The 53,008-nt window shown below is 61.7% G+C and carries 60 protein-coding genes and 1 pseudogene (2 of these 61 cut by a window edge); 37 read left to right on the top strand and 24 right to left on the bottom strand.

Going from position 1 to position 53,008, the window contains the following annotated elements; translation table 11 throughout:
• From livM to AC1Q6J_RS06360, 3 genes are all read right to left on the bottom strand, one after another.
• Window positions 1–1,072: the 5' portion of a high-affinity branched-chain amino acid ABC transporter permease LivM gene (gene livM / locus AC1Q6J_RS06370; protein ID WP_492278476.1), read on the bottom strand. It extends 266 nt beyond the left edge of the window; the window shows 1,072 of its 1,338 coding nt (coding positions 1–1,072); it begins with the start codon at window positions 1,070–1,072; the stop codon falls past the left edge of the window.
• A gap of 8 nt (window positions 1,073–1,080) precedes the next feature.
• A complete protein-coding gene (locus tag AC1Q6J_RS06365) occupies window positions 1,081–1,995 on the bottom strand; it encodes an ABC transporter permease subunit (protein ID WP_492278475.1) in 915 nt (304 codons plus the stop codon).
• A 74-nt stretch (window positions 1,996–2,069) separates the two neighbouring features.
• Entirely contained in the window at window positions 2,070–2,417 is a 348-nt protein-coding gene (locus tag AC1Q6J_RS06360) for a hypothetical protein (protein ID WP_492278474.1), read from the bottom strand.
• 260 nt (window positions 2,418–2,677) lie between these two features.
• Between AC1Q6J_RS06360 and AC1Q6J_RS06355 the strand changes: the two genes are divergently transcribed.
• Window positions 2,678–3,208: a hypothetical protein gene (locus tag AC1Q6J_RS06355; RefSeq protein ID WP_492278473.1), complete on the top strand. Its 531-nt coding sequence runs from the start codon at window positions 2,678–2,680 to the stop codon at window positions 3,206–3,208.
• Here the strand turns inward: AC1Q6J_RS06355 and AC1Q6J_RS06350 are convergent.
• The 3 genes from AC1Q6J_RS06350 to AC1Q6J_RS06340 are packed head-to-tail and all read right to left on the bottom strand — an operon-like array spanning window position 3,181 to window position 5,745.
• Entirely contained in the window at window positions 3,181–3,573 is a 393-nt protein-coding gene (locus tag AC1Q6J_RS06350; protein ID WP_492278472.1) for a carboxymuconolactone decarboxylase family protein, read from the bottom strand. The two genes, AC1Q6J_RS06355 and AC1Q6J_RS06350, sit on opposite strands and share 28 nt — an antisense overlap.
• Before the next feature lie 8 nt (window positions 3,574–3,581).
• Window positions 3,582–4,364: a 3-oxoadipate enol-lactonase gene (gene pcaD / locus AC1Q6J_RS06345; RefSeq protein WP_492278471.1), complete on the bottom strand. Its 783-nt coding sequence runs from the start codon at window positions 4,362–4,364 to the stop codon at window positions 3,582–3,584.
• Window positions 4,365–4,389: 25 nt separating this feature from the next.
• Window positions 4,390–5,745 carry a 3-carboxy-cis,cis-muconate cycloisomerase gene (locus tag AC1Q6J_RS06340; RefSeq protein WP_492278470.1) on the bottom strand — a complete coding sequence of 452 codons (1,356 nt, stop codon included), beginning with the start codon at window positions 5,743–5,745 and terminating at the stop codon, window positions 4,390–4,392.
• A gap of 367 nt (window positions 5,746–6,112) precedes the next feature.
• Between AC1Q6J_RS06340 and AC1Q6J_RS06335 the strand changes: the two genes are divergently transcribed.
• The 14 genes from AC1Q6J_RS06335 (at window position 6,113) to AC1Q6J_RS06270 (ending at window position 18,575) form a co-directional block, all read left to right on the top strand.
• Window positions 6,113–6,562 carry an SRPBCC family protein gene (locus tag AC1Q6J_RS06335; protein WP_492278469.1) on the top strand — a complete coding sequence of 150 codons (450 nt, stop codon included), beginning with the start codon at window positions 6,113–6,115 and terminating at the stop codon, window positions 6,560–6,562.
• 196 nt (window positions 6,563–6,758) lie between these two features.
• Window positions 6,759–7,244, top strand: a complete 486-nt coding sequence (locus tag AC1Q6J_RS06330; RefSeq protein ID WP_492278468.1) for a (2Fe-2S)-binding protein — start codon at window positions 6,759–6,761, stop codon at window positions 7,242–7,244.
• A 26-nt stretch (window positions 7,245–7,270) separates the two neighbouring features.
• Window positions 7,271–8,077: an FAD binding domain-containing protein gene (locus AC1Q6J_RS06325; RefSeq protein ID WP_492278467.1), complete on the top strand. Its 807-nt coding sequence runs from the start codon at window positions 7,271–7,273 to the stop codon at window positions 8,075–8,077.
• Between the two features lie 177 nt (window positions 8,078–8,254).
• The gene (locus AC1Q6J_RS06320) at window positions 8,255–9,163 is read left to right on the top strand and encodes an AAA family ATPase (protein WP_492278466.1); all 909 of its coding nucleotides are present in this window, start codon (window positions 8,255–8,257) and stop codon (window positions 9,161–9,163) included.
• 20 nt (window positions 9,164–9,183) lie between these two features.
• Window positions 9,184–10,380 carry a vWA domain-containing protein gene (locus AC1Q6J_RS06315; RefSeq protein ID WP_492278465.1) on the top strand — a complete coding sequence of 399 codons (1,197 nt, stop codon included), beginning with the start codon at window positions 9,184–9,186 and terminating at the stop codon, window positions 10,378–10,380.
• Window positions 10,381–10,391: 11 nt separating this feature from the next.
• Window positions 10,392–10,721, top strand: a complete 330-nt coding sequence (locus tag AC1Q6J_RS06310; protein WP_492278464.1) for an XdhC family protein — start codon at window positions 10,392–10,394, stop codon at window positions 10,719–10,721.
• Window positions 10,718–11,428 carry an XdhC family protein gene (locus AC1Q6J_RS06305; protein ID WP_492278463.1) on the top strand — a complete coding sequence of 237 codons (711 nt, stop codon included), beginning with the start codon at window positions 10,718–10,720 and terminating at the stop codon, window positions 11,426–11,428. Before AC1Q6J_RS06310 ends, AC1Q6J_RS06305 begins: the two co-directional genes overlap by 4 nt.
• Window positions 11,425–13,029 carry an NTP transferase domain-containing protein gene (locus AC1Q6J_RS06300; RefSeq protein WP_492278462.1) on the top strand — a complete coding sequence of 535 codons (1,605 nt, stop codon included), beginning with the start codon at window positions 11,425–11,427 and terminating at the stop codon, window positions 13,027–13,029. The genes AC1Q6J_RS06305 and AC1Q6J_RS06300 overlap by 4 nt, the downstream gene beginning before the upstream one ends.
• A 68-nt stretch (window positions 13,030–13,097) precedes the next feature.
• The gene (locus AC1Q6J_RS06295; protein WP_492278461.1) at window positions 13,098–13,508 is read left to right on the top strand and encodes a DUF4189 domain-containing protein; all 411 of its coding nucleotides are present in this window, start codon (window positions 13,098–13,100) and stop codon (window positions 13,506–13,508) included.
• Between the two features lie 147 nt (window positions 13,509–13,655).
• Window positions 13,656–14,366, top strand: a complete 711-nt coding sequence (locus AC1Q6J_RS06290) for a TetR/AcrR family transcriptional regulator (protein WP_492278460.1) — start codon at window positions 13,656–13,658, stop codon at window positions 14,364–14,366.
• The gene (locus tag AC1Q6J_RS06285) at window positions 14,363–15,136 is read left to right on the top strand and encodes an HlyD family secretion protein (protein ID WP_492278459.1); all 774 of its coding nucleotides are present in this window, start codon (window positions 14,363–14,365) and stop codon (window positions 15,134–15,136) included. Before AC1Q6J_RS06290 ends, AC1Q6J_RS06285 begins: the two co-directional genes overlap by 4 nt.
• Complete coding sequence (locus tag AC1Q6J_RS06280; RefSeq protein WP_492278458.1) at window positions 15,133–16,074, top strand: ABC transporter ATP-binding protein; 942 nt, start codon at window positions 15,133–15,135, stop codon at window positions 16,072–16,074. Before AC1Q6J_RS06285 ends, AC1Q6J_RS06280 begins: the two co-directional genes overlap by 4 nt.
• On the top strand, window positions 16,071–17,219 hold the full coding sequence (locus AC1Q6J_RS06275; RefSeq protein ID WP_492278457.1) for an ABC transporter permease: 1,149 nt from the start codon (window positions 16,071–16,073) through the stop codon (window positions 17,217–17,219). The genes AC1Q6J_RS06280 and AC1Q6J_RS06275 overlap by 4 nt, the downstream gene beginning before the upstream one ends.
• A 54-nt stretch (window positions 17,220–17,273) precedes the next feature.
• On the top strand, window positions 17,274–18,575 hold the full coding sequence (locus AC1Q6J_RS06270) for an adenylate/guanylate cyclase domain-containing protein (protein WP_492278456.1): 1,302 nt from the start codon (window positions 17,274–17,276) through the stop codon (window positions 18,573–18,575).
• 12 nt (window positions 18,576–18,587) lie between these two features.
• Here the strand turns inward: AC1Q6J_RS06270 and bcsS are convergent, their stop codons facing one another.
• The 3 genes from bcsS to AC1Q6J_RS06255 all read right to left on the bottom strand — a co-directional run bounded on the left by bcsS (window position 18,588) and on the right by AC1Q6J_RS06255 (window position 20,774).
• Window positions 18,588–19,346, bottom strand: coding sequence for a cellulose biosynthesis protein BcsS (bcsS, locus tag AC1Q6J_RS06265; RefSeq protein WP_492278455.1), 759 nt, complete (start codon window positions 19,344–19,346; stop codon window positions 18,588–18,590).
• Window positions 19,347–19,486: 140 nt separating this feature from the next.
• Window positions 19,487–19,948 (bottom strand): DUF488 domain-containing protein, encoded by a 462-nt coding sequence (locus AC1Q6J_RS06260; RefSeq protein WP_492278454.1) that lies wholly within the window; start codon window positions 19,946–19,948, stop codon window positions 19,487–19,489.
• A gap of 22 nt (window positions 19,949–19,970) precedes the next feature.
• The gene (locus AC1Q6J_RS06255) at window positions 19,971–20,774 is read right to left on the bottom strand and encodes a DUF72 domain-containing protein (RefSeq protein WP_492278453.1); all 804 of its coding nucleotides are present in this window, start codon (window positions 20,772–20,774) and stop codon (window positions 19,971–19,973) included.
• 296 nt (window positions 20,775–21,070) lie between these two features.
• On the opposite strand from AC1Q6J_RS06255, the gene AC1Q6J_RS06250 reads away from it, so the two are divergent.
• From AC1Q6J_RS06250 to AC1Q6J_RS06240, 3 genes are all read left to right on the top strand, one after another.
• Window positions 21,071–22,183, top strand: a complete 1,113-nt coding sequence (locus AC1Q6J_RS06250; RefSeq protein ID WP_492278452.1) for a glycosyltransferase — start codon at window positions 21,071–21,073, stop codon at window positions 22,181–22,183.
• Complete coding sequence (locus AC1Q6J_RS06245; RefSeq protein WP_492278451.1) at window positions 22,180–23,682, top strand: glycosyltransferase family 39 protein; 1,503 nt, start codon at window positions 22,180–22,182, stop codon at window positions 23,680–23,682. Before AC1Q6J_RS06250 ends, AC1Q6J_RS06245 begins: the two co-directional genes overlap by 4 nt.
• 237 nt (window positions 23,683–23,919) lie before the next feature.
• On the top strand, window positions 23,920–25,035 hold the full coding sequence (locus tag AC1Q6J_RS06240; protein ID WP_492278450.1) for a DUF2778 domain-containing protein: 1,116 nt from the start codon (window positions 23,920–23,922) through the stop codon (window positions 25,033–25,035).
• Between the two features lie 18 nt (window positions 25,036–25,053).
• Here the strand turns inward: AC1Q6J_RS06240 and AC1Q6J_RS06235 are convergent, their stop codons facing one another.
• Both AC1Q6J_RS06235 and AC1Q6J_RS06230 read right to left on the bottom strand, forming a co-directional pair.
• The gene (locus AC1Q6J_RS06235; protein WP_492278449.1) at window positions 25,054–26,232 is read right to left on the bottom strand and encodes an acyltransferase family protein; all 1,179 of its coding nucleotides are present in this window, start codon (window positions 26,230–26,232) and stop codon (window positions 25,054–25,056) included.
• Window positions 26,233–27,526: 1,294 nt separating this feature from the next.
• Entirely contained in the window at window positions 27,527–27,655 is a 129-nt protein-coding gene (locus AC1Q6J_RS06230; RefSeq protein ID WP_492278448.1) for a hypothetical protein, read from the bottom strand.
• A 190-nt stretch (window positions 27,656–27,845) separates the two neighbouring features.
• Here AC1Q6J_RS06230 and AC1Q6J_RS06225 point away from each other — a divergent pair, with 190 nt between their 5' ends.
• The 5 genes from AC1Q6J_RS06225 (at window position 27,846) to AC1Q6J_RS06205 (ending at window position 30,326) form a co-directional block, all read left to right on the top strand.
• Window positions 27,846–28,115: a hypothetical protein gene (locus AC1Q6J_RS06225; RefSeq protein WP_492278447.1), complete on the top strand. Its 270-nt coding sequence runs from the start codon at window positions 27,846–27,848 to the stop codon at window positions 28,113–28,115.
• The gene (locus tag AC1Q6J_RS06220) at window positions 28,108–28,404 is read left to right on the top strand and encodes a hypothetical protein (protein ID WP_492278446.1); all 297 of its coding nucleotides are present in this window, start codon (window positions 28,108–28,110) and stop codon (window positions 28,402–28,404) included. The genes AC1Q6J_RS06225 and AC1Q6J_RS06220 overlap by 8 nt, the downstream gene beginning before the upstream one ends.
• An 88-nt stretch (window positions 28,405–28,492) precedes the next feature.
• Window positions 28,493–28,696 (top strand): hypothetical protein, encoded by a 204-nt coding sequence (locus AC1Q6J_RS06215; RefSeq protein WP_492278445.1) that lies wholly within the window; start codon window positions 28,493–28,495, stop codon window positions 28,694–28,696.
• 27 nt (window positions 28,697–28,723) lie between these two features.
• On the top strand, window positions 28,724–29,452 hold the full coding sequence (locus AC1Q6J_RS06210; protein ID WP_492278444.1) for a sensor histidine kinase: 729 nt from the start codon (window positions 28,724–28,726) through the stop codon (window positions 29,450–29,452).
• 70 nt (window positions 29,453–29,522) lie between these two features.
• Window positions 29,523–30,326 carry a transglutaminase-like domain-containing protein gene (locus tag AC1Q6J_RS06205; protein WP_492278607.1) on the top strand — a complete coding sequence of 268 codons (804 nt, stop codon included), beginning with the start codon at window positions 29,523–29,525 and terminating at the stop codon, window positions 30,324–30,326.
• Between the two features lie 507 nt (window positions 30,327–30,833).
• Here the strand turns inward: AC1Q6J_RS06205 and AC1Q6J_RS06200 are convergent.
• Together AC1Q6J_RS06200 and AC1Q6J_RS06195 are read right to left on the bottom strand one after the other, a co-directional pair.
• A complete protein-coding gene (locus AC1Q6J_RS06200; RefSeq protein ID WP_492278443.1) occupies window positions 30,834–31,094 on the bottom strand; it encodes a ParE family toxin-like protein in 261 nt (86 codons plus the stop codon).
• Window positions 31,091–31,291 carry a hypothetical protein gene (locus AC1Q6J_RS06195; RefSeq protein WP_492278442.1) on the bottom strand — a complete coding sequence of 67 codons (201 nt, stop codon included), beginning with the start codon at window positions 31,289–31,291 and terminating at the stop codon, window positions 31,091–31,093. The genes AC1Q6J_RS06200 and AC1Q6J_RS06195 overlap by 4 nt, the downstream gene beginning before the upstream one ends.
• Window positions 31,292–31,452: 161 nt before the next feature.
• Between AC1Q6J_RS06195 and AC1Q6J_RS06190 the strand changes: the two genes are divergently transcribed.
• Window positions 31,453–32,001 (top strand): hypothetical protein, encoded by a 549-nt coding sequence (locus AC1Q6J_RS06190; protein ID WP_492278441.1) that lies wholly within the window; start codon window positions 31,453–31,455, stop codon window positions 31,999–32,001.
• A 141-nt stretch (window positions 32,002–32,142) separates the two neighbouring features.
• On the opposite strand, the pseudogene AC1Q6J_RS06185 reads toward AC1Q6J_RS06190, so the two are convergent.
• A pseudogene (locus AC1Q6J_RS06185) lies at window positions 32,143–32,301 on the bottom strand (hypothetical protein); the annotation flags it as partial.
• A gap of 63 nt (window positions 32,302–32,364) precedes the next feature.
• Here AC1Q6J_RS06185 and AC1Q6J_RS06180 point away from each other — a divergent pair.
• Both AC1Q6J_RS06180 and AC1Q6J_RS06175 read left to right on the top strand, forming a co-directional pair.
• Window positions 32,365–32,988 (top strand): hypothetical protein, encoded by a 624-nt coding sequence (locus tag AC1Q6J_RS06180; protein ID WP_492278440.1) that lies wholly within the window; start codon window positions 32,365–32,367, stop codon window positions 32,986–32,988.
• Complete coding sequence (locus tag AC1Q6J_RS06175; protein ID WP_492278439.1) at window positions 32,985–33,458, top strand: hypothetical protein; 474 nt, start codon at window positions 32,985–32,987, stop codon at window positions 33,456–33,458. Before AC1Q6J_RS06180 ends, AC1Q6J_RS06175 begins: the two co-directional genes overlap by 4 nt.
• A 328-nt stretch (window positions 33,459–33,786) precedes the next feature.
• On the opposite strand, the gene groL is transcribed toward AC1Q6J_RS06175, so the two are convergent.
• The 3 genes from groL to AC1Q6J_RS06160 form a co-directional block, all read right to left on the bottom strand.
• A complete protein-coding gene (gene groL / locus AC1Q6J_RS06170) occupies window positions 33,787–35,427 on the bottom strand; it encodes a chaperonin GroEL (protein ID WP_492278438.1) in 1,641 nt (546 codons plus the stop codon).
• A 147-nt stretch (window positions 35,428–35,574) separates the two neighbouring features.
• On the bottom strand, window positions 35,575–35,889 hold the full coding sequence (locus tag AC1Q6J_RS06165; RefSeq protein ID WP_492278437.1) for a co-chaperone GroES: 315 nt from the start codon (window positions 35,887–35,889) through the stop codon (window positions 35,575–35,577).
• Between the two features lie 170 nt (window positions 35,890–36,059).
• Window positions 36,060–36,593 carry a DUF1353 domain-containing protein gene (locus AC1Q6J_RS06160; RefSeq protein ID WP_492278436.1) on the bottom strand — a complete coding sequence of 178 codons (534 nt, stop codon included), beginning with the start codon at window positions 36,591–36,593 and terminating at the stop codon, window positions 36,060–36,062.
• 343 nt (window positions 36,594–36,936) lie between these two features.
• On the opposite strand from AC1Q6J_RS06160, the gene AC1Q6J_RS06155 reads away from it, so the two are divergent.
• Window positions 36,937–37,236 carry an usg protein gene (locus AC1Q6J_RS06155; protein ID WP_492278435.1) on the top strand — a complete coding sequence of 100 codons (300 nt, stop codon included), beginning with the start codon at window positions 36,937–36,939 and terminating at the stop codon, window positions 37,234–37,236.
• 84 nt (window positions 37,237–37,320) lie between these two features.
• Here AC1Q6J_RS06155 and AC1Q6J_RS06150 read toward each other — a convergent pair whose 3' ends face one another.
• On the bottom strand, window positions 37,321–37,755 hold the full coding sequence (locus AC1Q6J_RS06150) for a winged helix-turn-helix transcriptional regulator (protein WP_492278434.1): 435 nt from the start codon (window positions 37,753–37,755) through the stop codon (window positions 37,321–37,323).
• 88 nt (window positions 37,756–37,843) lie between these two features.
• On the opposite strand from AC1Q6J_RS06150, the gene AC1Q6J_RS06145 reads away from it, so the two are divergent.
• The 3 genes from AC1Q6J_RS06145 to AC1Q6J_RS06135 all read left to right on the top strand — a co-directional run bounded on the left by AC1Q6J_RS06145 (window position 37,844) and on the right by AC1Q6J_RS06135 (window position 40,454).
• Window positions 37,844–38,659 carry an oxidoreductase gene (locus AC1Q6J_RS06145; protein ID WP_492278433.1) on the top strand — a complete coding sequence of 272 codons (816 nt, stop codon included), beginning with the start codon at window positions 37,844–37,846 and terminating at the stop codon, window positions 38,657–38,659.
• 66 nt (window positions 38,660–38,725) lie between these two features.
• On the top strand, window positions 38,726–39,727 hold the full coding sequence (locus tag AC1Q6J_RS06140; protein ID WP_492278432.1) for an NADP-dependent oxidoreductase: 1,002 nt from the start codon (window positions 38,726–38,728) through the stop codon (window positions 39,725–39,727).
• Window positions 39,728–39,854: 127 nt separating this feature from the next.
• Window positions 39,855–40,454: a cupin domain-containing protein gene (locus AC1Q6J_RS06135; RefSeq protein ID WP_492278431.1), complete on the top strand. Its 600-nt coding sequence runs from the start codon at window positions 39,855–39,857 to the stop codon at window positions 40,452–40,454.
• 4 nt (window positions 40,455–40,458) lie between these two features.
• Here the strand turns inward: AC1Q6J_RS06135 and AC1Q6J_RS06130 are convergent, their stop codons facing one another.
• The 5 genes from AC1Q6J_RS06130 to AC1Q6J_RS06110 form a co-directional block, all read right to left on the bottom strand.
• On the bottom strand, window positions 40,459–41,202 hold the full coding sequence (locus AC1Q6J_RS06130; protein ID WP_492278430.1) for an SDR family oxidoreductase: 744 nt from the start codon (window positions 41,200–41,202) through the stop codon (window positions 40,459–40,461).
• A gap of 196 nt (window positions 41,203–41,398) precedes the next feature.
• Window positions 41,399–42,145 (bottom strand): proteasome-type protease, encoded by a 747-nt coding sequence (locus AC1Q6J_RS06125; RefSeq protein WP_492278429.1) that lies wholly within the window; start codon window positions 42,143–42,145, stop codon window positions 41,399–41,401.
• A gap of 233 nt (window positions 42,146–42,378) precedes the next feature.
• Complete coding sequence (locus AC1Q6J_RS06120) at window positions 42,379–43,203, bottom strand: transglutaminase family protein (RefSeq protein ID WP_492278428.1); 825 nt, start codon at window positions 43,201–43,203, stop codon at window positions 42,379–42,381.
• Window positions 43,204–43,429: 226 nt separating this feature from the next.
• A complete protein-coding gene (locus tag AC1Q6J_RS06115) occupies window positions 43,430–44,374 on the bottom strand; it encodes an alpha-E domain-containing protein (RefSeq protein WP_492278427.1) in 945 nt (314 codons plus the stop codon).
• A 215-nt stretch (window positions 44,375–44,589) separates the two neighbouring features.
• On the bottom strand, window positions 44,590–46,005 hold the full coding sequence (locus AC1Q6J_RS06110; RefSeq protein ID WP_492278426.1) for a circularly permuted type 2 ATP-grasp protein: 1,416 nt from the start codon (window positions 46,003–46,005) through the stop codon (window positions 44,590–44,592).
• Window positions 46,006–46,256: 251 nt separating this feature from the next.
• On the opposite strand from AC1Q6J_RS06110, the gene AC1Q6J_RS06105 reads away from it, so the two are divergent.
• The 4 genes from AC1Q6J_RS06105 to AC1Q6J_RS06090 all read left to right on the top strand — a co-directional run bounded on the left by AC1Q6J_RS06105 (window position 46,257) and on the right by AC1Q6J_RS06090 (window position 49,145).
• Window positions 46,257–46,991 carry a competence/damage-inducible protein A gene (locus AC1Q6J_RS06105; RefSeq protein ID WP_492278425.1) on the top strand — a complete coding sequence of 245 codons (735 nt, stop codon included), beginning with the start codon at window positions 46,257–46,259 and terminating at the stop codon, window positions 46,989–46,991.
• Window positions 46,991–47,413 carry a PaaI family thioesterase gene (locus AC1Q6J_RS06100; protein WP_492278424.1) on the top strand — a complete coding sequence of 141 codons (423 nt, stop codon included), beginning with the start codon at window positions 46,991–46,993 and terminating at the stop codon, window positions 47,411–47,413. Before AC1Q6J_RS06105 ends, AC1Q6J_RS06100 begins: the two co-directional genes overlap by 1 nt.
• Before the next feature lie 200 nt (window positions 47,414–47,613).
• Window positions 47,614–48,117 (top strand): xanthine phosphoribosyltransferase, encoded by a 504-nt coding sequence (gene gpt, locus AC1Q6J_RS06095; RefSeq protein ID WP_492278423.1) that lies wholly within the window; start codon window positions 47,614–47,616, stop codon window positions 48,115–48,117.
• 323 nt (window positions 48,118–48,440) lie between these two features.
• Window positions 48,441–49,145 carry a DUF2270 domain-containing protein gene (locus AC1Q6J_RS06090; RefSeq protein ID WP_492278422.1) on the top strand — a complete coding sequence of 235 codons (705 nt, stop codon included), beginning with the start codon at window positions 48,441–48,443 and terminating at the stop codon, window positions 49,143–49,145.
• Window positions 49,146–49,359: 214 nt separating this feature from the next.
• On the opposite strand, the gene AC1Q6J_RS06085 is transcribed toward AC1Q6J_RS06090, so the two are convergent.
• Window positions 49,360–50,382, bottom strand: coding sequence for a methionine synthase (locus AC1Q6J_RS06085; RefSeq protein WP_492278421.1), 1,023 nt, complete (start codon window positions 50,380–50,382; stop codon window positions 49,360–49,362).
• Window positions 50,383–50,550: 168 nt separating this feature from the next.
• Here AC1Q6J_RS06085 and AC1Q6J_RS06080 point away from each other — a divergent pair, with 168 nt between their 5' ends.
• From AC1Q6J_RS06080 to AC1Q6J_RS06070, 3 genes are all read left to right on the top strand, one after another.
• A complete protein-coding gene (locus AC1Q6J_RS06080; RefSeq protein ID WP_492278420.1) occupies window positions 50,551–51,246 on the top strand; it encodes a glutathione binding-like protein in 696 nt (231 codons plus the stop codon).
• Between the two features lie 82 nt (window positions 51,247–51,328).
• Complete coding sequence (locus tag AC1Q6J_RS06075; RefSeq protein ID WP_492278419.1) at window positions 51,329–51,946, top strand: 2-hydroxychromene-2-carboxylate isomerase; 618 nt, start codon at window positions 51,329–51,331, stop codon at window positions 51,944–51,946.
• Between the two features lie 167 nt (window positions 51,947–52,113).
• Window positions 52,114–53,008 carry the 5' portion of an NADPH:quinone oxidoreductase family protein gene (locus AC1Q6J_RS06070; RefSeq protein ID WP_492278418.1) on the top strand. Its footprint extends 80 nt past the window's final position, so 895 of the gene's 975 nt are visible here — the first part of the coding sequence; the start codon lies at window positions 52,114–52,116; its stop codon lies off the right edge, out of view.

Below are 53,008 nucleotides of genomic sequence, written 5' to 3'. Positions count from 1 at the left end.
ATGTGAACGATTCGGGGCTGATGAAGCCCTGACGTGTGGCGAAGAATGCGCCGGCAAAGCCGCCGAACATCGCGCCGGTCGCGAAGGCCGTCAGCTTCGTCGTCGTGGTGTTGATGCCGAGCGAACGGCACGCGACTTCGTCTTCGCGCAGCGCTTCCCATGCGCGCCCGATCGGCAGGCGGCGCAGGCGGATGGTGACCCAGTTGGTCAGCAGCGCGAGTGCGAGGATCAGATAGAACAGGAACACCACGCGATGCGTGGTGGAGAATTCGATGCCGAGCCGGGCGGCGAGCCCGTCGTCGGTGTTGGTCAGCGGAATACCGAAGAACGAGGGGCGCGGAATGCCGGTGATGCCGTTCGGGCCGCCAGTGACATGCTGCCAGTTGAGCAAGATGAGGCGGATGATCTCGCCGAAAGCGAGCGTTACGATGGCCAGATAATCGCCGCGCAGCCGCAGTACCGGGAAACCGAGCAGCACGCCCCAGAATGCGGCAAGAATACCCGCCAGCGGCAGGCAGGCCCAGAATGACAGGCCGAAGGTCGTCGCCAGCAGCGCGTAGGAATAGGCGCCGACAGCATAGAACGCGACGTAGCCGAGATCGAGCAGGCCGGCGAGACCTACGACGATGTTCAGGCCCCATCCCAGCATGACGTAGGTCAGTACGAGAATGCCGAGGTCGAGGATGTAGCGCTGGTCGTAAAAGATCACCGGCACCAGCACGGCGAAAACGAGAAGCGCCGGAGCGAGGAAGCGGCCAAGGGTATTGATCGAACTTTTGGCGGACTCTGGAATCAGCGCGATGCTTTTGGATGGGCCGATCCACTGTCGCAGCAACTCGACGACGATGCTTCCGAAAAATACCGCGGCCACGAGCGCTGCGAGATCGCCGAACCGCGTCCAGTAGATCAACTGTCCTTCCGGTCCGGCCTCGGTGCGGATGCCGATCATCAGTGAAAACAGAACCAGCGCCACAAGGGCGCTGATGAGGGATTTTTTCAGAATGAAAGCGATGCCGTGCGGAGCCGCGGCGGCTTTGGGCGCGCGGGCGGCGTGATTGGTCGGGCGCGCCACGCTGCCTCTCAGACTTTTTCAATTTCCGGACGACCCAACAGGCCGGTCGGAAGAAAGATCAGGACGACGATCAGGATCGAGAACGCCGCGACATCCTTGTACTCGGACGAGAAGTAGGCGGACCAGAAAGTCTCAATGAGGCCGATGAGGAGACCGCCGAGCATCGCACCGGGCAGGGAGCCGATGCCCCCGAGCACCGCAGCGGTGAATGCCTTGATGCCGGCGACGAAGCCCATGAAGAAATCGACCACGCCGTAGTAGAGCAGGTACATCATGCCAGCGACCGCTGCGAGCGCCGCGCCGATCACGAAGGTCATCGAGATGGTGCGATCGACGTCCACGCCGAGCAGCGCCGCCATGGTCTGGTCCTGTTCGCACGCGCGCATGTCGCGCCCTAACCGTGTACGCGCCACCAGCCAGGAGAAGATCGCCAGCAGAATGACGGTGGTGATGACGACGATGATCTGAATGTTGGACAGCCGCACCACGAAGCCATCGTTCTCGAACAGCGTATAGCCGCCGGTGATGACAGGAGGCACCGGCTTGACGCGCGCGCCCTGTGACACCTGCGCATAGTTGGTCAGGACGAACGACATGCCGATGGCGGACAGCATCGGCGCGAGGCGAAACGATTGCCGCAGCGGGCGATAGGCGATCCGCTCCACGGTCCAGCCGTACAGCGCGGTGATGGCCATCGCCACCAGCAGCACCAGCAGCAGGATGACGGGAATGGCCGTGAGGCCGATCGAGACCAGGATCAGGAATGTGATGAGGGCGATGAATCCGCCGATCATGAAAATGTCGCCATGGGCGAAATTGATCATGCCGACGATGCCGTACACCATCGTGTAACCGATCGCGATCAGGCCGTAGATCGAGCCGAGCACCAGTCCGTTGATGAGTTGCTGGGCGAAATAATCCATGGGCTGCCGTGTTCGAGCGAAGCGAGCGACACGTCGAAGGCCCCGGCAGCCGGATCGTCGCGTCGTCTCATTTTCTAACAGCGGGAACTGGGTGCGGCAACCGTACCGGGTGCGCCGTAGGGGCGTCGTCCACGATGTTTGCGTTGCCGCGAAAAGGTCACGCCGGAACTTAAGGTTCCTTTGAAACCAATGGAGATACCGGCGGTTGGGTCCGTGTTCAACGAAGGAGAGCCAACATGGGCAACCAGAACAATCCGAACCAGAACCCAGGCCAGCAGAGCCAGAACCCCAGCCAGAAGCCGGGTCAGCAGCAGCAGGGCGGCGGCCAAAAGCCGGACCAGCAGCAGCAGGATCCAAGCCAGAAGCCCGGTCAGCAGGGTCAGCAGAAGGGCGGACACTGAATTTTCGGGCATGATCGTCATGCCTTGATTGTTCCGTTCGGACAGTCTGAGGAAAATCCCGCCGAAAGGCGGGATTTTCCGTTGGCGGCTTGTTCCCGGTAGTTGTCCACAGGGGCGGGCGCGCCGTTAAGGTTAAGAAAGGGTTTAAATTGCCGCTCGCCTTTGAGAGGCGTTAGCTCCGCCGATCATCATTGCGGTGTCCAAAAAGGGCGCTGCTTTGGCCGGGCATGATCGAAGCGCCAGTTTTAAAGCGCCATGCCCTCAGATCAGGGCGAGGCGGCATGCCGAAGGATTGGCGGATCAGCACGTTCAATGGCGTGCTTCTGGCGTGCTACTTCATCCCGTCATGGGTGATTTCGGCGATGAAAATCTGGGTCTCGCCGATCCGCGGCTTTTACGATCGCACCAATATCGCCGCCGCGATGTATATCAGCGACTTTATGAGCCTTTCGGCGATGGGAACCATCCGCGTCGCATGGTTGCTCGCGCTTTCCAAAGTGATCGTCGCCGCATTCTTCTTCGTGTTTTTGTTGCTGGTGATCCGCGCGGCGATCCGCAACAAGGGCGGGGCCGATGAGGCGCTGGCTTTCGCGCTCGGACTTGGCTCTTTCATCAGCATGGCGAGCCTGATCGCGGCGTCAAAAGTCGGCGAACTTGCCGCACTGCGGCTTCATGCCAGTGAATCGCTGCTGCTGATCGGCGCAGCGATTCTGCTGATCGTCGATACCGATCAGGCAACTGTGCCATCCGGCAAGGAGGCGGCCTCAGCGGAGCCGCATCACAGCTATTTATCGAGCAGCCCCAATTCCTGAATCACTCCGGCGGCTTCCTTGACCGCATGGTTGGCGGCGGGGACGCCGCAATAGATCGCCTGTTGCAGCAGGATTTCCTTGATGTCGTCCGGTGTGAATCCGCCTTCGCTCAAGGCCGCGCGGACGTGCAGGCGAAATTCATCCCATTGCCCGAGCGCCACCATCGTGCCGATCACGAGTACGCGGCGGGTGCGCTCGTCGAAATGCGGCCGCGTCCAGATATCGCCCCACGCATAGCGTGTGATGAGATCGAGGAAGTCCGCATTGAATGAGTTCTTGCCCGCCGCGGATTTATCGACCCAGGCGTTGCCAAGCACTTTGCGGCGTTTTGCCGTTCCCTGATCGCGGCGTTGATTGTCGTCCATGGCTTCTCTCAGCGTTGGGTCAGGAAGCCGACCACGGCCTCGGTGAAATTGTGCGATTGTTCGACGTTGGAGATGTGCGCCGCGTCGAGCAGGGTCATGCTCGCGCCGGGTATCCGGCTGCGGATGAATTCGCCAGCCTCCACCGGCGTTGAGACGTCGCGACGTCCTGCGATGACCAGTGTCGGCGCGGTGATGCGGGGCAGCAGATCACGCTGGTCGAGACGGCTCAGCGCCTCACAGCACGCGATATAGCCCTGTACGGGCGTAGCGACCAGCATCGCCTTCATGCGCGCGGCGATCTGCGGCTCGCGCTCGCGATAATCCGCCGTCAGCCATGCGGCGATGACGGCGTCGGCAATGGATGCGATCCCGCCTTCGTTCACCGCCTTGATGCGGTTCAGCCAGTTCGTCGGATCGGGATAGTAACAGGACGTATTGGCGAGAATCAGCTTCTCGATCCGCTCCGGCGCGTTGGCGCCGAGCCACTGGCCGACCATCCCGCCCATCGATAGTCCGCACCAGTGAATCTTTTCAACATTGAGATCGTCGAGAATCGCCAGCACATCCTTGCCGAAGCGCTCCATCGAATATGGCCCTGGCGCAACGCCGGACTTGCCATGTCCGCGCCGATCGTAGCGGACGACGCGATACAGCTTCGTCAGCGCCGCCATTTGCGGCTCCCACATCTGCATCGTCGCACCGAGCGAATTCGACAGCATGATCGTAGGTCCGCCGTCGCGCCCCTCCACCGAAACATTGAGCAGGCATCCGTCGGCATCGATCATAGGCATTTGCAGTCTCCGTGGGTTCTTGTTGTTATTCGCTGGCCAGCGATGCCAGAAGCCGGTCGATCAGCGTTTGCGCGACGCCCTGGTAGGCCATCGGATCGAACAGGCCTTTGAGTGTGTCGGTGCTGATATGAGTGGTGACGCGCGTATCTTCCGCAAGAACGTCGCGCAGATGCCGCCGGGCCTCGATCGCACTGCGGCTCGCGGCTTCGACGATGTGATGTGCTTCGCTTTTGCCGACCTTTTCCGCCAGCGCCATCGATACGGCCTCGGCCATCACGAGGCCCTGGGTCATATCGAGATTGGCGCGCATTCGCTCGGGATCGACTTCGAGTCCCTCGGCGATCTCCGCAATCGCCTCGATCGCTCCCGATGTGACCAGTTGCAGCGTCGGCAGTGTCGGCCATTCGGCATGCCAGGGGCCGGCGCTGCGTTCGTGATCCTGGACCTGTGCGGCCATGATCGTCGCCGCGAGATTCGGCGCCATTGTCGCGGCCGCCAATACCCTCGCAGCCGCCACCGGGTTGCGCTTGTGCGGCATCGTCGACGAGCCGCCGCGGCCTTCGCCCGCAGGCTCGAAGGCTTCCGCGACATCGGTCTGCATCATCAGCGAGACGTCGCGCGCGATCTTGCCGCAGGTGCCGGTGAGAATGGCCAGCGCCGACGCCACGTCCACGATTCGGTCGCGATGCGTATGCCACGGGGCATCCGGCAGCGGCAGCGCCAATTCCTGGGCGAGCTGTTCGGCGACCCTGAGGCCATTATCGCCCAACGCCGCGAGCGTTCCGGCGGCGCCGCCAAATTGCAGGGCGAGGGTTTCGCGGCGCAGCCGCCTCAACCGCTCGCGCGAACGATGCAGCGCAGCCGCGTATTCTGCCAGCTTCAATCCGAACGGCATCGGCAGGGCATGCTGCAACCATGTGCGTGCGACCACCGCCGTCCCGCGATGCTGCAAGGCCATCCGGGCAAACCCCGCAGTGGCACGGTCGATATCCGTTATCAGGGCGTTGATGGCGGCGCGCAGGCCCAGCATCGTGGCGGTATCGATCACATCCTGGCTGGTCGCGCCCCAATGGACATATCGCGCGGCGGATGGGTCCGTGTCGGCGACCTTCGCGATCAGCATTTTTACCAGCGGAATGGCGAGATTCCCGGCTTGTACCGCAGCCTCGGCAAGCGCGGCGCGGTCGAACGACTCGGCATGACAGGCCTTCGCGATACTGACGACGGCGCTGGCTGGAATGATGCCGACCGCGGCTTCAGCGCGCGCAAGGGCATGCTCGAAATCCAGCATATGCTGCAAATAGACTTCATCGTCGCACACGGTGCGCATGGCGGCGCTCGACAGCAGAGGTGCGAGCAGGGGGGGCAGGGAGGAGCTCATGATGCGCGGACCCTATCCAAGGGGCGGATGCGTGCCAATAGCTCGGTCCCCATTGCCGGAAGCGCCGCAGCATTACGCCGGGTGCGCTGCGCAAGTTTTTGCAACGCTCCGTCCCGCACGATACCCTTTTCTTTGCGGACGCTGTATCCTAACTGACACCGGCTAGTGGAGTGGATTTGACATTCGCGACCCATTTGCAGAGGGTTCGCAACGCGAATGTCAAATCCAAGACTCCACTAGAAGTTTATATTTTCTAGTGGTCCTTTGATTCTAACATTCGCAAAAGATCGCTGTTGAAACGGAATGCGAATGTTAGAATCGGACCACTATGCCGCGGGACGCGGTTAACGAACGAGGAGGCTTGCGCATGGCGATGACGATGACGGGCGAGGTGCAGCTTCCTGCTTCCCGCGAAGTGGTGTGGGACAAGCTCAACGATCCGGCGATTCTGAAGGCCTGCATTCCGGGCTGCGAGGAATTGGAAAAATCGGGCGATAACCAGTTTCAGGCCGTTGCCAAGATGAAGGTCGGGCCGGTGTCCGCGCGCTTCAAGGGCAGGGTCACGCTCAGCGATTTCGATCCGCCGAGCAGCTACAAGATTTCCGGCGAAGGTGAGGGCGGCGTCGCCGGATTCGCCAAGGGCGGCGCGACGGTGGCGCTGGCCGAGAAGGATGGCGGCACGCTGCTGAGCTATAATGTGGAGGCCCAGATCGGCGGAAAGCTCGCGCAGCTTGGTCAGCGGCTGATCAACGGCGCGGCCAAGAAGCTGGCCGATGAATTCTTTGCAAAGTTCGCAGAGGCGGTGAAGACGGGCTAAGGCCGTTTGGGCATATCAGCCTCCCGAACAAATCAAGCCTTCTTGTCCGGAAGCGGCGTGCCCTGAGGTTGCTCATTGCCGCATTGGCTCATATTATGAGTTTGGAACCATTTTAAATGCGTTTTGCGCCGCGCCATGCGGTGCTGCACACTTGAGTCCCAAACTTGGGCGCCAAGCCGAAAACTAGAGAGTGTTGATGGCCAAGATTTCACTGATCGTGAACGGCAATCCCGTGACGGGCAAAGTCGATTCACGCACGCTGCTCGTCCAGTTTCTGCGGGAGCATCTGCGGCTGACGGGGACCCACGTGGGTTGCGATACCTCGCAATGCGGCGCCTGTGTCGTTCATCTCGACGGCAAGGCCGTGAAGTCCTGCACAACGCTGGCGGTGATGGCGGATGGGCATGAGGTCAAGACCATCGAAGGGCTTGCCGCTGACGGCGCGCCGCTGCACCCGATGCAGGAAGCTTTCCGCGAGCATCACGGATTGCAGTGCGGTTTTTGCACGCCGGGCATGATCATGACCGCGGTTGATCTCGTGCATCGCAAGGGACATGACCTGAGCGATGACGTCATCCGCGAGGAGCTCGAAGGTAATTTGTGCCGCTGCACCGGTTATCAAAACATCGTTTCGTCGATCTCAGCCGGTGCCAAGGCGATGGCCAAATCCGATCTCGCGTAACCGGCGCCGTTCCCGAAGGACTGCTCATGTACGACTTCAAATATCATCGTCCGGGGACTGTGCGGCAGGCCGCCAATCTTCTCGTCAAGAACGAGGACGCCAAGCTGATCGCCGGTGGACATACATTGGTGCCGGTCATGAAGCAGCGGCTCGCCAGCCCGCCGCATCTGGTCGATCTCAGCCACATTGAAGGTCTCAACGGCATCGAGATGAAAGGCCGCAATCTGGTGATCGGCGCGACCGCGACCCACGCGGAAGTCGCGAACTCCGCTGTCGTCGGCGAAGCGATCCCGGCGCTTGCCGAACTCGCGGGTCTGATCGGCGATCCCGCCGTTCGCCACAAAGGCACCATCGGCGGCTCACTCGCCAATAACGACCCGACCGCGGATTATCCCGCTGCCGTCACCGCGCTGGGCGCGACCATCGTCACCAACAAGCGCCGGCTGAAGCCGGAGGAATTCTTCCAGGGCCTGTTCACCACTGCGCTGGAGCCGGACGAGATCATTACCCGCGTGATGTTTCCGCTGCCGAAGAAGGCCGCGTATCAGAAATTCCGCAATCAGGCCTCGCGCTACGCGCTGGTCGGCGTGTTCGTCGCGCGGCGCCCGTCGGACGTGCGCGTTGCCGTAACCGGCGCAGGCAGTGATGGTGTATTCCGCGTCACGGAGTTTGAAGAGGCGCTGAAGAAGCGGTTCTCACCGAAGTCACTTGACGGGCTGACGGTGTCTGCCGATGGCCTCAACAGCGACATTCACGGCAGCGCCGAATATCGCGCGCATCTGATCGGCGTGCTTGCGCGCCGCGCCGTGGAAGCCGCGACCGCGAAAAGCTGAATTTGGAGTCTGTGCAGTGTGGTGGTCCGCAAGCCCGCATGATTTCTACAGCGCCCCTTTTGCGGGCTTGCGGACCAAAACTACACTGGAATCATATTTTTCTAGTGTCCTTCGAATCCGAAGTTCGTTCGGAAGGCACCGCAAAATGAAGCGAACTTCGGATTCGGGACACTAGATATGAGCAAGATCCCGGCGTCCGTCGATGCAACGCTCGATCTGCTCACCAGCCGTGGCTATCTCGCGGAGCGCTCGCTCGCGACGGTGGTCTATTTGTCGCTCAAGATGGGCCGGCCGCTGTTTCTTGAAGGTGAGGCCGGCGTCGGCAAGACCGAGATCGCGAAGGTTCTCAGTGCCGCTCTCGGCCGCAAGCTGATCCGCTTGCAATGTTATGAGGGCCTCGACGTCGCATCCGCGGTCTATGAGTGGAACAGCGCCGCGCAGATGATCGCCATTCGTCTGGCTGAGGCCAGCGGCGAAACCGACCGCGAGCAGTTGTCCTCGGACGTGTTTGCGGAAAAGTATCTGATCAAGCGGCCGCTGCTTCAGGCCTTGGAGCCGGACGTTGCCGGGCCGCCTGTGCTGCTGATCGACGAACTCGACCGCGCGGACGAAGCCTTCGAGGCGTATCTATTGGAAATTCTCAGCGACTTTCAGGTCACGATTCCGGAATTCGGCACCGTGAAGGCGCCGCAGCCGCCGATCGTGATCGTGACATCGAATCGCACGCGTGAAATCCACGACGCGCTGAAACGCCGCTGCCTCTATCACTGGGTTGATTATCCCTCCGCCGAGCGCGAGCTTGCCATCGTCAAGTCGCGCGTGCCGAACATCGGCGCCAAACTGTCGGAGCAGGTGGTTGGCTTCGTGCAGGCGCTGCGCGAGCAGGATCTGTTCAAGGTGCCCGGCGTAGCCGAGACCATCGACTGGGCGACGGCGCTGACCGAACTCGATGCGCGGTCGCTGACGCCGCAGGTGGTAGGCGATACGCTTGGTGCGCTGCTGAAGTATCAGGACGATATCGCGCGCATGCAGGGACCGGCACTCGACAAGGTCATCAAGGAAGCCGTCAGCGATCCTGCGGCCTGAATACGTTTTCGGGAATCGTCATGCCAGGTGACATCGAGCCCCCAGCGACCGGATTGATCGCGGACAATGTCATCGGCTTCGCGCGCGCATTGCGCGTCGCCGGGCTGCCGATCGGGCCGGGCGCGGTAATCGATGCGCTGAAGGCGATGCGGCTGATCGATATCGGCAACCGCGCCGATCTGTTCACAACGCTCGAATCGATTTTCGTTAAACGCCATGAACACGCGCTGATATTCGCGCAGGCGTTCGATCTGTTCTTCCGCCGTGCCGAGGGCGTGGAAAGCATGCTCGACTCGGTGCCGCTGCCGCCCGAGGCGCAGAAACCGCCGCCGCCCGCCTCGCGTCGCGTTCAGGAGGCGTTCGCGCAGAGCCGCAATATCGAAGGGCCCGAAATCGAGGAGAAGGACGTCCAGCTCTCGGTATCCGACCGCGAGGTTTTGCAGCGCAAGGACTTTGCTCAGATGAGTGCTGCCGAGATCGCGGAAGTCACCCGCGCGATCGCGAAGATGAAGCTCCCGCAGGCCGAACTGCGTACCCGCCGTTTCAAACCGGACGCGCGAGGCCAGCGGCTCGATCTGCGGCGGACGTTGCGTGGCAGCTTGCGCACCGGCGGCGAGATCGTGAAATTCCAGCGGCTAGGACGTATCGACAAGCCGGCGCCGATCGTGGCGCTGCTCGATATTTCCGGCTCGATGACCGACTACACCCGTCTGTTCCTGCAATTCCTCCACGCGATCACCGATGCCCGCAAGCGCGTCTCGGTGTTCCTGTTCGGCACGCGGCTGACCAACGTGACTCGTGCGCTGCGAGCGCGCGATCCCGACGAGGCGCTGGCGGCATGCTCAAGCAGCGTCGAGGACTGGGCCGGCGGGACGCGGATCGCGACATCGCTGCACAACTTCAACAACCTCTGGGGCCGCCGGGTCCTGGGGCAGGGCGCCATCGTCCTCCTGATTTCGGATGGACTGGAGCGCGAGGCCGATTCCCGGCTGGAGTTCGAGATGGACCGGCTGCACCGCTCTTGCCGCCGCCTGATCTGGCTCAATCCGCTGCTGCGGTTTGAAGGCTTCGAGGCCAAGGCCCATGGCATCAAAATGATGCTGCCGCATGTTGATGAATTCCGTCCCGTGCATAACTTGAAGTCCATGGAAGGACTGATCGACGCGCTGTCGTCCGATCCGCCGCCACGGCGTATCGACGCCCGCTCCGCAGCTTGAGGAATCGAACCATGCTCAACCGCGACGAAGATATTCTGAAAGCCGCCGAAAACTGGATGAAGTCCGGACACGGCGTCGCACTCGCGACCGTGGTCGAAACCTGGGGCTCGGCACCGCGTCCGGCGGGATCGAGCCTCGTCATCAATGATGACGGGACGTTTCTGGGCTCCGTCTCCGGCGGTTGTGTCGAAGGCGCGGTGGTGACCGAAGCGCTCGACGTCATCGCCAGCGGCAAGCCGAAGATGCTGGAGTTCGGCGTCGCCGACGAGACCGCATGGAATGTCGGGCTGTCGTGCGGCGGCACGATCCGGGTTTTCGTCGAGAAGGTGGGCAACTCTTGAAACAGAATACATTGTCCGAACTGAACGCCGAGCGCGCGGCGCGGCGGGCTGTGATCGTCGTGACCGACGTCGTGACCGGGGATCAGCGCCTGATCACGGCTGCGAACATCGCAACCGATCCGCTGCATGACGAACTCGGCAAGCATTTACGCATGGGCAAGAGCGGCATGATCGAGAGCGGCGGCAGGAAGCTGTTTCTCAATGTCTATGCGCCGACCGCACGCCTGGTGATTATCGGCGCGGTCCACATCAGTCAGGCACTGGCGCCGCTGGCGCGGTCGCTGGACTACGATGTGTTCGTGGTCGACCCGCGCACGGCCTTTGCTTCACCTGAAAGATTTCCTGACGTACCGCTGTTCGCAGACTGGCCCGACGTTGCGCTGCCGCCGCTCAACATCGACCGCTATACGGCGTTCGTCGCGCTGACCCACGATCCCAAGATCGACGATCCGGCGCTGCTGCATGCGCTTGAGCGCGACTGCTTCTATATCGGTGCGCTGGGCTCGCGGAAGACGCATGGCAAACGTCTTGAGCGCCTGAAGGAGCAGGGTGCGAGCGATCAATCGCTGGCGCGCATTCATGCGCCGATCGGACTCAATATCGGCGCGGTGTCGCCATCGGAGATCGCGGTCGCCATCATGGCCGAGATCACGGCGCGGCTGCGGCTCCCCGCCGATGCGCCACTCAAGACGAAGTCAGCGGCATGAAATTCGGTCCTGTTGCGCCGGAAGACAGCCTCGGCGGTGTTACTGTCCACGCCATCCGCCAGGGGGCGCTTGTCCTCAAGAAGGGCACTGTCATCGGCGCGGCTGAAATCGCGGCGCTGAAGCAGGCGGGCGTGAAGGAAATCGTCGTCGCGCGCCTCGACAAGGACGATGTATCCGAGGACGAGGCGGCCGGCAGCATCGCCACAGCTGTGGCGGGCGAGGGCATCAATGTCGAGCGCGCTTTCACGGGCCGTGCCAATCTGTTCGCGGCGGAAGCCGGGGTGCTGGTGGTGGACCGCGACGCCGTCAACCGCATCAACCGGGTGGACGAAGCGATCACGTTCGCCACGCTTTCGGCATTCAAGCCGGTGGTTGCCGGTGAAATGATCGCCACCGTCAAGATCATTCCGTTCGGCGTGGAGGCGAAGCTGCGTGACGCTGCGGTGGTCGCCGCCAGAGCGGGACGGATGCGGGTCGCGCCATTCACGATCAAGCGCGTCGGTATCGTCTCGACGATCCTGCCCGGGCTGGCCCCGAAAGTGATCGAGAAAACGTTACGTGTCACCGAAGAACGTCTCGCACCAACCGGGGCTCGCATTATCGGCGAACGCCGCGTTCCGCACGACGAGAGCGCGCTTGCCCCGGCCATCGACGATCTGCTCGGGCTCGGTGCCGAACTGGTGCTGGTGTTCGGCGCCTCCGCCATAGCCGACAGGCGCGACGTGATCCCGGCCGCGATCGAGCGGATCGGCGGCGCGGTCGAGCATTTTGGCATGCCGGTCGATCCCGGCAACCTCATGCTGATCGGCAAGGTCAAGAATTCGCCGGTACTCGGCGCGCCGGGCTGTGCGCGCTCGCCGAAGGAAAACGGGTTCGACTGGATCCTGATGCGCCTGCTGGCCGGGCTCCCCGTCACCCGCGCGGATGTCACCGGCATGGGTGTCGGCGGTCTCCTGATGGAGATCGTGACGCGGCCGCAGCCGCGCGTGCCGGTCGAGGCCGATGGCAACCGGAATGTCGCGGCGGTGATCCTTGCCGCCGGGCGTTCGACCCGCATGGGCGGGCCGAACAAGCTGCTGGCTGAGCTGAACGGAAAGAAGCTGGTGCGGATCGTCGCTGAACAGGCGCTGGCTTCGAAGGCCTCGTCCGTCATTGTCGTCACCGGGCATCAAAGTCTCGAGGTCGAGGCGGCACTGAAGGGACTGAAAGTCGAGTTCGCCCGCAACCCCAATTTTGCTGAAGGGCTTGCAACCTCGGTGAAGGTCGGCATTGGTGCCGTCCCTGACACAGCCGATGGCGCAGTGATCTGCCTCGGCGACATGCCGTTGATCGATGCGAAGCTGATCGACCGGCTGGTGGATGCCTTCGCACCGGATCGGGGTTCGCTGATCGTGGCGCCGGTGGCGGGCGGACGCCGCGGTAATCCGGTGTTGTGGTCGCGGCGATTCTTTCCGGAATTGATGACGCTCGATGGCGACATCGGCGCGCGGCATCTGATCGCCCAGCACGCCGAAGCGGTGGCAGACGTCGAGGTCGAGGGCAAAAGCGCGTTTCTCGATATCGATACGCCGGAAATGCTGGCCGATGCGCGGCGCGGCTAGTGTTTACCTCTTTCCTTTCCACCTTGTTCACCAAGTTGAAACGCCCTCCCGCCTAATGTGATTCCGGAATGACCTCGGGGGAGGGGATTTTGTTCGACCGTACCGCCGCGCATGTTCGCGCGTTTTTTATTGTCGCCTTTGTTTCAGCTTTTGCTGCCCAATTCGTCGCAGCCCCGGCTCACGCGGCCGGCGCGCTGGCGATCGGCAAGTGCGGCGCTTATGGCCAGGCATTCGACTATCCGGCCGAGCAGGCCGCGCGTGCCGCAGCGCTCAAGCAGTGCAAGGGCGATTGCTCCGCGGTGACCATGAAACGTGCGTGCGCTGCGTTGTCGCTCGATATGACCAAACCTTGCGGTGCTCATGGCTACGCAGTTGCCCCGCGCATCTCGAGTGCGCTCAATGAGGCGATGAAGAAGTGCTACGCGTTCGGCGGCAAGGAATGCGTGATCCGCGCCTGGGCCTGCGACGCCAAAGGCTAGGGGCGAGCCCGTCCGCGCGGTGCCGTACCCGCGCGGAGGCCGCCTCGGCAATTGAATAATCGTCATATAATCAATTGCTTAAATGAATTCTTCAGCGACTTTCTTTCCTCTCTTGAATGTGACTGACCAGTCAGTCATATTCAGAGCATGGCAAAGCTCCCGCTCATCGACACCCGTCCCGTCAAAGACAGGGCCGCACGCAGCACGAAAGCACGTGCGCCCGTGGATCGTCCCGCATCACCGCGTCCATCGAAGCGCGCCGTCGGCGCAACCGAACGGCGCGCTGCGATCGTCGCGGCCGGGCTCGATGAGTTCACCGCCAAGGGTTTTGCCGCAACCCGCCTCGACGATGTGGCGCGGCGCGCAGGCGTCGCCAAGGGCACGATCTATCTGCACTTCAAGGACAAGGAAGCGTTGTTTCAGGAGCTTGTGCGCACGGCGCTTGGGCCGCTGATCGTGCGGATTTCGAATCCGCAGATCGGGGCGGGCGCGGGATCGGCACGCGCGGCGATGGAGGCGCTGACCGAGACGTTCGCTCGCGAAGTCATCGGCACAAAGCGCGCCGATATCGTGCGGATGATTATTTCCGAAGGCACGCGCTTTCCGCAACTCGCGGAATTCTATTACCGCGAGGTCGTCGCGCACGGCGTCGCCGGAATGCGCAAGCTGATTGAATACGGCATCGCGCGCGGCGAAATTCGCAATCCGGGGCTGGCGGAATTTCCGCAACTTCTGGTCGCGCCGCTGTTTGTTTCGGTGGTTTGGCAAGGTCTTTTCGGCAAGCAGGCGCCGCTCGATGTCGCAGCGATGCTGCGGATTCATCTCGATCTGATTTTTAATGAAGGGAAAGCGACATGATTGCGTCGCGAAGCGTTGCACGGGGGCTTGTGCTGTTACTGGCTGCGGTCAGTCTGGCCGGGTGCTGGGATTCCAAAAATCCCGGCTATCAGGGATGGGTCGAAGCCGACATGATCTTCGTCAGCCCGGATGAGCAGGGGCGTGTGGTCAAACTCAATATCCGTGAGGGCGATCATGTCGAGGCTGGCGCGCCGCTGTATTCGGTCGACGACGATCTCCAGCAGGCCGACCTGAACCAGAGCAATGCGACGCTCGCCAACGCAAAGCAGGCTTACGATCGCGCGGCGGCTCTGAGCAAGACCGGCTCCGGCACGCAGGCGAACTTCGATTCCGCGCTGGCCAACTTGCGCGTCGCCGAAGCGCGCGTGAACACATCGCAGACCAGACTCGCTCGGCGCCGGATGAGCGCCCCCATCGCGGGCACGATTCAGCAGATCTACTTTCGCGAAGGCGAAACCGTTCCTGCGCAGCGGCCAGTGATTTCGATCCTGCCGCCCGGCAACATGAAGGTCCGCTTCTTTGTGCCGGAGCCGGAATTGCCGAAGCTGAAGGTCGGCGAGGACATTCGTGTGACGTGCGACGGCTGCGCCAGCGGCCTCACCGCGAAGGTCTATTTCATCGCAGCAACGGCGGAGTACACGCCGCCAGTCATCTACAGTCTCGATGAACGCTCCAAGCTGGTCTATCTGATCCAGGCGCGGCCCGACAAGCCAGATAGCCTGCGCGTCGGTCAGCCGGTCAGCATCTTTACCGATGGCAAGACGCCGTGAGTACCGACACAGCACAGTCCGATATCGCAATCGATGTCCACGGCCTGTCGAAGTCGTTCAACGGTCGCGAGGTGGTGCATGACCTGTCGATGCAGGTGAAACGCGGCTCGATCTACGGATTTCTCGGCCCCAACGGCTCGGGCAAGACAACGACCATTCGCATGCTGTGCGGTCTGCTGACGCCGGACAGCGGCGAGGGGACATGTCTTGGCTATGACATCCGGCGCGATGCGAACAAGATCAAGCGACGTGTCGGTTACATGACCCAGCGGTTTAGTCTGTATCAGGACCTGTCGGTGCGTGAGAATCTGGAATTCGTCGCGCGGCTCTACGGCGTGCCCGACCCGGCCGGCGCCGCGCGCGAGATGATCAACCGCATCGGGTTGAATGGTCGCGAGGAACAACTCGCGGGCGAGTTGTCCGGCGGCTGGAAGCAACGGCTTGCGCTCGGTGCCTGTACGTTGCCAAGCCCGCAATTGCTGCTGCTCGACGAGCCGACCGCCGGCGTCGATCCCAAGGCGCGCCGGGAATTCTGGAACGAAATCCATGCGCTGGCGGCCGAGGGCCTGACTGTCCTGGTCTCGACGCACTACATGGACGAAGCCGAACGCTGTCACGAGATCGCGTATATTGCCTACGGCAATCTGCTGGTTCATGGCACCGTCGAGGAAGTGATCGCGAAGTCGGCGCTGACGACCTACACGGTGATGGGTGAAGGGCTCAACAAGCTCACGGCGGAACTGACCGGCAAGCCGGGCGTCGATATGGTAGCGCCGTTCGGCACCAGCCTTCATGTCTCGGGCCGTGACGCCGCAGCGCTTGAAAATACGGTCGCGCCGTACAAATCGGACAGCGATATGACCTGGCACAAGTCCGAACCATCGCTCGAAGATGTGTTTATCGAGTTGATGGGCCGCTCGAGGGATAATTTCCAATGAGCATAATTGAGACGAATAACGGCGGTGTGCGGGGCTTCTGGCAGCGCACCTGCGCAATGCTGGTGAAGGAATTCCTCCAACTGCGCCGCGACCGGGTTTCGTTCGCGATGATCGTGATGCTGCCGATCATGCAGTTACTGCTATTCGGTTTCGCCATCAACACGACGCCGCGCAATCTGCCGACGGCGGTGCTGTTGCAAGAGGACAGCGATCTCGGGCGCTCGATCCTCAAGGCGCTCCAGAACACCGCCTATTTCCGCTTTACGCGCGAGGTCCACACCGTCGCCGAATTCGACAGCCTGCTGGAATCCGGCAAGGTCCTGTTCGGCGTCGAGATTCCGCGTGGCTTCGAGCGGGCGGTCCGGCGCGGCGACAAGCCCGCGCTGCTGGTGGCTGCAGACGCAACCGATCCGGTGGCGTCGGGCTCTGCGCTTGGGGTGCTGGGGCAGATCGTGCAATCGGCCCTCAAGCACGATCTTCACGCCGGCGATCCGCCTTCGATGCCGTTCGAGATCCGCGCCCATGCGCGCTATAATCCGGCGGCGGAGTCGCGGCTGAATATCGTGCCGGGTCTGGTCGGAACAATCCTGACCATGACGATGCTGATTTTCACAGCGCTGTCGGTGACCCGCGAGATCGAGCGCGGCACCATGGAAAATCTGCTGTCGATGCCGATCACGCCGGTCGAGGTGATGCTTGGCAAGATCATTCCCTATGTGCTGGTCGGTTTTTTGCAAGCCTCGATCATCATCGGCATCGGATTCTTCCTGTTTCATGTGCCGATCCTCGGCAGTCTGTCGATGCTGGCGCTTCTCTCGACTCTGTTCATCGCGGCCAATCTGTCGATCGGTTACACGTTCTCGACCGTCGCCCAGAACCAGCTTCAGGCCATGCAGATGTCAATGATGTTCTTCCTGCCGAACATTCTGTTGTCCGGTTTCATGTTTCCTTTCGCGGGCATGCCGGTCTGGGCGCAATGGATCGGCGAGGCGCTGCCCCTTACCCATTATATCCGTATCGTTCGCGCGATCATGCTCAAGGGCGCGTCGCTGGAGAATCTGCAATACGATGCCATCGCCCTGTGTGTGCTGGTGCTGGTCGCGATGAGTATCGCAGTCACGCGATTCCGGCGCACTCTGGATTGAGTGCGATCCGCAATCCTGTATCCTCGTGCGGAGACTGATGCTGCGGAGCGGGTCATGCGCTGGCTGGAGAATTGGAGACGGAAGGCCGATCGTGCGGTTGTTTCGGATGATTTTCGCCGGGCGTTGACGCGAGAGATCCTGAAAACCGAACTGGTGCGCATCAAGGCGCTGATCGTGACGACATCAGTCCTTACCGTGGTGCTTTGGGCGTTTTATGTTCTTGCGCCGGAGCAATTGAATCAGCTCTGGCACGGCAAACTCAAGGCAGCTTATCTCTATATCATCCTGGTGCCGTTTATTTTGTTCGAGCTGTTTGTCCACGCCATGGTCAAACGGCAGCTGGCCCTCGATGATGATCTGCCGGTTTTCCGGCGGTATGCGAGCGTTTTCATCGAGACGAGTACGCCCACGATCGCGCTGGCTCTTCATATCGACAATATGGGATCGGTGCAGGCACTCGGTTACGTCGTGCCGTTAAGTTATTTTATCTTTATTATTCTTTCGACGCTTCGGCTCGATTTCTGGCTGTCCACCTTCACCGGGTTCGTGGCCGCTTCCGAATTATTGGTTATGGCGCTGTTCTATCACCCGGATGGACCGCCTGACGTCGACTACCATGTCATACGCAGTCTGATCGTTTTCATCTGCGGAATACTGGCAGGCGCGGTCGGTGTTCAGTTGCGGAGGCAGTTCGAGAAGAGTATCGCCGCGGCATCCGCGCGCGACCGGGTGACAAATCTGTTCGGCCAGCATGTGTCACCGCAGGTTGTCGAGCGCTTGCTGACGGAAGGGACGAGCACGGCGAGCGACACCCGGCGCGTCGCGGTCATGTTTGTGGATTTCCGCAGCTTCACCGCCGCCGCACGATCGCGGACTCCGCAAGAAGTTGTCGACCGGCTGGATGGCATATTCGCGGTATTGGTCGAGATCGTCGATCGTCACGGCGGTATCGTGAACAAGTTCCTTGGTGATGGGTTTCTGGCAATTTTTGGGGCGCCATTTGAGTCGTCCGACGCGCTGGCCCGCGGGGTCGACGCGGCTCGCGAGATGCTGGTTGCGGTCGCGCGCAACAACGAAGGGAATCCCTGGGCGCTGCACATCGGGATCGGGCTCCACTTCGGTGAAGTCGTCGCGGGTAATATCGGATCGCCGCGGCGCAAGGAGTACACCGTCATCGGCGATACCGTAAATTTCGCGGCGAGGCTTGAAGCCCTCAACAAGGAGTTCAATTCACAGTTTTTGATCTCGTCGGCCGTCCGCGACTCTCTCGGTGAAGCATGTGCGGACGCTACGCCGCTCGGTGCCGTCGCTATCCGCGGTTACGATCAGCCCATGGAGATCTGGCGTCTGGGCTGATTGTGACGGAACTTATCGGCGGGTGAGCAGGCCGATGCGCCCGTAAAGACCGTAGCGATGGCTGTTGTCCTGAACGTAGCCTGCTCCCAGCGACCACTCGAAAGCGGACATCTTGAACGAGGTCAGATGCGCGCCGATGCGGTACTGGCGGTAGACCTCATCGCCTGAGGTCTCGATCTCGGGACCTGCCCAGAAGCGGTCCATCACGCGCCAGCCCGCAGCGCCACGCACACCGAAGCTGTTGCCGATGGTCGAGCCGGAGATCGACGATGCCAGCATGATTGCCGGCGTAGGCTCCCACCACAGATCCGCGCCGATGCGCAGGCCGACATGATTGCCGCGAAGATTATTGCCGGGATCATCCGGCGACAGGCGGTGGTTCTGGAAATCAGGGCCGGCGAAGACCTTGATTTCAAAGTCACCGCGCTTGATCCGCCAACCCGGAAGGATCGCGCCCAGCAGGCCGGTGCCGCGGATATTGGTGCTGCCGGCAAGATAGCGATAGCTGCCTTGCGCGAGCAACATCTTGAGCGTGAAGCCATCCTGGTTGAGGCCGCCGGGCGCCCACTGAACGCCGCCGTAGAAGGAGCCGCCACTGCGCCAGAGATCGAACCCGCTGAAATAGAGAAACTTCTCGGGATAAGCGCCGCCGCCGAGGTTACTTGTCGGCGGCAGCAAAGGGTCTTTCAGGGGATCGGCCGCAGTTGGAGAGCCTCCGCAAAGCAACGCGGCGGTGACGCAAAACGCGCGCACCCTTCCAACGCAACGCATGGAGCCCCCAAGCCCCGGCACAAAAATACTTAGGTAAAAATGCGTAGCGATTAGATCGCTGAAGAGGGGGATCGTCTAGCGAACGATCCGGGAACGCGCCGTGAACCGGCGAAAAGAAATCTGGGTGGCCTGTGGATAACTCAGAATTGCGGAGCGGCCAGGTTCTCGACCTTTACGCCTTCGCGGTCTTCGATGATTTCGGCGATGAACTTGCGGTGGCAGGCCGTGTGGTCGCGCTCGTAACACAGGATACAGACGGGTCCGGCCTTCATCACCAGCGCCGCAAGCTCGTCCATCTCCACGCGTGCCTCGGGTTTTTTCAGGTGCGCGTGATAGATTTTCGACAGCGCCTTCATGTCGCCGCTGCGCGCGGCCTCACGGCCGTCCTTCGGTGTGCCGAGGCCCCGCAAATGGATGTAGGAAATGCCGCGCTCATCAAGTCCGGCGGCAAGTTGGGTCTTGGAAAACCCCGGGCGGCGCGATGACGCGATTGCGCGCACGTCGACGAGGAGTTTCACGCCCGCGTGTTGCAGCTCATCGAGGACTGCCTTCGGCGGCGTCTGTTCGTAACCGATGGTGTAGAGTTTCTTGGCTTTGGCCATGCTGACTCCTGTTATCGTTCGCTCACTTCACGCGCTCGATCAATTCCATTGCCCCGGCTGGAGCGCGGATTTTTCCCTCGTGGATCACATAGGCAAACACATCGCGGGGCTCTTTCTTGGGTGACGTCTTGTCGAAGCGGGCGAGGTCATCGGGTTCGCCGCCCTGCGCCCATAGGGTCAGCCGTTTGGCCCATTCATCCAGCGCCTTGGGCGGGTAGGCGGTCTTGATGGTATCCTTGCCGGTCTGGAGACGGACGTAAACGAAATCGGAGGTTATGTCGGCGATTGCCGGATACTTGGCGTGATCGGCATAAACCACTGCGACGTTGTGCTTGCGCAGCAGCGCGATGAACGACGGCGTGCAGAAACTGTCGTTGCGCACCTCGACCACATGGCGCAGGGCGAGGCCGTCGAACTTGCGCGGCAGCAGCTCGAGAAAAGCGCCGAAGTCGGCTTCGTCGAACTTCTTGGTCGGCGCGAACTGCCACAGCACGGGGCCGAGCCGGTCACCCATTTCGGTAACGCCGGAATCGTAGAACCGCTTGATGGAATCTCCGGCCTCCGCCAGCACACGGCGGTTGGTGGCAAACCTCGGGCCCTTGACCGAGAAGACGAAGCCGTCCGGGACCTCGCTGGCCCATTTGCGGAAGCTTTCCGGCTTCTGCGAGCCGTAATAGGTGCCATTGATCTCGATCGAGGTCAGCTTGGAGGCCGCATAGGACAGCTCTTTCGACTGGGCCAGCTTCTCCGGGTAAAATACGCCCCGCCAGGGCGCGAAGGTCCAGCCGCCGATCCCGATGTGAATTCGCCCCGATTTTTTTGCCATTTTTGCTTCCTTTGAGGGCCCCTTGCGGAACGCCGGGCCCGTACCTATCTAGCTTTTACCGGCGATGTTGCAGCTCACGCTCCTTCGCCGGGACGACCACGAGAAGAACCGTGAGATGTCGAGCGCGCCGGATGTACGCGCAGACTTGATTCTCTCACTGGTTTCCCTCCGTGGTCGTTGGCATTTCTGGACCCCTGAAAACCTGCCGCCACCCGATTTCCAGCTATTCTCGCCTCGAAATCGCGTCCCGGAGGGCGTCTTGGCATCGTCCAATCCCCCGGATATACGCTGGCCCCATGACTGAGGCCATCTCACCTGGGGCAGCACCTGCACGTCAATTGTGTGTCGTGGTGCCGACTTTCAAAGAGCGCGACAACGTCCCCAAGCTTTTTGCGAAGCTGGGCGCCGCGCTGTCCGGCATCTCGTGGGAGGTCATCTTCGTCGATGACAATTCTCCGGACGGGACCTGGGACGTGGCCCGCCAGTTGGCCCAGACCGATTCCAGGGCTCGGTGCATTCGCCGGATCGGCCGGCGTGGACTATCCGGGGCGTGCATCGAGGGCATCCTGGCCTCCAGCGCGCCTTATGTCGCGGTAATGGATGCCGACCTTCAGCACGATGAAACCCAGCTTCCGAAGATGCTCGGACTGCTGCAATCGGGTCAGGCCGAACTCGTGGTCGGCAGCCGGTATGTCAGCGGCGGCGACACCGGCAGTTTTGGGAGCGCGCGGCTTGGCGGCAGCGTGCTTGCAACGAACATCGCAAAGAAGCTGCTGCATGTCGAAATCGCCGATCCGATGAGCGGGTTTTTCATGATCCGCCGCGAGCGCTTCGAGCAGCTTGCGCCGTCGCTGTCGGTGCAGGGGTTCAAGATCCTGCTGGATATCGTGGCGACCGCCGGCGGCAAGCTTCGCATGGTCGAGGTGCCGTTTTCCTTTGGCGCGCGCCAGCACGGCGAGAGCAAACTGGATTCGCTGGTCGTGCTGGATTTCCTCGGTCTTGTGCTTGCCAAGCTGACCGGCGATCTGGTGTCGCTGCGCTTCCTGTTGTTCGCGCTGGTCGGCGCGATTGGTCTCTTCGTTCACTTCGCTACATTGTATACGTCGCTTGCGCTCAATGTTCCGTTTGCCGAGGCCCAGGGTGTCGCTGCTTTTGTCGCGATGACCGGAAACTTTCTGCTCAACAACCAGCTCACCTATCGTGACCAGCGCCTGAAGGGCGGTGCGCTAATTCGCGGCCTCCTGCTGTTCTATCTCGTTTGCAGCGTCGGGCTGTTGGCTAATGTGGGCGTTGCGGCGACAGTTTTCGACCAGGAGCCGATCTGGTGGCTCGCGGGCGCGGCCGGCGCATTGATGGGCGTGGTCTGGAACTACGGCGTATCCAGCCTGTTTGTCTGGCGCGCAAAATGATCTCTTCCGAGACGAGACTGGCGCGGGGCGCGGCTGTCACCGTGGCCGTGCTGGTGCTGCTTCGGCTGGTCGCATCGGCGTTCACGCCGTTGACCTTCGACGAGGCCTACTACTGGACATGGTCGAAGCATCTCGCCGGCGGATACTACGATCATCCGCCGATGGTCGCGGTGGTGATCCGGCTCGGCACCATGATCGCGGGTGATACCGAGTTCGGTGTACGGCTGGTGTCGATCCTGCTGGCGCTGCCGATGAGCTGGGCGATCTATCGCGCGGCGCGGATTCTGTTCGATGACACGCGGATCGCGGCGACGGCGACGATCCTGCTCAACGCGACCCTGATGGCTTCGGTGGGCACCACCATCGTGACACCGGATGCGCCGCTGATGGTGGCATCGGCGTTTGTTCTGTATTTCCTGGCCAAAATTCTGGAGACCGGCTGCGGTGTCTGGTGGTTTGGGGTCGGTGCGGCGGCGGGCTTCGGATTGCTCTCCAAATATACCGCGCTGTTCTTCGGGGCGCAGATCCTGTTGTGGCTGCTGCTGGCGAAGGACCAGCGCCGCTGGCTGATGTCGCCGTGGCTTTATGCGGGCGGCATCGCTGCTGCTCTGGTCTTCTCGCCGGTGATCCTGTGGAACGCCGATCATCAATGGGTGTCGTTCATCAAGCAGCTTGGCCGCGCGCGTGTGGAAGGCATGACGCTCAAGTTCCTTGGCGAAATGATTCCGACGCAGTTCGCGTTCGCGACGCCATCCGTCTTTATCCTCGGTGTGCTCGGCCTTTACGCGCTGGCGCGGGGCAGGGCGGCGAATGCCGCGAGCGCAACGCTGGTCAGCATCAGCGTCTGGATGATCTTCCTCTATTTCGTCTGGCACTCGTTGCACGCCCGCGTCGAGGCCAATTGGCTCGGGCCGGTCTATCCGGCATTCGCCATCGCCGCGGCATTCGCGGCGTGGGGGACGGCGTGGAATTCGCGCGAGCAGCGCACGGTGAACTGGTCGCGCCGTCTCGCGCTGCCGATTGGTGTGGCCCTGTTCGTGGTGCTGATCGTCCAGACCAATACCGGACTATTTACCGGCTTCCGCCGCGATGCCACGGTGCGCAGTGTCGGCGTGGGCTGGCCAGCTCTAGCCAATGAGATCGAGGCGATTCGCCTCAAGCAAAACGCAAACTGCATGCTGGCGGCGGACTACGGCACCACGTCGTGGCTGATGTTCTATCTGCCGAAGGGGACGTGTGTCGCCCAGTTCCAGCAGCGCTATCGCTGGACCTTCATGAAAGAGCCGGACGCGAAATTGCTCAAGGGCAAAGCGCTTCTGATCGGCCCGGTGGGTGCAAGTCCGCTCTATCGTGCCATGTATGCGCGCACCGAGAAGCTGGCTGAACTCACCCGTAAACGCAGCGGTGTCGGGTTTGAGACCTACGAGGTCGACCTGCTCGACGGTGTGAGAGGCGAGACGCTCGATCGCTCGCCCGCGCCGGAACTCGCCACGCGATAGCCACAATTGGTGGCGTTTTGCGGAGGTGAACCGATCCGCCTCAGATCCGCCCGCACTTAATCCGCATTTAACTAAATGCCGCCTTAATGCCGCTCCGCACCTTTGCGAGATGTCGCGTGGGGAACTCCAAGCTCCGCAAGACAACTGACGCTGGCCCGCTTTCGCATGCGCTGTTCGCGCATGACCCGCCGAATGCAGCCGGAAGGACAAGGTGGGATTGTTCTGGATGCAAGGCGTATGAGTACCAGTTCTGTTGTACGTACCGGCTACACAGCCCACACCCAAGGTCGTTCGCCCCGAACCTCCAGTCCTTTGAATATTGCAGGCGTCGCGGCGATCGCGTTCGTGACGCTGGCCTGCGGCTGGACGCTTTACAGCAATGTGTTCAGCGGCAATCCGCTCAGTGCCGGCTATGAACTCGCCTCGCGCGACGCGCGCGTCGTGTTCGTTTCCGCCGCACCCGGTCTCGACCAGCAGGCCTTCGCCGATCGCTTCGCGGCGATGACGCCCGCGAGCGAGGAGCCGCCAGCGCTCACGGTCGAGCAGAAGAATTACGCCGCGCTGATGGACGTCACCCATTCGCTCGGCGCGCCGCCGGTGACCTTCAAACCGACCGTCGTCGCTGCGCCCGACATGCCGAAGCCCGGTCCCTCGCGCGCGGAGATCGCCAAGGCACCGGATGTCGCGCTTCCTCCGGCGCCGCCTGCGCGCGTCGCCAGTATTCCGCTTCCGGCCTCGCGCCCGGCCGATTTCAAGTTCGCGCAGCAGCCCCGCGTCAAGCCCGGCCACTCCGAGATGGTGGAGCGGGCCAAGAACGCCGCGCTCGCGGCGATGGCCAGCAAGACCCCGAGCCTGTTTGACAAGCTGTTCGGCAAGACGCCCGCGCCGGGTCCCGTGCTCGCCTATGCCGGCTCCGACGGCGGCGTGATGAACGACGGCACTTCGGTCACGCCCGCCGGATCGAGCGAGGACGACAAGCTCACCGCGATCTACGACATCACCGCGCGCACGGTTTACATGCCGGACGGCTCGAAGCTGGAGGCGCATTCCGGCCTCGGCGCCAAGCTGGACGATCCGCGTTACGTCAATGTCCGCATGCACGGCGCGACGCCGCCGCACATCTACACGCTCAAGCCGCGCGAGGCGCTGTTTCACGGCGTGGCGGCGCTGCGGCTGACGCCGGTGGGCGGCGAGGGCGCGATCCACGGCCGCACCGGACTGCTCGCGCACACCTATATGCTCGGGCCGAACGGCGATTCCAACGGCTGCGTCTCGTTCAAGGACTACACCGCGTTCCTGAAGGCCTATCAGCGCGGCGAGGTGCGCCGCCTGGTCGTGGTCGCGAGCCTGTAACCGGCGCGCAAACTTCCGTCACTGCGACAGCACGGGCTTCGCCGCCGCGCTGCCCGGCGCCCGGGAGACCGCGGCGGGCGCGGTGCTCATACCGAGCAGCCACCGCATCGGCCACCATGGCCGGATCAGCCAATGATACAGCGCGAGCGAAATGACGACGGTCGCAAGCCAGATCGCCGCGACCTTGCTCCACACCGGCAGCGGCAGGTTCATCACCTCGACGCCGATCAGCAGCAGCACCGCGTGATGGATGATGTAGACCGGCAGCGTCGCCGCGGCCAGGTATGTCAGCGCCGGAGTGGCGACGGCGGGCTTGATGCGCATGGCGAAGCCGAGCGCGGCGCAGACCCCGAACCACGCCGTCAGTCCGACAAGCACGCGCCCCGGCGTGGAGACGCCGAAATACGCCACGCCGGCGAAGGCCAGCGCCATCAGGACCGCGAAGCGCGGCGCCTGCGCGCGTAACTGCGCCTCGATCCCCGGCCATGCCGCGATCATGGCGCCGAACGTCATGTACATCGCGAAGTAAAAGAAGTTCGTCCAGTCGCCGATCAGGTTCGGCAGGAAAGGCCAGTAGCCGTCAAACGCCGCGAGGTACAGGCCGAGCGGCAACGCGGGCAGAAACAGCGCCGCGGCATTCAGCTTCGATGTGTCCGGCGTGCGCCGCGCCAGCAGCATCAGCAGCGGCAGAAGCATCAGCGAGATGAGGAGGAGATAGGCCAGGAACCAGAGATGCGACCACGTCAGCAGGTTCAGGATGCCGAGATTGCGCGGGAAGAAATCGAAAAAGCCGAGCGGGACGCCGGGATCGACATCGAGCATCGCCTGAAGTGTGCGCGCCTTGCGCAGGCCGTGGAAGCCGAAGTCGCGGCCCTGCATCATCTCGATGTACTTGATGATCGTGCCTGAGGTCACGACCCCGAAGAGGAGCGGAACGAACAGCCGCACCACGCGCGTCTTCGCGAATTCCAGCGGCCCGCGCGAGCGCAGCGAGGCCACCGCCGTATAGCCCGCGATGGTGAAGAACGTCGCCATCGCCGAGATGCGGATAAACTCGGTCGCGAGGCTGGCGAACGGCGACGGCTCCGCGCTCTTGATGTGATAGTAGGGGTCCACCGAGAAAATAAAGAGGGCGTGCGCCAGGATGACGACCGCACACAATGCGATACGCAAGATCTCAAGGTCAGTCCGGCGCATGGTGCTCAAAATCCGCTGAAGTTCGAAATCCGCGAAAGGCCGCGCATCTTATCCGGCGGGCGCAAGGCCCGGCAAGGCCGGGCGCCGGATCTCTCTGGTGGTCCCCACGTCGTCCGCGATCTGTTTCCGGTCGTCCCCGCGGGGGTTGAGATGTCATGCATAATCTCTCTCCACGTCGTCCCCGCGAAGGCGGGGACCCATAACCACCGGCTGTGGTGATGACAAAGGAAAGAGTTGTCCCGCGCTCGCGATGACAACGTGGGTTCAGGGAGTATGGGTCCCCGCCTTCGCGGGGACGACATTGAGGGTGTGGCAACATCGCGCTTCAATTACAGTCGTCATGGCCGGACTTGTTCCGGCCATCCACGACTTTTCGGCGGTTGCAATTAAGACGTGGATCACCGGGACAAGCCCGGTGATGACAATTGAGATTGGAGCGGCATCCATTTCCGATTCATTTTTCAAACAGCCCGCGCGCTTGGGCTTGCCCCATTCGCGCAAATGACAAGCACAATCGCCCCTGTTGTTATGACGGCGCGGGGGCGCCCGAAGTCTCAGTTCGCTTCGCCCAGCGCGCTTGGGGTTTACCCCATTCGCGCCCGCCCAAATGAGGGCGCGCGGAACGCCGGATGCGCGAGCGCATCCGCAGCCCCGTGTGCAAAAGTAAAAAGCACACGAGCGTAGTCGCCACGGTCGCGCCGTTTGCATCCGGCGTTCCGCACGCGGTGGTGCTCCGGCTTGCTTCGTGCTCTCCCCGGTGATCGATCGCTTGATTGTCACCGTCGTCCCTGTTGAGGGTTTCCGCTCCGGTTGGAGCGGCTCTCTACCGGACTTGACGCCTGCGTATCGGGCGTCAGGACCACACGACTTGGGCCGGCGCGGGATAGCGTTGTCCGGCGAAGTGGTCTTCCGGTTCGCCGAAGACAACGCGTCAATCATGACCCGTCGCCCGGCGATGGATTCCCACCGCGCACGTCCAGCGCACAGCGTGGTCCGTCTTGCGCTCGCTTTGATGACTCACGCGCCCTTTGTACAAGGAACGCGCCCAATCATCATCGCTCGCGCCTGACGCTGCCGCGCCACCGCATCCCGCCCCGCGTATCGTGACGATCGCGAAACGCCCCTCATGACGAGGCGGGATGGGATCAACATAAGAGGGGTTTGGAGGGCGGGGATCTCTATCCCCATCACGAAATGTTTCAAGGATGCGCGAGAACGCACATGTACTCATCTTAATCATGAAAAAGGCTCGGTAATTAGCCGAGCCTTTGACGTCAATCAACTTCGACAGAAGTTACTTCTGTTGCTCGGGCTTGGCGTCGCCCTTGTTGTCCTGATTCTGCTGAGGCGTCGCAGGTGTCGCCTGGTCCGGTGCGACAGCAGGCTTTGGAGTATCGGCAGCGACGACTGGTGAATTCGACATTGTAAAATCCTTTAAGACACACCTGAAGAAGTCTCCAAGCGTTGACTCAACGTGGCTATCGACACGCCAGTTACAACCTCGCTGCTGCCTTATTCGCGCGAATTATCTGTAATAAACCGATGGCTATCCGTGCCGGAAAGGCGCACAGTCGATTCATGCCAAACGATCAGATTGCCGCGGAGCGCTTCTCATGACCACGAGAACGCGGCGGGAGACGGTCATCTTCAAACATCCGGCGCGTATCAAGGGCATTGAACGCCTGCTTCCGGCTGGCGCTTATGACGTGGTGACCGACGAGGAAATGATCGAAGGTCTTTCTTTTGCGAGCTTCCGACGCATCGCCACCATGATCATGGTGCCCGGCGCGCCGCCGCATCATCACTCGATGGAAATGCTGGCGATCAGCTCGATCGATCTTGCGGACGCGCAGCATCACGACGCGGTGGCATCAAATGTCTGACGATCCGGTCGAACTCGATTCCCGTCGCGGCATGGCTGCGCAAAAGGCGACGGGGTTGCGGCGAATTCTCGCTGACGCCGAGGCCCACGCAGCCGTCCTGCGCGAGCGGCAACTTCAGATCGAAACAGCGCTGCTCGATTCTCCCGCGACGTCGTGGCCCGAAGCGGCGGCGAAGGCGCGTTACATTCTGAATCTTTACTACGCAACGCTGGGTGCTCATGACTCACACCACCGCGATCTCGTCGCGTCGGTCCTCAAGGACTTCGCTCGGCTCGACAGCGAAAGCTGAGTACGTACGTTCTTCACTCGATTGTTTTCCGCGAACGATTGATCCTGAAACTTCATCGAGACGTTCGGCGGGAACGGGAGGATTACGCATGCTTGATATGACAACGAAAGAGCTGTCGTCGCGGCACGTCAAGGCGGACGAGGCGCTTCGGCTTGGCGTCGTTTCGGGATGGTACACCACCAAAATGAGCGGGACGTTCGTCACCGGCCCCCACGCCACCCATGAGGAAGCTCTTCGCAAGATCGCCGAACTCAGACCGCCAGTTCCGCCCGCGCCAAAGCGCAAGTCGTGAGGGCTGGCCGCAACACAGGGATGATCCATGAGTACTGTGCGACACCTCGCGCCGCTGCGTGACGTCGAGGACGAAAACGACCAGCTTCGGCAGTTGCTCATTCAGGCAGGTGTCGAAGCTCATGCCCATGTTGTCGCCGCGAAACTTCAGACTGTGCTCATTGGCGAGCTTCACCATCGGGTAAAGAACATGCTGGCGATTGCGTCCGCCATCGCCTCGCAAAGCCTCCGCGAAGCGCCGAGCGTCGACGCGGCAGCAAAGACGATTGCCAGCCGTCTCGCCGCGCTCGGCGTATCCCACGATCTTCTCATTCGGGAAAGCTGGACCGGCGCGGGCTGCCGCTCGTTGATCGAGAACGCGATCCTGGCGTTCCAGACCGAAGGGCTGAAGCAGTTCACCATCACCGGGGACAATATCGCAGTTTCATCCGGACCGGCTGTGGCGCTGTCGATGGTGATACACGAGTTGAGCACCAACGCGCTGAAGTATGGCGCGTTGTCCGTGCCGGAAGGGCGCGTATCGATTGTCTGGTCGATTGATGTCGATACCGGGCGATTCAAGCTCGAATGGCGCGAGAGCAATGGACCGCCCGTCGTCGAGCCGAAGGAAAAGAATTTTGGCAGCCGGTTTATCGAGCAGGCGTTGCCGGGCCAGCTTCAGGGGGAGGCGCGGCTGATCTTTGAACCCACGGGCCTCGTTTGCGACGTCAACATTCCGATCAGTTCGCTACAGGAGCCTGTGATCGCGTTGAAATAACTGCGTCAGATAGAGCCCGGCATCGCGGCCGGAATGACACCGCACACATGATTGGACACCCGTGCCCGGTATCAAGATTCGCGTCGGCTACGAGATGATCTACGATTTTCCGCAGGCCACGCCGATGATCATGGTGATGGGCACGCACTTCACGCGCGCGTCGGATGTCATCACGCCCGATTACCTCACCACTACTCCGTCGGTTCCGATTTTCCCCTATCGCGATATGTTCGGGAATTGGTGCAGCCGCATGGTCGCGCCGCCGGGACGGATGCGGCTTTTCGCCGACGGCATGGTCCGCGACAGCGGGCAGCCTGATGTGGTGGTGACATCGGCCGTCCAGCATGCGGTGGAGGATCTGCCGCCGGACACGCTGGTGTATCTTTTGGGCAGCCGCTACTGCGAGACGGACCGGCTGTCGGACATCGCATGGAAGCTGTTCGAGAACACCCCACCCGGCTGGGCGCGCGTTCAGGCGATCTGCGATTTCGTTCATCACCATATCAAGTTCGGTTACGAGCACGCGCGGGCGACCATGACCGCTTTCGAAGTCTATAATGAAGGGAAGGGCGTCTGCCGCGACTACGCGCACCTTGCCGTGACGTTCTGCCGCTGCATGAATATCCCGGCGCGTTACTGCACCGGCTATCTCAGCGACATCGGCACGCCGAAGCCGTGGGTGGGCGATTTTGCCGGCTGGTTCGAGGCCTATATCGGCGGCCGCTGGCAGATGTTCGATCCCCGCAACAATGTGCCCCGGATCGGCCGTGTGCTGATCGCGCAGGGTCGCGACGCGTCCGACGTTCCGATCACGCAGACATTCGGGCCGAATGAGCTTGTGAGTTTCAAGGTCTGGACCGACGAGGTGGCGTGAGGTCTGCGGGGAATTCGTATCAAAAAAAACCCCGGCATCGCTGCCGGGGTTTTGCATTTTTTCCGCTTTGTCATACGCGGGCTTGACCCGCGTAAACGATCCAATTCCTTTCAGGTCAGAACTGGCTCGTCCTGTTGCTATCACTATACCCCCGGCGTCGCTGCCGGGGTTTTGCATTTCGTAATCGCTGAGCAAGATTCCGGGTCTGCGGAGCGGCATGAAGGATGCCGCACCGCGCCCGGAATGACGGCTGGGGCTGTAAAGAAAAAGGCCCGGATTGCTCCGGGCCTTTCGTATTCGATGTTTGCTTCGAGCGAGGATTTGCCCCTCACCCCAACCCTCTCCCCGCAAGCGGGGAGAGGGGGAGTAAGGCTTAGAAATCCATGCCGCCCATGCCGCCGCCCGGCATTGCCGGTGCGCCAGCGCCACCCTTCTTTGGCACTTCGGCGATCATGGCTTCTAGAGTGAGAGGCGGCGCCACAGGCGGCTATCAAATCCCATGGCAACTCACCGCTGCTTCAGCAGCGCGTCGTAATCGGCGTGCGAGCCGATCCAGAACCACAAAAGTCCATCGTCCACATCCACGGCCAGCGCACGGTGCCTCAGGCCGACACGGACGCTGTGATAGCGACCGATCTGTTTGAAGTGCAGGGATGGATGGCGGGGATCAGCCTTCAGCAACGCGAAATTCTTGTCTGCCAGGGCCCGGATGTTGTCAGGGAGATTCCGATATGCCGTCCAGAACGCGGGACTGGCGAAATGCTTCACAGTTCGCGGCTGCGGTTTGAACGATGCGCGGCAAGGGCCTCGTTCGCGAGCTTGTCGAGCTTGCCGCCGCGTGCATCGCGCTCGATCTTTTCATCGAACCGCGCCGCGTCGAAGGCGTCGAACCACGCACGAAAGCGCGCCAGTTCGCCGGGGGCGAGGCGCTCGACAGCTTTTTCGATGTCTTCGACGGTACTCATGACGGCAAGATAGCATTTTCAGGCGTTGTGGAGAACAGCAAAAACCCCGGCATCGCTGCCGGGGTTTTGCATTTCGTGTTCTTCGAGGGAGATTCCGGGCCTGCGGAGCGGCAAGAAGAATGCCGCGCCGCGCCCGGAATGACGGGATTTCTTAGAAATCCATGCCGCCGCCCGGCATTGCCGGAGTCGGTATTTTCCTCTTTGGCGTTTCCGGTATCATCTCCTCGGTCGTGAGCGAGGTGTTTGCCATGAGCATGGAAATCTATCTGCTGACCAACGAGGCGGTGCCAACGACTCAGGCGTGGCAGAAGGGGATCGACGCCTTAGGATTCGGCGTTCGATTTGTGGACGAGCAGTCGTTGCAAGTGAATGAGATACGACTCCGCGCAGAGTGCAAAGGCCAGCCCGTGCTCATGGAACTGGAGAAAACCGGCCTTGTCAAAGTGCGAGCGATGCTTCCTGATGTTGCTTTCCCCGAGCATGTGGCCTGTGTGCATGCTCTATTCTGGAACAAATCCCTGGAGGGCGGTCTTGCGGCTTATGAGGCCGCTGCGGCCTATCTTGGATTGGTCAAGGGTTTGATGATTGATACGGAGGAACGCAAGCTTAGAACGCCAGATGGCGCGATTGAACTTGCCCGTAGCATGGCCGTTGACGTATCGATTGCTCAGGAAGCTCTCGTTAAGCTCTTCGGGCATTCCAAGTCATAGCTTTTGATGTTGAGCTTTTTAGCGGCAAACAAAAACCCCGGCATCTCTGCCGGGGTTTTGCATTTCGTGCTTGTCGAGCAAGATTCCGGGTCTGCGGAGCGGCATGAAGGATGCCGCACCGCGCCCGGAATGACGGACTTTTTAGAAATCCATGCCGCCCATGCCGCCGCCCGGCATTGCCGGTGCGCCAGCGCCGCCCTTCTTTGGCACTTCGGCGATCATCGCTTCGGTGGTGATCAGCAGAGCCGCAACCGAAGCTGCGTTCTGGATCGCCGCACGAACGACCTTGGTCGGGCTCAAACCTTGACAAGGAAAATAATCCTATATAGAATACTCGCCATATCGGGATCGATTGAGGTGAGGATGACAAGTTTGCAAGCAAGGATCTCTGACTTAGAAAGCAGGATATTTGCCTGGAAGGCGGATTATGCTTTTCGCCGCCTCATGCTGGCTTTGAAGGCCGGGTACAAACCAACGCAGCCGCGAGATGGCAATGGGCGTTGGACAATCGAAGGTGGTGTAACTGTCACGACCTCGTCCGGATTTTATACCGGCATTCAGAGCATCGACGAAACGTCGGATTCACTCAGTGACATTCTGGCGAGTGTTATGAATGGACTTGAGTATCTTCCGTCCATGAGCGCGTCAGCATACGGCACGTTTGTTCACGGACTTTTTGGGGTGGCTGTCCGTCTTCGCAGTCTGCCCGGTGTCGGCGACATCGAGCAGACTTTTAGTCTGGACGATGCCGATCCGGATTATGGGATGGCGGGGAGTATTCGAACCGACGTGACATTGCGTAACATCCAAGGCGATATCATTGCGATCTACGACGTCAAAACCGGGGATACACCTTTATCGCGTGCGCGAGCGGATGAGCTTCGGCTGAAGACGAAAGCATCGCCAAATACCCCTGTTTTTGAATTGAATGTCGTTCGCGGGATTTCGCGCAAATCGATTTATCTGCAGAAAAGGTGTTTGCCATGAGCATGGAAATCTATCTGCTGACGGATACCGTGGTGCTGACAACTGTCGCTTGGCAGAAAGCCATCGATGCGCTGGGATTCGATGTCCGGTTTGTGGATGAACAGTCGCTGCAAGCGGACGAGACAAGGCTGCGGGCGGAATGCAAAGGCAAGCCGGTTCTGATGGAGCTGGAGCGTACCAGTCTTGCCAGGGTGCGCGAGACGTTTCCCCATGTAGCATTTCCCGACCAGGTGACCTACGTGCATGCCCTGTATTGGAGCAAGACTTTGGAAGGCGGCCTTGCGGGCTATCAGGCGGCTGCGGCCTATCTCGGTCTCGTCAAAGGGCTGATGATCGATACGGAGGAGGGCAAACTCAAGACGCTGGACGGCGCGATCGAGCTGGCCCGCAAAATGTCCGCGGAGATGCCGATGCTTGAAGCGGCCATGGCGGAGATTCTCGCGAAGATGGCTGCGAAGCCGCGTAATTAGGCCGTCATTGCGAGGAGCGGTCGCGACGAAGCAATCCATTCTTCACTTGCAGGACTATCGATCTGGATCGCTTCGCGGCGCTCGCAATAACGAGATAACAAAAACCCCGGCGTCGCTGCCGGGGTTTTGCATTTCGTAATCGCTGAGCAAGATTCCGGGTCTGCGGAGCGACATGAAGGATGCCGCACCGCGCCCGGAATGACGGCTGGGGCTGTAAAGAAAAAGGCCCGGATTGCTCCGGGCCTTTCGTATTCGATGTTTGCTTCGAGCGAGGATTTGCCCCTCACCCCGACCCTCTCCCCGCAAGCGGAGAGAGGGGGAGCAAGGCTTAGAAATCCATGCCGCCCATGCCGCCGCCCGGCATTGCCGGTGCGCCAGCGCCGCCCTTCTTTGGCACTTCGGCGATCATCGCTTCGGTGGTGATCAGCAGCGCCGCAACCGAAGCCGCGTTCTGGATCGCCGCACGCACGACCTTGGTCGGGTCGATGATGCCCTTGGAGACGAGGTTGCCGTATTCACCCGACTGCGAGTCAAAGCCGTAGGCATACTGATCCTTCTCGAGGATCTTGCCGACGATGACCGAGCCGTCTTCGCCTGCGTTGATGGCGATCTGGCGGGCCGGAGCGGAGAGCGCCTTGCGGACGATCTCGACGCCGGTCTTCTGGTCGTCGTTCTGGGTCTTGATGCGCTTGAGCTGCTCGGAAGCGCGCAGCAGGGCGACGCCGCCGCCCGGCACGATGCCTTCCTCGACAGCCGCGCGGGTCGCATGCATCGCGTCATCAACGCGGTCCTTGCGCTCCTTCACTTCAACCTCGGTCGCGCCGCCGACGCGGATCACCGCGACGCCGCCTGCGAGCTTGGCCAGACGCTCCTGGAGCTTCTCGCGGTCGTAGTCCGAAGTGGTTTCTTCGATCTGCGCCTTGATCTGCGCCACGCGTGCCTCGATGTCGGCCTTCTTGCCGGCGCCGTTGACGATTGTGGTGTTTTCCTTGTCGATCATCACCTTCTTGGCGCGGCCCAGCATGTTCAGGGTCACGTTCTCAAGCTTGATGCCGAGGTCTTCCGAGATCGCCTGGCCGCCGGTGAGGACAGCGATGTCCTGCAGCATGGCCTTGCGGCGGTCGCCGAAGCCCGGAGCCTTCACGGCGGCAACCTTCAAACCACCGCGGAGTCTGTTGACCACCAGCGTGGCCAAGGCCTCGCCTTCGACGTCTTCAGCGACGATGACCAGCGGCTTGCCGGTCTGCACGACGGCTTCCAGCAGCGGAAGCAGTTCGTTCAGCGAGGAGAGCTTCTTCTCGTTGATCAGGATGTAGGCGTCGTCGAATTCGACGCGCATCTTGTCGGCGTTGGTGACGAAGTAGGGGGAGATGTAGCCGCGGTCGAACTGCATGCCTTCGACGACGTCGAGTTCGGTGTCGAGCGACTTGGCTTCCTCAACGGTGATGACGCCTTCGTTGCCGACCTTCGCCATGGCCTTTGCGAGGAAGTCGCCGATTTCCTTGTCGCCGTTGGCCGAGATGGTGCCGACCTGGGCGATTTCGTCGTTCGAGGTGACCTTCTTGGAGTTCTTGACGAGGTCCGCGACGACCGCTTCGACCGCGAGGTCGATGCCGCGCTTCAGATCCATCGGGTTCATGCCGGCGGCGACCGACTTGGCGCCTTCCTTGACGATGGCCTGGGCCAGCACGGTCGCGGTGGTGGTGCCGTCGCCGGCAGCGTCCGCCGACTTCGAGGCCACTTCCTTGACCATCTGCGCGCCCATGTTCTCGAACTTGTCGTCGAGCTCGATGTCCTTGGCGACGGTGACGCCGTCCTTGGTGATGCGCGGAGCGCCGAACGACTTGTCGAGGACGACGTTGCGGCCCTTCGGACCGAGCGTGACCTTCACCGCGTTGGCGAGAATGTCGACGCCGCGCAACATCTTGTCGCGGGCTTCAACGCCGAATTTGACTTCTTTGGCTGACATCTGTTTGTCCTTTGATTGTTTGCTGAACCGTCATCCTGAGGTGAGAGCCGCATCTGCGGCGAGCCTCGAAGGATGGCGGGAGATTTTGCTGTCACCCTTCGAGGCTCGGCGAAACCGCCTCGCACCTCAGGATGACGGCTGTGCCTATCAAGCGGCCTTCTTCTTGGCGCCGGTCTCGGTGATGACGCCCATGATGTCGCTTTCCTTCATGATCAGCACTTCCTGGCCATCGATCTTGACCTCGGTGCCGGACCACTTGCCGAACAGGACGATGTCGCCGACCTTGAGATCGATCGGGATCAGCTTGCCGGCTTCGTCACGGCCGCCCGGGCCGACCGACAGGATTTCGCCCTGGGAAGGCTTCTCTTTGGCACTGTCAGGAATGATGATGCCGCCTTTGGTCTTCTCTTCGGCGTCGATGCGCTTGACCACGACGCGGTCGTGAAGCGGACGGAATTTCATGCAGTCCTCCTAATGGATTGATAAGGCTGTGTTTTTGCAACTTTAGCAGTCTGGGTAAGCGAGTGCTACCACGACTGGAACGGACATAGGCTCACGGCGGGCGCCGGGCAAGGGTGTGTAGCAGAAAATTTGGCAGTCTGATGTGACGGCTGCCAATTTTTGCAGGATCGTTAATGCGGAGGCGGCTCGTTTCCTGGCGGCTTGGGCGGTGCGGCCTGCCGCTTGCGGCGCTTGGCCACGATGTCCAGTTCCGGCCGCGGCGCGACCTCGGCGGGCATCGGCTTGTCGTTTTTCCAGGCCATGGCGCGGGCCGCCTGCAACGACAGGAACCCGAAGGTGCGCACGGCTGCCCACATGATCCATCGGGTGAAGAAGCCGACGCCTGACACTTGCATGGCCTCGTAAAAGATCGCGTCGGCGCGTTGTCTTGTTGGCGCTTCCGGGTGCGGCTCGGTTCCGGGACGCAACTCGTTATAGAGATAGTCGTGGACCACGGCGGCGCGGCTGTAGCGGCCCCACGTCGGGAGCAGCGACTGGAAGAGACGCGGGATCGATGCGCCGTCGGTCTCGAACAGCTTGTGGACTTCGATAACGTGGCCGGAATTCTCGTCGCCGACCTCATAGATCAGCGGCTGTTCGAGCCGCCACGTCCGGTAATCGACATCGAGCTGCGTGATGGTGAGTTCGCCAGTGAAACGGCTCATGGCCCCGCTCCGTCGTGTCGGGCGAGACTCGCATGCGCACGGCGCGCTGTCAGCAACTTGCAGCAGTCGCGGGGCGATGCTGCTAGTGCCTTGATAGTTAACAATTTATTCAAACTTTGGTCTTGAGATGCCTAACGGTACTGCGTCAGATTCTTGAACAGCGCGTGAATTCGCGAAGTGGAATCCGGTTCGCGATTTGCGCGCCCCTTAGAAATGGGTGAGAGCGCGTTCGCCTTAGACCGGCTGCCACTTTTGACGAACGCCTCCGACCATCTTTTTGACCGCGTTTTCGACGACGAACCGGAAGGTCCACTTCGTCGGAAAACGCTCCGAGGAGGTTGGCATGGGTTCGCTGAAGTCAGGATCGCAGGACATCGTTTCCGGCGATTTCAAAAGGATGCTTGGCGGCTACGGCCTGACGACGGCCGAAATTCTCTACCGGCGCCCCGATCACCGCTGGCTGCTGCAATCCTACGTCTGGCAGAATTACGATCTGTTCCCGAACTTTCCCGCGCTGAAGGACTTTCTCGCTTTCTGGCAAACGAAGCTGGAAGGACCGCTGGTCTCCGTCACCGTTGCGCATTCCAGGCTGATCAAACCGGCGGAGATCAAGGCGATCGACGGAATGTTCCGGCTGCACTGAGCGGCGCCGGAGTTACCTCAGCGTCGGGACCTGCCGGGTATCAGGCCGATCTTGTCCGGCCGGCGCTTTCTCGGGCGACCGGATTTACTCGGGTTCGGCGATGCGAACGGGACGCGTTCCAATCGGTGCGCCGGTTACGCGATCGATGGTGACGGGATCGATTTCGGTCCCGGTCTCGGCGTCGAAGAACCGCGTCACCTTTTTGTCCCCGCCGCCATGTTTTCGTCCCCATGCACCGATGGTGAACAACACCGGCAGGAAGTCCCGGCCGGCTGTGGTCAGCACGTACTCATCCCGCGGTGGCCGCTCGGAGTAGCGGCGTTTGTCCAGCAAGCCGCCCTCCGTCAGAGCTGCGAGCCGACGGGTCAGGATCGTCGGCGCAATGCCGAGGCTTTTGCGGAATTCGTCAAAGCGTGTGAGCCCCGCATGGGCGTCCCGCATGATCAACATGCTCCATGCATCCCCCACGAGCGCAAGGCTGCGGGCGACCCAGCAGGGCTGATTCGAAAGATTTTGCATATTAGTATCGTTTTGATAGTGACTTAATTTCGAAATGATAGTAACTGATCCGTAATTGATGTGCCACCACAAACTGAAAGCCGGCCCAATGAGCAAGACAGAACGCGGCATTGCCCTTGTTACGGGGGCTTCTTCCGGAATCGGGCTGGCAACGGCACGGGCACTGCGGCGCGACGGCTTCCAGGTATTTGGAACCAGCCGGAGGGCGATCGCAGACACTGCGGACGGCATCAAGATGCTGACTTGCGACGTCACCGATGACGCGTCCGTGCGGATCATGGTCGACGAGATTCTCAGCCGCGCCGGACGCATCGACCTTCTGGTCAACAATGCCGGGGTCGGACTGCTTGGCGCTGCCGAAGAGTCCTCCGCGGTGCAGGCGAAAGCGCTGTTCGATGTGAACGTGTTCGGCGTCCTGCGGATGACGAATGCGGTCCTGCCGGTGATGAGACGCCAGCGAAAGGGCAGGATCATCAACCTCAGTTCGATACTCGGCCTGATCCCGGCTCCATATAGCGCGCTCTACGCATCGACAAAGCATGCCATCGAAGGTTACTCGGAATCACTCGATCACGAAGTGCGCATGCAAGGTATCCGCGTCATTCTCGTCGAACCCGGTGTCACCCGCACGTCCTTCGAGGAGAACCTCACGCGGGCGGATAAGCCGCTTTCCGTTTACGACACCGCGCGTGCCGACGCGGAGAAGCTGATGCGTGAGATCGTGGATGCCGGCGATACACCGGATGTGGTCGCCGACATCGTGGTCAAGGCAGCAAACGCTGCATCACCCCGGCGACGCTACACCGCAGGCAAAACGGCAAGGCAGGTCCGTTTCCTGCGCCGCTTCCTGCCCGAATCCTTCGTCGACAAAAACCTTCGCAAATTTAACAGGCTTCCTGCCTGACAGCGTCTCGCCGGGCAATGCGCTCGGGCGCCCGGCTGCTCGGTGCGTTGGAACGAAAGTAGTCACATGAAGGCATTTCTGATTGATCGCTATGCAAAGGGCGGTGCTTTGCGACTCGGTGAAGTTACCGAGCCGGAGCTGCGGGAGAACGACGTCATGGTCCAGATCCACGCCGCTGGCGTGAATCTTCTGGACGCCAAGATCAGGAACGGCGAATTCAAGCTTATCCTGCCATACCGTTTGCCGCTGATCCTCGGCAACGATGTGGCGGGCGTTGTGGTCCGGGTCGGACCCAAGGTCCGTCGTTTCAAGCCCGGCGATGAGGTCTATGCCCGTCCTGCTCAGGATCGTATCGGCACGTTCGCGGAATTTATTGCGATGGACGAAGCCGATGTGGCGATGAAGCCGAAGAACCTGACGATGGAAGAGGCCGCGTCGGTGCCGCTCGTCGCCCTGACCGCCTGGCAAGTGCTTGTCGAGCGGGCGAACCTGAAAAGGGGGCAGAAGGTCTTCATCCATGCCGGCTCGGGCGGTGTCGGCACGATTGCGATCCAGCTCGCCAAACATCTCGGCGCGACCGTGGCGACGACGACGAGCACGGCGAATATCGATCTCGTCAAAAGTCTCGGCGCGGATGTCGTGGTCGACTACAAGAAGCAGGATTTCGAAAAGGTCCTGCGGGACTATGACGTTGTGCTGAACAGCCTCGACAAGGACACGCTGGAGAAATCGCTCAGCGTGCTGAAGCCGGACGGGAAGCTGATCTCGATTTCCGGTCCGCCGGATCAGGAGTTCGCCAAAGCGAACGGTTCGGGCTGGCTGCTTCAGCAGGTGATGCGCCTGCTGAGTTTCGGCATCCGGAGCAAATCGAAACGCCATCGTGTCAGCTATTCGTTTCTCTTTATGACCGCGAACGGAGGACAGCTCGGCCAGATCACCTCCCTGATCGAGGCCGGGGCCATACGGCCTGTCATGGATCGGGTCTTCCCGTTCGATAAGACCAACGAGGCACTGGCCTATGTCGAAACCGGTCGTGCCAAAGGCAAGGTCGTGGTCGCAGTGAAGTGAGCCGCCCTCATTGAGGTGCAGCGCCGGATATTGGCCCGCTGGCCGCATTGTCGGGGCGGCGGGCAATGGCTAGTCTTCCCGGGCCGCGTTGCATCATGGATGCAGCGGGCCAAAAAGGGAGGCGTGCATGGTCACGGCAAAACCGGCCAAAACAAAATCCGCAAAAGCGAAATCGGCTCAAGCGAAATCGGGCAAGCGGCTGAAAGCCGCGGCCCGCTCCGCCGTCGTAAAAAAATCCGCGCCGCGCAAGAAGGCCGCCGCATCCACGGCTCGCGCAAAAACCGGGTCCTGGAAACCGCGTGCATCGGCTGCGCGAAACGCTCCCGCAAAACAGTCGCGCCCGAAGCAGCGCTTTGTGGTCAGTCATCACCGCGACGAGGATTTTCGCGCCGACGGCCTGCGCGCCTATGCGCAGTACCGCGATCTCGGCATCGCCGACGGAACGCACGGTCTTGCGCGCGCGCATGTCATTCGCCTGATCGGGCCGTGCGATCCGAAGGAAGTCTCCAGGCTGCACCTGCACGATGTCGAATTCCAGATGGTCTACGTCCTCAAGGGCTGGGTGAAGGCATACCTGGAAGGCGAGGGCGAAATCCTGATGCGCGAAGGCAGCTGCTGGACGCAGCCGCCGCGCATCAGGCATCTGATCCGCGACTACTCCGACGATTGCGAATTGCTGGAAGTGATCCTGCCGGCGGATTTCGAGACGGTTGAACTGACGGCCTGAGCCGTCAGCCCCGTCCGACGAACGGCATCTTGGTCGCCATGATGTTGAGGAACAGCGCGTTGGCGTCGAGCGAGCGCGTCGCCATGAACACGATGGCGTCGGCGACGTTCTGCACATCCATGCGCGGCTCGATCATGGTATCGCCGCGCGGCTGAAGCACGCCGCCGGTCATGCGCTCGGTCATTTCGGTGGCGGCGTTGCCGATATCGATCTGGCCGCAGGCGATGTCATAGGCGCGGCCGTCGAGCGCGGTGGCGCGGGTGAGGCCGCTGATCGCGTGCTTGGTCGCGGTATAGGGCGACGAGAACGGGCGAGGAGCATAAGCCGAGATCGAGCCGTTGTTGATGATGCGTCCGCCGCGCGGCGTCTGATCCTTCATGATGCGGAAGGCATGTTGCGTGCAGAGGAACGGCGCGGTGAGGTTGGTGGCCACCGTGGTCTGCCACTGTTGCAGGCTGAGATCTTCCAGCGGCACGGGCGGCGTGCCGACGCCGGCATTGTTGAACAGCACGTCGAGACGGCCGAACACTTCCATGGCCTTCGCGAACAGCGCCGCGATCGAGGCCGGGTCGGTCATGTCTGATGGGACGACAAGGCTTTTGCCGAAATCCTTGCCGGCTTTCGCGGTTTCTTCCAGCGCATCCTTGCGCCGTCCGGCCAGCACCACCGAGAATCCGGCCTTCATCAGCGCCAGCGACGAGGCGCGTCCGATTCCAGAACCCGCGCCGGTGACGATTGCGACTTTCATTTTCTTCTTCTCCCTGTGTTGTTTTTGGTGGTTTTCTTGAGCTATTGCGGTGTCGTCCCCGCGAAGGCGGGGACCCATACTCCCTGTCGAAGACGGTGGGTGCAGACTTCGACCATTGTGATGTCAATAGCAGCGCCGGTGGTTATGGGTCCCAGCCTTCGCGGGGACGACACCGATGATGTCGCGGCTCCGCGTCTCATTTCACATTGCCGTAGGGCGGGCGGGGAATGCTCTGATGCGCGGCGCGCAGCGCGGCCGACCAGCGCGAGCGCAGATCGTGGAAATACGGTTCGCCCGCCTCGATGCGATAGTTCACCTCGGCGTCGAGGACATCGGGACGCACCAGCAGGATATCGATCGGCATGCCGACGCCGAGATTGGAGCGCATGGTGGAATCCATCGAGACCAGCCCGACCTTAAGCGCGTCGTACAGATCGACGTCATAGGAGATCGCGCGGTCGAGCACCGGCTTGCCGTATTTGTGTTCGCCGATCTGCAAGTAGGGCGTGTCGGTGGTGCATTCGATGAAATTGCCGGCGGTGTAGATCATGAACAGGCGCATCCGCGCGCCCTTGATCTGGCCGCCGAACAGAAACGACACGTCGAAGGAGATGTCTTCCGCGCGCAGCGCGTTGCCTTCGAGTTTGTGAACCTCGCGGATGGCCCGGCCGATGCGCTGCGCCGCCTGAAACATCGTCGGCGCGTTCATCAGCGTCTCGACTTCGCCGGTGGTCGGATCTTCGAAACCCTCGTTCAGGGTCGAAATCACCGACTGGCTGATGGCGAGATTGCCCGCGGTGGCGATCGCCATGATGCGGTCGCCGGGGCTGCTGAAGACGTGCAGCTTGCGGAAGGTGGAGATGTTGTCGAGACCCGCATTGGTGCGGGTGTCGGCCATCATCACAAGGCCGTCACGAACGAGGATTCCGCAGCAATAGGTCATTCCAGGGTCATCCCAGTCTCCAGACCGCGCATTTCTACGCGGAGGGGACGGGTGGGGCAACCGGGGAAGGGCGCTTCCCTCTCCCCTTGTGGGAGAGGGTGGTTTCGAGCGCAGCGAGAAATCGGGTGAGGGGTCGTTGTCATGCAAGTACCCCTCACCCGCTTCGCGGCTTCGCCGCTCAGCACCCTCTCCCACAAGGGGAGAGGGGAAGAAGGCGAGCAAGCAATACTGGCTCAGCTCTGGCTCTGCCGTCCGGCCTGATCGACCCTGACGGTGACTTCGAGGGTTTCCATGCCGCCGCCGTAGCGGGTGCCGCGCGCCGGGGCCGCGCTCAAATAGTCCAGCCCGACCGCGACCCGGACATGGGCGTCGGTGGTGCAGATGGCATTCGCGGCGTCGAAGCCGACCCACCCGAGCTTTTCGACATAGGCTTCGGCCCAGGCATGTCCCGCGTCCTGCGCGATCATGCCGTCCGAGCGCAGCAGATGCCCCGAGATATAGCGGGCGGGGACACCGGCGCTGCGCGCGCAGGCAATGAAGATGTGCGCGTAATCCTGGCAGACGCCGCGTTTGAGCGCGAAGGCCTCGGGCGCCGACGTGCCGGCGTTGGTCGGATCGGTGTCGAATGTCATGTGATCGTTGATCTGGAGCATCAGCGCATGGAGAAAGCCCAGCGTGTCGCCCGCCGCTTCGGTGTAAAGGTCGCTGGCGAACTTCGCCATCGCGGGATTGACCTCGGTCAGCGGTGTCGCGCGCAGGAACAGGCTCGGCGGAAACCGCTCGTCGGTGCCGCGCAGCACGCCGCCGGTATCGTGCGTCTCGATCAGGCCTTCGACATGGATGGTCAGGTCCGAGAGCGCGCCATGGGTCAGGACGTGGGTGATGTTGCCGAACGCATCCTGATGCACGTCGAGGCGTGAATCGGTGGAGACGTCGATCTGCCAGTCGGCGACATATTGCCCGTCATGGCTGCCCGGCGTCATGCGCAGAATCTGGATCACGCCGGTCGCGGGCGGCTCATAGCGGTATGTCGTCGAGTGAGAAATCTTCAGGCGCATGGGCAGGCTGACTCTCGAATCCGTCCTAGGGCGCGGACGCACATAGCACGATTATCCCGGTTGCAGCGACAAAACGGTACTCACTCCGTCATCCAGAGGTGCGAGCTCTTGCGAGCCTCGAAGGATGAACGGCCACGGTGTAACCGCGCCGTCGCCCTTCGAGGCGCGCGAGAAAGAGCGCGCACCTCAGGGTGACGGCAGTTCGTGTTCTGCGAAGACATAATCGTTAGATCAAATATTGTTTCGAGATGGTATCGCCCAGCCGGGCGTTGTCCGCAATGAATTCCTGGATGAATTCATGCAGGCCACGCTGGAACAGATCATCCATGTGCGCATGTTCCAGCCGGTTGCGGACCCCGCGTGCGTGGCGCTGGGCTGCTCCCTGTCGGCCATAGGCGACGCCGATCTGGTCGAGATTGCGCACCAGATTGCCGTAGCAGCTCGCCAGCGAGCGCGGCAGCGATTCATTCAAGATCAGCAGGTCCGCGATCAGCCAGGGCTTCAATGTCTCGCGATAGACCCAGTGATAGGCGGTGAGCGCGGAGACCGAGCGCAGGATCGAGGTCCATTGATAGTAGTCAAGCGGGCCGCCGACATGTTCTTCCTCGGGCAGCAGCACGTGATACTTCACGTCGAGGATACGCGCGGTGTTGTCGGCGCGTTCCAGATGCAGGCCGAGCCGCGAGAACCAGTAGGCGTCGTTGCGCAGCATGGTGCGATAGGCCGAGCCGTCGAAGCGCAGCGATGTCTCCTGCACGAAGCGCAGAAACTTGGTGAGCTCCTCGCGCGTTTTCGCGCCCTTGGGCCAGCACGCATGCAGTTCGATCCATGCGCTGTTGATGGTGTCCCACATCTCGCTGGTCAGCGCGGTGCGCACCGAGCGTGAATTCAGCCGCGCGTTCTCGATGCAGTTGCGGATCGAGGACGGATTGTCGGTCGAGAACGACAGGAAGTCGACAACGGTGCGCTCGTTGGCCTCGTCGTGAAACTGGTAAAAGATATCGTCGATGCCCGCCGTGAGCAGCGCGGATTCCCATTCGTTGCTCTTGCCGACGTAAGCGTCGGGGAGCGCGGTGGCGCGCAGCGTCGCCTCGATGGTGCGCGCGAGATATTCCGCGCGTTCGACATAGCGGGCGAGCCAGTAGAGACTTTCAGCGGTGCGTGACAGCATGCGTCAGTTTTTTCTCCCTCCCCCCTTGCGGGGGAGGGTTGGGGAGGGGGACAAAGCGAAGGTTTTGTGCGCGTCATACCCCCACCCCCGACCCCTCCCCGCAAGGGGGAGGGGAGGAGAGCGCGGGGAGAAGCGAGTAGCGAATGGAAAAAGAAAGGGGAGTCGCGCGGACACCGCTATTCGCCATTCGCCATTCGCTATTCGCCCGTTTTCGCTCATTCCAGTATCCACGTGTCTTTGGTGCCGCCGCCCTGGCTGGAATTGACCACGAGCGACCCTTCCTTCAGCGCCACGCGCGTCAGTCCGCCGGGCACGACGGTCACATGATCCTTGCCGGTCAGCACGAACGGCCGCAGATCGACGTGACGCGGAGCCAATCCCTTTTCGGTGCAGGTCGGACAGGTCGAAAGCGCCAGCGTCGGCTGGGCGATGAAGCCTTCGGGCTCCTTCATCAGTTTGGCGCGGAAGGACTCGATCGCCTCCTTGGTGGCGGCGGGACCGATCAGCATGCCGTAGCCGCCCGAACCGTGGACTTCCTTGACGACGAGGTCCTTCAGGTTGTCGAGGACATATTTCAGATCGTTCGGCTCGCGGCAGCGCCAGGTCGGGACGTTCTTCAGGATCGGTTCTTCGCCGAGATAGAATTTCACGATGTCCGGCATGTAGCTGTAGACCGCCTTGTCGTCGGCGATGCCGGTGCCGACCGCGTTCGCGAGCGTGACGTTACCGGCCACATAAGCCGACATCAGGCCCGGAACGCCGAGGACGGAGTCGGGGCGGAAGGTAAGAGGATCGAGGAAGTCGTCATCGACGCGGCGGTAGATCACGTCGACGCGCTTCAGCCCTTCGGTCGTGCGCATGAACACCTCATCGTTCTTGACGATGAGGTCGCGGCCCTCGACCAGTTCGACGCCGAGCTTGTCCGCCAGAAAGGAATGCTCGTAATAGGCCGAGTTGTAGATGCCGGGCGTCAGCAGGGCGACGGTGGGTTCGGCCTTCGAGGTGACCGGCGCGACCGAGCGGAGGGCGGCGAGCAGTTCGTCGGGATAGTTCTCCACCGGCGCCACGCGGTGCCGGGCGAACAGGTCCGGAAACAGCCGCATCATGATTTCGCGGTTTTCCAGCATGTAGGACACGCCGGACGGCGTCCGCGCATTGTCTTCCAGCACATAGAAGTTCTCGGCGTCGACGCGGACGATGTCGATGCCCGCGATGTGGACATAGACGTCGTGCGGAACATCCTGGCCGTTCATCTCCGGCCGGAACACCGGGTTCTGGAAGATCAGGTCGTCCGGGATGACTTTGGCGCGGAGAATGTCGCGGTTGTGATAGATGTCGCCCAGAAACATGTTGAGCGCCTTGACGCGCTGCTTCAGCCCCTTCTCCATCGTCGTCCATTCCTTGCCGGACAGAATCCGGGGGATGACGTCGAACGGAATCAGCCGCTCGGTGGATTCGGCCTCGCCGTAGACGGCGAAGGTGATGCCGATCCGGCGGAATAACAGTTCGGCTTCCTGGCGCCGGTACTCCAGCGCATCGGGAGGGGTCTCCTTCAGCCAGAGGGAGAGTTCGTGGTAGGCGGAGCGAAGAGCGCCGCCGGGCCCATTCATTTCATCGAAGGCAATTGCCATAAACCGGAACGCTTCTCTTAGGCGGCGGGGACAACGATCCGCCGCTCAAACTGATGGTAGCAAGGCTTGGGCCAGCGCGATATGCATTGCCTGCGGGCAATTGGCGTGACCTTGCGTCGATCTGCCTGAAAAACGGGCTGGCGACTGCCCAGGGATGCGGCAAAGGCTCGTGACTTCAATGCGTTGCCTGCGCCAAGGAACATGGCGTAGCAGTGGTGACCCGGAATGTCCGGGGCAGGAGGAGAGTTGAGATGAGTGAGATCGTCACCGCCGGCATTCTCGTGATCGGCGATGAAATCCTGTCCGGGCGCACCAAGGACAAGAACATCGGCTTTATCGCCGAGTACCTGACCAACATCGGCATCGACCTGAAGGAAGTGCGCGTCGTGGCCGACGAGGAGGACGCGATTATCTACGCGCTCGACTCGCTGCGCCAGCGTTACACCTATGTCTTCACCACCGGCGGCATCGGCCCGACCCATGACGACATCACCGCCGACAGCGTGGCCAAGGCGTTCGGGGTCAAGATCGACCATCACCCCGAGGTTGTCGCACGGTTCGAGGAGCGCTTCGGCGCGGACCTGAACGAAGCTCGGCTGCGGATGGCGCGCATTCCCGACGGTGCGGAACTGATTTCGAGCGCGACCATCCTCGCGCCCGGCTTCAAGCTCGGCAATGTCATCGTGATGGCCGGCGTGCCGTCGATCATGCAGGCAATGATGGACATCGTCTCGCCCAAGCTGAAATCCGGGGTGCGGATGCTGTCGGAATCCGTGCGCGCCAATGCGCGGGAAGGCGACATCGGCACGCCGCTGCGCGCGATCCAGGAAGCTCACCCCGACACCAGCATCGGCAGCTACCCGTTCCTCGACGAGAATGGCAAACCGAACACCAATGTCGTGGTGCGCTCGCGCGATGCCGACAAGCTCAAGGCCGCGATGACGGAGGTGGAAGCCATGCTGGCGAACCTCAAGGTCGCGAAATAATGAGCGAGCAGTTTTTCGAGGCTATCGCCGCGGGACGGCTTCCGCCGCCGGAATGCGCCAAGACGCTGGGCCTGGAAATCATCGCTTACGATCTCGATGCGCATACCGTCGAGCTTGGGTTCGAGGGCCGGCCGGAGTTCGCAAATCCCATCGGCATCGTGCAGGGCGGCTTCCTGTCCGCGATGCTGGACGATTGCATGGGGCTCGCATCCGCAACGATGATGAACGTCGGTGAATTCGCGCCGACGCTCGCGCTCAACGTCCAGTTCCACCGTCCGGCCAGGATTGGCAAGCTCAGGGGCATCGGACGTGTGACGATGCGCGGCAAGGAAATTTTTCACCTTGCCGGTGAGTTGTTTCAGGATGACAAGCTGGTTGCGACCGGCACGGCGACGTCGCTGTTTCGGAAAATTGCGTCGTGATGGCGCGTCGATTGTCAAGCGAGGACACGACACCCTCTCCCCTTGTGGGAGAGGGTGGTTTCGAGCGTTAGCGAGAAACCGGGTGAGGGGTATAGATCGTTAGCGGATCGTGTGACCCCTCACCCGGCTCGATCTCGTTTCACTCGATCTCGCCACCCTCTCCCACAAGGGGAGAGGGGAAGGAAATTCGGAGTGCGACAATGAACGACGAAGCGCGCAAACCCTTTCCGGTGTCGTGGGATCAGTTTCACCGCGACGCGCGGGCGCTGGCATGGCGGCTGAGCGGGGCGGGTCCGTTCGAGGCGATGATCGCGGTGACGCGCGGCGGGCTTGTGCCTGCGGCGGTCGTCGCGCGCGAGCTCGGCATCCGCGTCATCGATACGCTGTGCGTATCGAGCTACAGCCACACCTCGCAGCTCGGCGAGCCGACCTTGTTGAAGGGAATCTCGGACGCGGTGGCGCGGCTCGGCGGCGGCACCGGGAAGGGACTTCTGATCGTCGATGACCTCGTGGACACCGGAAAGACCGCGCGGATCGTGCGCGATCTGCTGCCGCAGGCGCACTTCGCCGCGGTCTATGCCAAGCCGATGGGCAAGCCGCTGGTCGATACCTTCATCACGGAAGTGTCGCAGGACACCTGGATCTTCTTTCCGTGGGATACGGGGCTGTCGTTTCAGCCGCCGATCAGGGACGGTGCGGCGTGACTTTTGTCTTTTCCCTCTCCCCTTGTGGGAGAGGGTGCCCGAACGAAGTGAGGGCGGGTGAGGGGTACGAATGTCAACGTGAGACCGCAACCCCTCACCCGGTTTCTCGCTGCGCTCGAAACCACCCTCTCCCACAAGGGGAGAGGGGAAGAAGTCCGGCATTCGATAGAGGACACGTCCGTCAATGTCCTCATCCTGATGGCGTTGGGCTGGTCGCTCCGTGCCCGGCGGCACGGGAAGAACATCGCGCCGCAGCGTGAATTCGCCGAAGGATGGCATAGTATCAGGAGGAAGTTGATCATCAGGCTTGAGGGGATCAGGCAATGACCCACAACAAGGTCGACAACACGCTATCTGCGTTCGACTCCTCCGATATCACCGCGCTGTCACATCTGTATCGCGGCGAACTTTACCGCAGCACGGTCTGGCGCACCCGGCTCGATGCCACGACCAACTGGGCGGTCCTGACCACCGGCATCGCGCTGTCGCTGACCTTCAGCAGCGAGCATGCGTCGCCTCTGCCGCTCGTGCTGGTGGGACTTCTGGTCGCCACGTTCCTGTTCATCGAAGCGCGGCGTTACCGCTTCTTCGATTTCTGGCGCATGCGGGCGCACGTGCTTGAAGTCCAGTTCTTCGGACCCATTCTCAGGGGCGAGGGCGTTCAGACCACGAACGGCTGGAACGAAATTCTCTATCAGGACTACAAGGCGCCCAACCTTCACATCAGCTATCTTGAAGCGGTCGGCCGGAGGCTTCGCAACAACTACTGCTGGATTTTCGCGATCCAGGTCACCGCGTATCTGGGGAAACTTCTGATTCATCCGGAACCCGTCGCCTCGCTGCACGAGCTGTTTGCGCGGGCAGCGGTCGGGCCGATTCCCGGCCAGATCGTTCTGTTCGCCGGCCTGATCTTCCACGCAACATGGATCACCATCGCGCTGGTCACATATCACAGCCGAAGGGGTGCGGGGCGTTCGCGGCCGCCAACTCCTGAAAGGGATCGGCTGCTGGATCTGGCGCGGGGATAGATATGGCTTCTTTACCTCTCCCCGCAGGCGGGGAGAGGTCGGACCGTGAACGATCCGGGTGAGGGGCTCTTACAGATGTGTTGGCGCAGAATGTTTCCGCATATCGGATCGTCATCACCGGGCTTGTCCCGGTGATCCACGTCTTGTCGGACGATCTTTAGGACGTGGATGGCCGGGACAAGCCCGGCCATGACGGAGAGAGTATCGGCTCCGATTAACCCAGCTTCTGCCGCGCCAGCTTCGCGCCCGCGCCGAGCGCACGGAGCTTGGCTTCCGCGATGTCGCGGCGCATCGGTGCCATGCCGCAATTGGTCGTCGCGACGATGTTTTCCTTCGGCACGAACTTCATCACGGCCTCGATCGTCTTCACCACGTCGTCCGGCGTCTCGACGATGTCGCTGGCGACGTCGATCACGCCAGCCTGCACGATCTTGCCCTTGAGCAAACCCAGAAGCTCCAGCGGCACATGCGAGTTGCGGCACTCGATGGCGACCTGCTGGATCGGACTCTTGTCGATGGCCGGGAAAATCTGCTCGTACTGCCGCCACTCGGCGCCGAGGGATTCTTTCCAATCGGTGTTGGCCTTGATGCCGTAGCCGTAGCAGATATGAACCGCGGTCTGGCAGGTGAGGCCCTGCGCAGCGCGGGTCAGCGCCTCGATGCCCCAGTCGTTGACCTCATCCATGAAGACATTGAACGCGGGTTCGTCGAACTGGATCATGTCGACGCCGTCGGCCTGCAATGCCTTGGCTTCGGCGTTGAGCAGATCGGCAAAGGCGAACGCCATCTTCACGCGGTCGCCGTAGTAACTGTCAGCGAGGGTGTCGATGATGGTCATCGGGCCGGGGAGGGTGAATTTCAGCTTGCGCGTGGTATGCGCCCGCGCGGCCTGCGCCTCGTCGGCATGGACGCGGCCTTTCAGCTTCAGCGGCGCTGTCACCTGCGGCACCATCGCTTTGTAGCGGTCTTTCCGGATTCCCATTTCAACCTTGTGGGCGAAATCAATCCCTTCGACGCGCTCGAGAAAGCCATGGACGAAATGCTGCCGCGCCTGCTCGCCCTCGGTGACGATATCGATACCGGCATCTTCCTGGATTTTCACCCAGAGCAGTGTCGCGTCGCGCTTGGCGCTGACCAGTTCCGTGCCCTTGAGCTTCCACGGCGCCCACAGCGTATTGGGTTCAGCCAGCCAGTCGGGCTTCGGCAATGAGCCGGCGATGGTCGTTTGAAACAGCATGGGGGCTTCCATTGTTATTGTTTGCTTGCGCTTATCTGCCATGTCCGGGCCAAGGCACACAAGTATGGCATACAAGCTGTTCGCGCTTGCGGGATGGAATGTGATCGGGACCGCAGTTAGGATCGCGCCTCGCCATTCCGGCCATGCCCACTTATTCGCGGACATCTCATGATCGACCTCTATTACGCGCCGACACCCAACGGTTGGAAAATCTCGATCATGCTTGAGGAACTGGGGCTGCCTTACACGGTGTTTCCGGTGAACATCCGTACCGGCGAGCAGTTCGAGCCCGAGTTCCTCAAGATCAGCCCGAACAACCGCATCCCCGCGATCATCGACCGCGCGCCCGCCGACGGCGGCGAGCCGATCCCGATGTTCGAGACCGGCGCGATCCTGATCTATCTCGCCGAGAAGACCGGGCGCTTCCTGCCGAAGGATGTGCGCGGGCGGTTCAAGGTCATTCAGTGGGTGATGTGGCAGATGGGCGGGCTCGGTCCCATGCTCGGCCAGCATGGGCATTTCGCGCTCTATGCGGCCGAAAAAATTCCCTACGCCATCGAGCGGTACCGCGACGAGGCCTCGCGGCTCTATGCCGTGCTTGACCGGCAGCTCGGCAGGACCGGCGCCTATGTCGCGGGCGACGCGTATTCCATTGCCGACATCGCCTGCTTTCCCTGGACGATGACCCACAAGGCGCAGGGCTTCACCCTCGACGACTTTCCGAATCTCAAGCGCTGGTATGCGACTGTGCGCGCGCGGCCGGAGGTGCAGAAGGGCCTTTCGGTCGGCAAGTTCGACAAGACGCCGTTCACCGAAGAACAGCGCAAGAACATGTTCGGCAAGACCGCGCAGCAGGCGCAATGAGTTTCAACCACTCCCCAAGGGGAGAGGGAGCGATAACGAGAATCGTGCGACGCCAAGCGCACAACCATAAGGAAACGCCATCATGATCGAGTTCTTCTTCGACTGTTCCAGCCCGTGGACGTATCTGGCCTTCACCAACATCCAGCCGATGGCCAAGGAGCTTGGCGCGCCGATCACCTGGCGGCCGATGCTGGTCGGCGGCATCTTCAACACCGTCAACAAGGCGATGTACGAGACCCGCGCCAATCCGGTGCCGGCGAAGCAGGCCTATACGGCGAAGGACATGGCCGACTGGGCGCGGCTGGCCGGCATCAGGATCACGATGCCGCCGACGGTGTTTCCGGTGAACGCGGTCAAGTCGATGCGCGGATGCATCTGGGTGCAGCAGAGCGCGCCTGAGAAACTGGTGCCGTTCGCGACCGCAGTGTTCGAGTCGTACTGGGGCGACGATCAGGATATCTCGAAGGACGATGTGCTGACGAAAATCTGCGAACGCGTCGGCATCGATCCGGCGAAGTTCTTCGCAGGCATCGGCGAGCAGTCCGTCAAGGATCAGCTGAAGGCCAATACCGATGAAGCGATCGCGCGCGGCGCGTTCGGTTCGCCGACGATCTATCTCGACAAGACCGATATGTATTTCGGCAACGACCGCCTGCCGCTGATCCACGCCAAGCTGCTGGAGATGAAGGCGACGGCGTAGCCGTGTCTTCACCTCTCCCCGGCGGGGAGGTCGCGAGCAAGGCGAGCGGGTGGGGGGATCGATGTTTCAACAGAGGCCTCGAACCCCCTCACCCCAACCCTCGCTCCCAAGGGGAGAGGGACGTATCGTCCTCGCTGTTGGTCAATTTGATAATCGGAAACACTTGAATGCCCCGCGCCGTTGTCTGCCGCGAGTTCGGTCCGCCTGAATCGCTGAAGCTGGAAGACGTGCCGCGTGCGCCGATTGCGCCGGGGCAGGTGCGCGTCGCGATCCATGCCGCCGGATTGAATTTCCCCGACATTCTGATGGCAGCGGGCGAATATCAGTTGAAGCCGCCGCTGCCGTTCACGCCGGGCATGGAGGCGGCCGGCGAGGTGATCGAGGTCGCGAGCACAGATGGCGTGCGCGCCGGTGATAAGGTGATGGTGAAGGCGCGGTTCGGCTGCTACGCCGATGAAATTATCGTCACGCCCGATCAACTCACGCCGTTGCCGTCAACATTTGATTACGCACAGGGCGCGACATTTCTCGCCGCCCACGGCACCGCGTATTACGCGCTGAAGAATCGCGCGCAGATACAGCCGGGCGAAGTGTTGCTCGTGCATGGCGCGGGCGGCGGCGTGGGGCTTGCCGCGGTCGAACTCGGCAAGGTGTTCGGCGCGATCGTGATTGCGTGCGCGTCGAGCGAGGAGAAACTCGCGGTGGCGCGGCAGCGCGGCGCGGATCATGGCGTGCTTTATGGCCGCGAACCGTTCAAGGATGCGGTGAAGCGCATTACGGAGGGGCGGGGCGTGGATGTGGTGTTCGATCCGGTGGGCGGCGCGATCTTCGAGGACAGCCTGCGCTGCATCGCATGGGGCGCGCGGCTGCTGGTGATCGGCTTCACCGGCGGTATCGGTTTGGCGAAAACCAATCTCGTGCTGATCAAGGGCGCCAGCGTGCTCGGCGTGCGTGCCGGCGAGGCGGCGCGCAGGGACCCTGCGCTGGGTGTTGCGCGTCTTGCGGATCTGGTGCGTCTTGCGAACGAGCACCGCATCAGCCCCAACATCTCGCACCGCCTGC

The organism is Afipia sp. MLSD5-FHT05B12, from assembly GCF_058793355.1.
The sequence above is the reverse complement of the archived record's forward strand: the minus strand, read 5'-3'. Positions and strand labels throughout refer to the sequence as shown.

What these genes read in the sequence shown, in the direction of transcription:
- AC1Q6J_RS06270 (WP_492278456.1), top strand. Translation starts at nt 17,274, where the DNA reads ATGCGCTGGCTGGAGAATTGGAGACGGAAGGCCGATCGTGCGGTTGTT.
- AC1Q6J_RS06175 (WP_492278439.1), top strand. Translation starts at nt 32,985, where the DNA reads ATGAGCATGGAAATCTATCTGCTGACGGATACCGTGGTGCTGACAACT.
- AC1Q6J_RS06105 (WP_492278425.1), top strand. Translation starts at nt 46,257, where the DNA reads ATGAGTGAGATCGTCACCGCCGGCATTCTCGTGATCGGCGATGAAATC.
- AC1Q6J_RS06330 (WP_492278468.1), top strand. Translation starts at nt 6,759, where the DNA reads ATGGCCAAGATTTCACTGATCGTGAACGGCAATCCCGTGACGGGCAAA.
- AC1Q6J_RS06145 (WP_492278433.1), top strand. Translation starts at nt 37,844, where the DNA reads ATGAGCAAGACAGAACGCGGCATTGCCCTTGTTACGGGGGCTTCTTCC.
- AC1Q6J_RS06300 (WP_492278462.1), top strand. Translation starts at nt 11,425, where the DNA reads ATGAAATTCGGTCCTGTTGCGCCGGAAGACAGCCTCGGCGGTGTTACT.
- AC1Q6J_RS06215 (WP_492278445.1), top strand. Translation starts at nt 28,493, where the DNA reads ATGCTTGATATGACAACGAAAGAGCTGTCGTCGCGGCACGTCAAGGCG.
- AC1Q6J_RS06180 (WP_492278440.1), top strand. Translation starts at nt 32,365, where the DNA reads ATGACAAGTTTGCAAGCAAGGATCTCTGACTTAGAAAGCAGGATATTT.
- AC1Q6J_RS06115 (WP_492278427.1), bottom strand. Translation starts at nt 44,374, where the DNA reads ATGCTGTCACGCACCGCTGAAAGTCTCTACTGGCTCGCCCGCTATGTC.
- AC1Q6J_RS06085 (WP_492278421.1), bottom strand. Translation starts at nt 50,382, where the DNA reads ATGCTGTTTCAAACGACCATCGCCGGCTCATTGCCGAAGCCCGACTGG.
- AC1Q6J_RS06290 (WP_492278460.1), top strand. Translation starts at nt 13,656, where the DNA reads ATGGCAAAGCTCCCGCTCATCGACACCCGTCCCGTCAAAGACAGGGCC.
- AC1Q6J_RS06335 (WP_492278469.1), top strand. Translation starts at nt 6,113, where the DNA reads ATGGCGATGACGATGACGGGCGAGGTGCAGCTTCCTGCTTCCCGCGAA.
- AC1Q6J_RS06150 (WP_492278434.1), bottom strand. Translation starts at nt 37,755, where the DNA reads ATGCAAAATCTTTCGAATCAGCCCTGCTGGGTCGCCCGCAGCCTTGCG.
- AC1Q6J_RS06080 (WP_492278420.1), top strand. Translation starts at nt 50,551, where the DNA reads ATGATCGACCTCTATTACGCGCCGACACCCAACGGTTGGAAAATCTCG.
- AC1Q6J_RS06355 (WP_492278473.1), top strand. Translation starts at nt 2,678, where the DNA reads ATGCCGAAGGATTGGCGGATCAGCACGTTCAATGGCGTGCTTCTGGCG.
- AC1Q6J_RS06245 (WP_492278451.1), top strand. Translation starts at nt 22,180, where the DNA reads ATGATCTCTTCCGAGACGAGACTGGCGCGGGGCGCGGCTGTCACCGTG.
- AC1Q6J_RS06110 (WP_492278426.1), bottom strand. Translation starts at nt 46,005, where the DNA reads ATGGCAATTGCCTTCGATGAAATGAATGGGCCCGGCGGCGCTCTTCGC.
- AC1Q6J_RS06240 (WP_492278450.1), top strand. Translation starts at nt 23,920, where the DNA reads ATGAGTACCAGTTCTGTTGTACGTACCGGCTACACAGCCCACACCCAA.
- AC1Q6J_RS06295 (WP_492278461.1), top strand. Translation starts at nt 13,098, where the DNA reads ATGACCTCGGGGGAGGGGATTTTGTTCGACCGTACCGCCGCGCATGTT.
- AC1Q6J_RS06100 (WP_492278424.1), top strand. Translation starts at nt 46,991, where the DNA reads ATGAGCGAGCAGTTTTTCGAGGCTATCGCCGCGGGACGGCTTCCGCCG.
- AC1Q6J_RS06075 (WP_492278419.1), top strand. Translation starts at nt 51,329, where the DNA reads ATGATCGAGTTCTTCTTCGACTGTTCCAGCCCGTGGACGTATCTGGCC.
- AC1Q6J_RS06220 (WP_492278446.1), top strand. Translation starts at nt 28,108, where the DNA reads ATGTCTGACGATCCGGTCGAACTCGATTCCCGTCGCGGCATGGCTGCG.
- groL (WP_492278438.1), bottom strand. Translation starts at nt 35,427, where the DNA reads ATGTCAGCCAAAGAAGTCAAATTCGGCGTTGAAGCCCGCGACAAGATG.
- gpt (WP_492278423.1), top strand. Translation starts at nt 47,614, where the DNA reads ATGAACGACGAAGCGCGCAAACCCTTTCCGGTGTCGTGGGATCAGTTT.
- AC1Q6J_RS06160 (WP_492278436.1), bottom strand. Translation starts at nt 36,593, where the DNA reads ATGAGCCGTTTCACTGGCGAACTCACCATCACGCAGCTCGATGTCGAT.
- AC1Q6J_RS06230 (WP_492278448.1), bottom strand. Translation starts at nt 27,655, where the DNA reads ATGTCGAATTCACCAGTCGTCGCTGCCGATACTCCAAAGCCTGCTGTC.
- AC1Q6J_RS06360 (WP_492278474.1), bottom strand. Translation starts at nt 2,417, where the DNA reads ATGACGATCATGCCCGAAAATTCAGTGTCCGCCCTTCTGCTGACCCTG.
- AC1Q6J_RS06350 (WP_492278472.1), bottom strand. Translation starts at nt 3,573, where the DNA reads ATGGACGACAATCAACGCCGCGATCAGGGAACGGCAAAACGCCGCAAA.
- AC1Q6J_RS06260 (WP_492278454.1), bottom strand. Translation starts at nt 19,948, where the DNA reads ATGGCCAAAGCCAAGAAACTCTACACCATCGGTTACGAACAGACGCCG.
- AC1Q6J_RS06090 (WP_492278422.1), top strand. Translation starts at nt 48,441, where the DNA reads ATGACCCACAACAAGGTCGACAACACGCTATCTGCGTTCGACTCCTCC.
- AC1Q6J_RS06190 (WP_492278441.1), top strand. Translation starts at nt 31,453, where the DNA reads ATGCCGCCGCCCGGCATTGCCGGAGTCGGTATTTTCCTCTTTGGCGTT.
- AC1Q6J_RS06285 (WP_492278459.1), top strand. Translation starts at nt 14,363, where the DNA reads ATGATTGCGTCGCGAAGCGTTGCACGGGGGCTTGTGCTGTTACTGGCT.
- AC1Q6J_RS06195 (WP_492278442.1), bottom strand. Translation starts at nt 31,291, where the DNA reads ATGAGTACCGTCGAAGACATCGAAAAAGCTGTCGAGCGCCTCGCCCCC.
- AC1Q6J_RS06125 (WP_492278429.1), bottom strand. Translation starts at nt 42,145, where the DNA reads ATGACCTATTGCTGCGGAATCCTCGTTCGTGACGGCCTTGTGATGATG.
- AC1Q6J_RS06340 (WP_492278470.1), bottom strand. Translation starts at nt 5,745, where the DNA reads ATGAGCTCCTCCCTGCCCCCCCTGCTCGCACCTCTGCTGTCGAGCGCC.
- AC1Q6J_RS06120 (WP_492278428.1), bottom strand. Translation starts at nt 43,203, where the DNA reads ATGCGCCTGAAGATTTCTCACTCGACGACATACCGCTATGAGCCGCCC.
- AC1Q6J_RS06325 (WP_492278467.1), top strand. Translation starts at nt 7,271, where the DNA reads ATGTACGACTTCAAATATCATCGTCCGGGGACTGTGCGGCAGGCCGCC.
- AC1Q6J_RS06155 (WP_492278435.1), top strand. Translation starts at nt 36,937, where the DNA reads ATGGGTTCGCTGAAGTCAGGATCGCAGGACATCGTTTCCGGCGATTTC.
- AC1Q6J_RS06135 (WP_492278431.1), top strand. Translation starts at nt 39,855, where the DNA reads ATGGTCACGGCAAAACCGGCCAAAACAAAATCCGCAAAAGCGAAATCG.
- AC1Q6J_RS06315 (WP_492278465.1), top strand. Translation starts at nt 9,184, where the DNA reads ATGCCAGGTGACATCGAGCCCCCAGCGACCGGATTGATCGCGGACAAT.
- AC1Q6J_RS06130 (WP_492278430.1), bottom strand. Translation starts at nt 41,202, where the DNA reads ATGAAAGTCGCAATCGTCACCGGCGCGGGTTCTGGAATCGGACGCGCC.
- AC1Q6J_RS06365 (WP_492278475.1), bottom strand. Translation starts at nt 1,995, where the DNA reads ATGGATTATTTCGCCCAGCAACTCATCAACGGACTGGTGCTCGGCTCG.
- AC1Q6J_RS06310 (WP_492278464.1), top strand. Translation starts at nt 10,392, where the DNA reads ATGCTCAACCGCGACGAAGATATTCTGAAAGCCGCCGAAAACTGGATG.
- AC1Q6J_RS06275 (WP_492278457.1), top strand. Translation starts at nt 16,071, where the DNA reads ATGAGCATAATTGAGACGAATAACGGCGGTGTGCGGGGCTTCTGGCAG.
- pcaD (WP_492278471.1), bottom strand. Translation starts at nt 4,364, where the DNA reads ATGCCTATGATCGATGCCGACGGATGCCTGCTCAATGTTTCGGTGGAG.
- AC1Q6J_RS06140 (WP_492278432.1), top strand. Translation starts at nt 38,726, where the DNA reads ATGAAGGCATTTCTGATTGATCGCTATGCAAAGGGCGGTGCTTTGCGA.
- AC1Q6J_RS06225 (WP_492278447.1), top strand. Translation starts at nt 27,846, where the DNA reads ATGACCACGAGAACGCGGCGGGAGACGGTCATCTTCAAACATCCGGCG.
- AC1Q6J_RS06235 (WP_492278449.1), bottom strand. Translation starts at nt 26,232, where the DNA reads ATGCGCCGGACTGACCTTGAGATCTTGCGTATCGCATTGTGTGCGGTC.
- AC1Q6J_RS06320 (WP_492278466.1), top strand. Translation starts at nt 8,255, where the DNA reads ATGAGCAAGATCCCGGCGTCCGTCGATGCAACGCTCGATCTGCTCACC.
- AC1Q6J_RS06250 (WP_492278452.1), top strand. Translation starts at nt 21,071, where the DNA reads ATGACTGAGGCCATCTCACCTGGGGCAGCACCTGCACGTCAATTGTGT.
- bcsS (WP_492278455.1), bottom strand. Translation starts at nt 19,346, where the DNA reads ATGCGTTGCGTTGGAAGGGTGCGCGCGTTTTGCGTCACCGCCGCGTTG.
- AC1Q6J_RS06210 (WP_492278444.1), top strand. Translation starts at nt 28,724, where the DNA reads ATGAGTACTGTGCGACACCTCGCGCCGCTGCGTGACGTCGAGGACGAA.
- AC1Q6J_RS06255 (WP_492278453.1), bottom strand. Translation starts at nt 20,774, where the DNA reads ATGGCAAAAAAATCGGGGCGAATTCACATCGGGATCGGCGGCTGGACC.
- AC1Q6J_RS06165 (WP_492278437.1), bottom strand. Translation starts at nt 35,889, where the DNA reads ATGAAATTCCGTCCGCTTCACGACCGCGTCGTGGTCAAGCGCATCGAC.